At 65.9% G+C, this 54109-nt stretch carries 55 protein-coding genes and 3 pseudogenes (2 of these 58 cut by a window edge); 28 read left to right on the top strand and 30 right to left on the bottom strand.

Annotated elements, in window-relative coordinates:
- The 5 genes from ACZ9C1_RS06175 to ku form a co-directional block, all read left to right on the top strand.
- Positions 1 to 893: the 3' portion of a methyltransferase gene (locus ACZ9C1_RS06175; RefSeq protein ID WP_476253747.1), read on the top strand. The gene continues 64 nt to the left of window position 1, outside the view; the window shows 893 of its 957 coding nt (coding positions 65–957); its start codon lies off the left edge, out of view; it ends in the stop codon at positions 891 to 893.
- Positions 894 to 897: 4 nt separating this feature from the next.
- Positions 898 to 2022, top strand: a complete 1125-nt coding sequence (locus ACZ9C1_RS06170) for a carboxylate-amine ligase (RefSeq protein ID WP_476253746.1) — start codon at positions 898 to 900, stop codon at positions 2020 to 2022.
- 143 nt (positions 2023 to 2165) lie between these two features.
- Positions 2166 to 3071: an SDR family oxidoreductase gene (locus ACZ9C1_RS06165; RefSeq protein WP_111532327.1), complete on the top strand. Its 906-nt coding sequence runs from the start codon at positions 2166 to 2168 to the stop codon at positions 3069 to 3071.
- Positions 3072 to 3152: 81 nt separating this feature from the next.
- A complete protein-coding gene (locus ACZ9C1_RS06160; protein WP_178082012.1) occupies positions 3153 to 3290 on the top strand; it encodes a PSPA7_2676 family Cys-rich small protein in 138 nt (45 codons plus the stop codon).
- 9 nt (positions 3291 to 3299) lie between these two features.
- Positions 3300 to 4136 (top strand): non-homologous end joining protein Ku, encoded by an 837-nt coding sequence (gene ku, locus ACZ9C1_RS06155; protein WP_198755809.1) that lies wholly within the window; start codon positions 3300 to 3302, stop codon positions 4134 to 4136.
- A 13-nt stretch (positions 4137 to 4149) separates the two neighbouring features.
- Here ku and ACZ9C1_RS06150 read toward each other — a convergent pair whose 3' ends face one another.
- The 5 genes from ACZ9C1_RS06150 to ligD are packed head-to-tail and all read right to left on the bottom strand — an operon-like array spanning position 4150 to position 9702.
- On the bottom strand, positions 4150 to 4812 hold the full coding sequence (locus ACZ9C1_RS06150) for a glycosyltransferase (RefSeq protein WP_476253745.1): 663 nt from the start codon (positions 4810 to 4812) through the stop codon (positions 4150 to 4152).
- A complete protein-coding gene (locus ACZ9C1_RS06145; protein WP_476253744.1) occupies positions 4809 to 5408 on the bottom strand; it encodes a class I SAM-dependent methyltransferase in 600 nt (199 codons plus the stop codon). The genes ACZ9C1_RS06150 and ACZ9C1_RS06145 overlap by 4 nt, the downstream gene beginning before the upstream one ends.
- Positions 5409 to 5418: 10 nt before the next feature.
- The gene (locus ACZ9C1_RS06140; RefSeq protein WP_476253743.1) at positions 5419 to 6174 is read right to left on the bottom strand and encodes a PIG-L deacetylase family protein; all 756 of its coding nucleotides are present in this window, start codon (positions 6172 to 6174) and stop codon (positions 5419 to 5421) included.
- A complete protein-coding gene (locus tag ACZ9C1_RS06135) occupies positions 6171 to 7211 on the bottom strand; it encodes an acyl-CoA dehydrogenase family protein (RefSeq protein WP_110704300.1) in 1041 nt (346 codons plus the stop codon). Before ACZ9C1_RS06135 ends, ACZ9C1_RS06140 begins: the two co-directional genes overlap by 4 nt.
- A gap of 19 nt (positions 7212 to 7230) precedes the next feature.
- On the bottom strand, positions 7231 to 9702 hold the full coding sequence (gene ligD / locus ACZ9C1_RS06130) for a DNA ligase D (protein WP_476253742.1): 2472 nt from the start codon (positions 9700 to 9702) through the stop codon (positions 7231 to 7233).
- Between the two features lie 157 nt (positions 9703 to 9859).
- Between ligD and ACZ9C1_RS06125 the strand changes: the two genes are divergently transcribed.
- Together ACZ9C1_RS06125 and ACZ9C1_RS06120 are read left to right on the top strand one after the other, a co-directional pair.
- A complete protein-coding gene (locus ACZ9C1_RS06125; RefSeq protein WP_102685327.1) occupies positions 9860 to 10321 on the top strand; it encodes a phosphotransferase system, HPr-related protein in 462 nt (153 codons plus the stop codon).
- Positions 10321 to 10551 (top strand): metallothionein, encoded by a 231-nt coding sequence (locus tag ACZ9C1_RS06120; RefSeq protein ID WP_081941252.1) that lies wholly within the window; start codon positions 10321 to 10323, stop codon positions 10549 to 10551. Before ACZ9C1_RS06125 ends, ACZ9C1_RS06120 begins: the two co-directional genes overlap by 1 nt.
- Before the next feature lie 909 nt (positions 10552 to 11460).
- Here the strand turns inward: ACZ9C1_RS06120 and ACZ9C1_RS06115 are convergent.
- The 5 genes from ACZ9C1_RS06115 to ACZ9C1_RS06095 are packed head-to-tail and all read right to left on the bottom strand — an operon-like array spanning position 11461 to position 15762.
- Complete coding sequence (locus tag ACZ9C1_RS06115; RefSeq protein ID WP_102682058.1) at positions 11461 to 11889, bottom strand: hypothetical protein; 429 nt, start codon at positions 11887 to 11889, stop codon at positions 11461 to 11463.
- 27 nt (positions 11890 to 11916) lie between these two features.
- Positions 11917 to 12876: a lysylphosphatidylglycerol synthase domain-containing protein gene (locus ACZ9C1_RS06110; RefSeq protein WP_277504216.1), complete on the bottom strand. Its 960-nt coding sequence runs from the start codon at positions 12874 to 12876 to the stop codon at positions 11917 to 11919.
- A complete protein-coding gene (clsB, locus tag ACZ9C1_RS06105; RefSeq protein WP_476253741.1) occupies positions 12876 to 14078 on the bottom strand; it encodes a cardiolipin synthase ClsB in 1203 nt (400 codons plus the stop codon). The genes ACZ9C1_RS06110 and clsB overlap by 1 nt, the downstream gene beginning before the upstream one ends.
- Positions 14075 to 14848 (bottom strand): endonuclease/exonuclease/phosphatase family protein, encoded by a 774-nt coding sequence (locus ACZ9C1_RS06100; RefSeq protein WP_111532878.1) that lies wholly within the window; start codon positions 14846 to 14848, stop codon positions 14075 to 14077. The genes clsB and ACZ9C1_RS06100 overlap by 4 nt, the downstream gene beginning before the upstream one ends.
- Positions 14845 to 15762, bottom strand: coding sequence for a DUF72 domain-containing protein (locus ACZ9C1_RS06095; protein ID WP_476253740.1), 918 nt, complete (start codon positions 15760 to 15762; stop codon positions 14845 to 14847). The genes ACZ9C1_RS06100 and ACZ9C1_RS06095 overlap by 4 nt, the downstream gene beginning before the upstream one ends.
- A 157-nt stretch (positions 15763 to 15919) precedes the next feature.
- Here ACZ9C1_RS06095 and ACZ9C1_RS06090 point away from each other — a divergent pair, with 157 nt between their 5' ends.
- From ACZ9C1_RS06090 to ACZ9C1_RS06070, 5 genes are all read left to right on the top strand, one after another.
- Complete coding sequence (locus ACZ9C1_RS06090) at positions 15920 to 16054, top strand: hypothetical protein (RefSeq protein WP_457377628.1); 135 nt, start codon at positions 15920 to 15922, stop codon at positions 16052 to 16054.
- A gap of 13 nt (positions 16055 to 16067) precedes the next feature.
- Positions 16068 to 16463, top strand: a complete 396-nt coding sequence (locus tag ACZ9C1_RS06085) for a low affinity iron permease family protein (RefSeq protein ID WP_476253739.1) — start codon at positions 16068 to 16070, stop codon at positions 16461 to 16463.
- A 14-nt stretch (positions 16464 to 16477) separates the two neighbouring features.
- Positions 16478 to 17029: an ATP-dependent Clp protease proteolytic subunit gene (locus tag ACZ9C1_RS06080; RefSeq protein ID WP_102682052.1), complete on the top strand. Its 552-nt coding sequence runs from the start codon at positions 16478 to 16480 to the stop codon at positions 17027 to 17029.
- 224 nt (positions 17030 to 17253) lie between these two features.
- Positions 17254 to 17463: a con-10 family general stress protein gene (locus tag ACZ9C1_RS06075; protein WP_102682051.1), complete on the top strand. Its 210-nt coding sequence runs from the start codon at positions 17254 to 17256 to the stop codon at positions 17461 to 17463.
- Positions 17464 to 17566: 103 nt separating this feature from the next.
- Positions 17567 to 17788 carry a DUF6555 family protein gene (locus ACZ9C1_RS06070; protein WP_031316561.1) on the top strand — a complete coding sequence of 74 codons (222 nt, stop codon included), beginning with the start codon at positions 17567 to 17569 and terminating at the stop codon, positions 17786 to 17788.
- A gap of 85 nt (positions 17789 to 17873) precedes the next feature.
- On the opposite strand, the gene ACZ9C1_RS06065 is transcribed toward ACZ9C1_RS06070, so the two are convergent.
- Together ACZ9C1_RS06065 and ACZ9C1_RS06060 are read right to left on the bottom strand one after the other, a co-directional pair.
- Positions 17874 to 18041, bottom strand: a complete 168-nt coding sequence (locus tag ACZ9C1_RS06065; RefSeq protein ID WP_158247482.1) for a hypothetical protein — start codon at positions 18039 to 18041, stop codon at positions 17874 to 17876.
- Between the two features lie 147 nt (positions 18042 to 18188).
- Positions 18189 to 18803 (bottom strand): LuxR C-terminal-related transcriptional regulator, encoded by a 615-nt coding sequence (locus ACZ9C1_RS06060; RefSeq protein WP_277504210.1) that lies wholly within the window; start codon positions 18801 to 18803, stop codon positions 18189 to 18191.
- Between the two features lie 106 nt (positions 18804 to 18909).
- On the opposite strand from ACZ9C1_RS06060, the gene ACZ9C1_RS06055 reads away from it, so the two are divergent.
- Positions 18910 to 20529 (top strand): ATP-binding response regulator, encoded by a 1620-nt coding sequence (locus ACZ9C1_RS06055; protein WP_457377627.1) that lies wholly within the window; start codon positions 18910 to 18912, stop codon positions 20527 to 20529.
- A gap of 17 nt (positions 20530 to 20546) precedes the next feature.
- On the opposite strand, the gene ACZ9C1_RS06050 is transcribed toward ACZ9C1_RS06055, so the two are convergent.
- Complete coding sequence (locus ACZ9C1_RS06050) at positions 20547 to 20858, bottom strand: hypothetical protein (RefSeq protein WP_046855646.1); 312 nt, start codon at positions 20856 to 20858, stop codon at positions 20547 to 20549.
- Between the two features lie 298 nt (positions 20859 to 21156).
- On the opposite strand from ACZ9C1_RS06050, the gene ACZ9C1_RS06045 reads away from it, so the two are divergent.
- Positions 21157 to 22893, top strand: coding sequence for a P-loop NTPase fold protein (locus ACZ9C1_RS06045; RefSeq protein ID WP_476253738.1), 1737 nt, complete (start codon positions 21157 to 21159; stop codon positions 22891 to 22893).
- Positions 22894 to 22993: 100 nt separating this feature from the next.
- Here the strand turns inward: ACZ9C1_RS06045 and paaZ are convergent, their stop codons facing one another.
- The 8 genes and pseudogenes from paaZ to paaB form a co-directional block, all read right to left on the bottom strand.
- Positions 22994 to 25048: a phenylacetic acid degradation bifunctional protein PaaZ gene (gene paaZ, locus ACZ9C1_RS06040; protein ID WP_476253737.1), complete on the bottom strand. Its 2055-nt coding sequence runs from the start codon at positions 25046 to 25048 to the stop codon at positions 22994 to 22996.
- Positions 25049 to 25072: 24 nt separating this feature from the next.
- Positions 25073 to 26305, bottom strand: a complete 1233-nt coding sequence (locus tag ACZ9C1_RS06035) for an OprD family porin (protein WP_476253736.1) — start codon at positions 26303 to 26305, stop codon at positions 25073 to 25075.
- Between the two features lie 35 nt (positions 26306 to 26340).
- Positions 26341 to 27909, bottom strand: a pseudogene (locus ACZ9C1_RS06030) (cation acetate symporter); the annotation flags it as partial.
- Positions 27900 to 28208, bottom strand: a complete 309-nt coding sequence (locus ACZ9C1_RS06025; RefSeq protein WP_102682044.1) for a DUF485 domain-containing protein — start codon at positions 28206 to 28208, stop codon at positions 27900 to 27902. The gene ACZ9C1_RS06025 and the pseudogene ACZ9C1_RS06030, both read right to left, overlap by 10 nt.
- Positions 28209 to 28331: 123 nt before the next feature.
- On the bottom strand, positions 28332 to 29408 hold the full coding sequence (paaE, locus tag ACZ9C1_RS06020; protein WP_277504204.1) for a 1,2-phenylacetyl-CoA epoxidase subunit PaaE: 1077 nt from the start codon (positions 29406 to 29408) through the stop codon (positions 28332 to 28334).
- Between the two features lie 15 nt (positions 29409 to 29423).
- Positions 29424 to 29948 carry a 1,2-phenylacetyl-CoA epoxidase subunit PaaD gene (gene paaD / locus ACZ9C1_RS06015; protein ID WP_102682042.1) on the bottom strand — a complete coding sequence of 175 codons (525 nt, stop codon included), beginning with the start codon at positions 29946 to 29948 and terminating at the stop codon, positions 29424 to 29426.
- A complete protein-coding gene (paaC, locus tag ACZ9C1_RS06010; RefSeq protein ID WP_277504203.1) occupies positions 29935 to 30693 on the bottom strand; it encodes a 1,2-phenylacetyl-CoA epoxidase subunit PaaC in 759 nt (252 codons plus the stop codon). The genes paaD and paaC overlap by 14 nt, the downstream gene beginning before the upstream one ends.
- Positions 30694 to 30701: 8 nt before the next feature.
- Positions 30702 to 30983, bottom strand: a complete 282-nt coding sequence (gene paaB / locus ACZ9C1_RS06005; protein ID WP_011533969.1) for a 1,2-phenylacetyl-CoA epoxidase subunit PaaB — start codon at positions 30981 to 30983, stop codon at positions 30702 to 30704.
- Between the two features lie 37 nt (positions 30984 to 31020).
- On the opposite strand from paaB, the pseudogene ACZ9C1_RS06000 reads away from it, so the two are divergent.
- Positions 31021 to 31134 (top strand): annotated as a pseudogene (locus tag ACZ9C1_RS06000) (hypothetical protein); the annotation flags it as partial.
- On the opposite strand, the pseudogene paaA reads toward ACZ9C1_RS06000, so the two are convergent.
- The 7 genes and pseudogenes from paaA to paaF all read right to left on the bottom strand — a co-directional run.
- A pseudogene (gene paaA / locus ACZ9C1_RS05995) lies at positions 31117 to 31878 on the bottom strand (1,2-phenylacetyl-CoA epoxidase subunit PaaA); the annotation flags it as partial. The pseudogenes ACZ9C1_RS06000 and paaA sit on opposite strands and share 18 nt — an antisense overlap.
- 395 nt (positions 31879 to 32273) lie before the next feature.
- Positions 32274 to 33593, bottom strand: coding sequence for a phenylacetate--CoA ligase PaaK (gene paaK, locus ACZ9C1_RS05990; protein WP_476253735.1), 1320 nt, complete (start codon positions 33591 to 33593; stop codon positions 32274 to 32276).
- 94 nt (positions 33594 to 33687) lie between these two features.
- The gene (pcaF, locus tag ACZ9C1_RS05985; RefSeq protein ID WP_476253734.1) at positions 33688 to 34908 is read right to left on the bottom strand and encodes a 3-oxoadipyl-CoA thiolase; all 1221 of its coding nucleotides are present in this window, start codon (positions 34906 to 34908) and stop codon (positions 33688 to 33690) included.
- On the bottom strand, positions 34901 to 35350 hold the full coding sequence (paaI, locus tag ACZ9C1_RS05980; protein WP_110703327.1) for a hydroxyphenylacetyl-CoA thioesterase PaaI: 450 nt from the start codon (positions 35348 to 35350) through the stop codon (positions 34901 to 34903). The genes pcaF and paaI overlap by 8 nt, the downstream gene beginning before the upstream one ends.
- Positions 35343 to 36860, bottom strand: a complete 1518-nt coding sequence (paaH, locus tag ACZ9C1_RS05975; protein ID WP_476253733.1) for a 3-hydroxyacyl-CoA dehydrogenase PaaH — start codon at positions 36858 to 36860, stop codon at positions 35343 to 35345. Before paaH ends, paaI begins: the two co-directional genes overlap by 8 nt.
- 2 nt (positions 36861 to 36862) lie before the next feature.
- Entirely contained in the window at positions 36863 to 37657 is a 795-nt protein-coding gene (gene paaG, locus ACZ9C1_RS05970; protein ID WP_102682036.1) for a 2-(1,2-epoxy-1,2-dihydrophenyl)acetyl-CoA isomerase PaaG, read from the bottom strand.
- A gap of 31 nt (positions 37658 to 37688) precedes the next feature.
- The gene (gene paaF / locus ACZ9C1_RS05965; protein ID WP_277504196.1) at positions 37689 to 38462 is read right to left on the bottom strand and encodes a 2,3-dehydroadipyl-CoA hydratase PaaF; all 774 of its coding nucleotides are present in this window, start codon (positions 38460 to 38462) and stop codon (positions 37689 to 37691) included.
- Between the two features lie 341 nt (positions 38463 to 38803).
- Between paaF and paaY the strand changes: the two genes are divergently transcribed.
- Together paaY and paaX are read left to right on the top strand one after the other, a co-directional pair.
- Complete coding sequence (paaY, locus tag ACZ9C1_RS05960) at positions 38804 to 39403, top strand: phenylacetic acid degradation protein PaaY (RefSeq protein ID WP_277504194.1); 600 nt, start codon at positions 38804 to 38806, stop codon at positions 39401 to 39403.
- A 59-nt stretch (positions 39404 to 39462) separates the two neighbouring features.
- Positions 39463 to 40386: a phenylacetic acid degradation operon negative regulatory protein PaaX gene (paaX, locus tag ACZ9C1_RS05955; RefSeq protein WP_102682033.1), complete on the top strand. Its 924-nt coding sequence runs from the start codon at positions 39463 to 39465 to the stop codon at positions 40384 to 40386.
- Positions 40387 to 40434: 48 nt separating this feature from the next.
- Here paaX and ACZ9C1_RS05950 read toward each other — a convergent pair whose 3' ends face one another.
- Both ACZ9C1_RS05950 and ACZ9C1_RS05945 read right to left on the bottom strand, forming a co-directional pair.
- Positions 40435 to 42018, bottom strand: a complete 1584-nt coding sequence (locus ACZ9C1_RS05950; RefSeq protein ID WP_457377622.1) for a rhodanese-related sulfurtransferase — start codon at positions 42016 to 42018, stop codon at positions 40435 to 40437.
- Positions 42015 to 42617 carry a cysteine dioxygenase family protein gene (locus tag ACZ9C1_RS05945; protein ID WP_277504192.1) on the bottom strand — a complete coding sequence of 201 codons (603 nt, stop codon included), beginning with the start codon at positions 42615 to 42617 and terminating at the stop codon, positions 42015 to 42017. The genes ACZ9C1_RS05950 and ACZ9C1_RS05945 overlap by 4 nt, the downstream gene beginning before the upstream one ends.
- Positions 42618 to 42727: 110 nt before the next feature.
- Here ACZ9C1_RS05945 and ACZ9C1_RS05940 point away from each other — a divergent pair, with 110 nt between their 5' ends.
- From ACZ9C1_RS05940 to ACZ9C1_RS05890, 11 genes are all read left to right on the top strand, one after another.
- Positions 42728 to 43624: a LysR family transcriptional regulator gene (locus tag ACZ9C1_RS05940; protein ID WP_102682030.1), complete on the top strand. Its 897-nt coding sequence runs from the start codon at positions 42728 to 42730 to the stop codon at positions 43622 to 43624.
- 235 nt (positions 43625 to 43859) lie between these two features.
- Positions 43860 to 44684, top strand: coding sequence for an ABC transporter permease (locus tag ACZ9C1_RS05935; RefSeq protein ID WP_198755409.1), 825 nt, complete (start codon positions 43860 to 43862; stop codon positions 44682 to 44684).
- Between the two features lie 2 nt (positions 44685 to 44686).
- The gene (locus ACZ9C1_RS05930; RefSeq protein ID WP_110703351.1) at positions 44687 to 45448 is read left to right on the top strand and encodes an ABC transporter ATP-binding protein; all 762 of its coding nucleotides are present in this window, start codon (positions 44687 to 44689) and stop codon (positions 45446 to 45448) included.
- Positions 45445 to 46635 (top strand): acyl-CoA dehydrogenase family protein, encoded by a 1191-nt coding sequence (locus tag ACZ9C1_RS05925; protein WP_476253732.1) that lies wholly within the window; start codon positions 45445 to 45447, stop codon positions 46633 to 46635. Before ACZ9C1_RS05930 ends, ACZ9C1_RS05925 begins: the two co-directional genes overlap by 4 nt.
- Positions 46632 to 47576, top strand: coding sequence for a D-isomer specific 2-hydroxyacid dehydrogenase family protein (locus tag ACZ9C1_RS05920; RefSeq protein WP_476253731.1), 945 nt, complete (start codon positions 46632 to 46634; stop codon positions 47574 to 47576). The genes ACZ9C1_RS05925 and ACZ9C1_RS05920 overlap by 4 nt, the downstream gene beginning before the upstream one ends.
- Positions 47573 to 48391, top strand: a complete 819-nt coding sequence (locus ACZ9C1_RS05915; protein WP_476253730.1) for a class II aldolase/adducin family protein — start codon at positions 47573 to 47575, stop codon at positions 48389 to 48391. The genes ACZ9C1_RS05920 and ACZ9C1_RS05915 overlap by 4 nt, the downstream gene beginning before the upstream one ends.
- 15 nt (positions 48392 to 48406) lie before the next feature.
- Positions 48407 to 49363, top strand: coding sequence for an ABC transporter substrate-binding protein (locus ACZ9C1_RS05910; RefSeq protein WP_102682025.1), 957 nt, complete (start codon positions 48407 to 48409; stop codon positions 49361 to 49363).
- Between the two features lie 45 nt (positions 49364 to 49408).
- Complete coding sequence (locus ACZ9C1_RS05905; RefSeq protein ID WP_476253729.1) at positions 49409 to 50635, top strand: dipeptidase; 1227 nt, start codon at positions 49409 to 49411, stop codon at positions 50633 to 50635.
- 185 nt (positions 50636 to 50820) lie between these two features.
- The gene (locus ACZ9C1_RS05900) at positions 50821 to 52395 is read left to right on the top strand and encodes a flavin monoamine oxidase family protein (RefSeq protein ID WP_277504175.1); all 1575 of its coding nucleotides are present in this window, start codon (positions 50821 to 50823) and stop codon (positions 52393 to 52395) included.
- A 75-nt stretch (positions 52396 to 52470) separates the two neighbouring features.
- Positions 52471 to 52965 carry a RidA family protein gene (locus ACZ9C1_RS05895; RefSeq protein WP_277504173.1) on the top strand — a complete coding sequence of 165 codons (495 nt, stop codon included), beginning with the start codon at positions 52471 to 52473 and terminating at the stop codon, positions 52963 to 52965.
- Between the two features lie 56 nt (positions 52966 to 53021).
- On the top strand, positions 53022 to 54109 hold the 5' portion of the coding sequence (locus ACZ9C1_RS05890; RefSeq protein WP_476253728.1) for a TonB-dependent receptor plug domain-containing protein. The gene runs 1363 nt beyond the window's last position; 1088 of the gene's 2451 nt are visible here — the first part of the coding sequence; its start codon is at positions 53022 to 53024; its stop codon lies beyond the right edge, outside the window.

Here is a 54109-nt window from a genome sequence, read left to right as displayed (position 1 = left end):
GTGCCGACGGCTACCGTTTCACCTGCGTCACCCCGGCGACCCAGGCGCGGGTCAACGCCCGACCTCAGGCCCAACGTGCGCGTACGCTTCGAGACGTATTTGGCTGGAGCCGGCCGTTCGCGGCTTCGTTGATCAGCGCTGACGAACTGGAGCAACTGGGCACGGCCGGCGTGCTGGAGGCGCACGACGAGCTGTGGCGCAGCCGGGTGCGTTGGTCGAGCCTGGATGACCTGTTGCTGGTGCATTCGGCCTGGCCGACGGAGAGCAGCGACGCGGTGTTCTTCGGGCCGGACAGCTACCGCTTCGCCCAGTTGATCGAGGATCACCTGCGGAACAGCCCCCGGCGCGTGCAGCACGCCGTCGATATTGGCTGCGGCAGCGGCATCGGCGCGTTGCTTATTGCCCGGGCCGCACGCCATGCGCAGGTCAGCGCGCTGGACATCAATCCGCTGGCGCTGCGCTACACTGCCGTCAACGCCGCCCTGGCCGGGCTGGCCAATGTGTCGGTCGAGCCCAGCGACCTGCTCACGGGCATCACCGGCACCTTCGACCTGATCGTCGCCAACCCGCCTTATATGCTCGATGCCAGCCAGCGCGTCTACCGCCACGGCGGCGGGGCGCTCGGCGCCGATCTGTCGCTGCGTATCGTCGAGCAGGCCTGTGAGCGCCTGACACCGGGCGGCACATTGCTGCTGTACACCGGGGTGGCGATCGTCGAAGGGCGCGATGCGTTGCTCGAAGCGGTCCGCCTGCGCCTGGCCGGCCCTGACTTGAGCTGGCACTACCGGGAGCTGGACCCGGATGTGTTCGGCGAGCAGTTGCTCGAGCCCGGCTATGAACTGGTCGAGCGCATCGCCGCCGTGGCCCTTACCGTCACCCGCCGCGGCGGATGAGCCCATGGGGCGGCCCTGCACGTTCGGCATCGAGGAGGAGTACCTGCTGGTGGCGCTGGACAGTGGCCGGGTGCTGTCCTCACCGTCGGCGGCACTGACCCATCTGTGCCGTGAGGTGCTGGGGCCGTGTTTCGCCGAAGAGATGTTCCGCAGCCAGATCGAGCTGGCCTCGCCGGTGTTCGACACGCTGCACCAGGCCCGCACCTTCTTTACCGAGCATCGCCAGCGCCTGAGCCAGGCGCTGGCCGCCGAGGGGGCTGGTCTGTACTGTGCGGCAAGCCACTCCAGCGCCCACTGGCTGCGCCAGCATCCACGCGCAACGCCGCACTTTCGCCAGTTGTTCGACGACTACCGGCTGGTGGCCCGGCGCAGCTTGTTGAACGGCCTGCACGTGCATGTCGGGGTGCCACCGGGCCTGGATCGCATGCAGGTGATCAACCGGGTCCTGTACTGGCTGCCCTTGCTGTTGTCGCTCAGCACCTCATCTCCCTACTGGGGCGGCCAGGACACCGGCTACATGAGCTACCGCCGCGTGGTGTGCGGGGAATGGCCGCACATGGGCCTGCCGGAACCGCTGCCGGACTGGAGCGCCTACGAGCGTTATCGGGCGCTTTTGCAACGCACCGGCACGTTGGCCGAGGACGGCGACTTCTGGTGGGCGATCAGACCTTCGCGGCGCTTTCCGACTGTCGAACTGCGCATCTGCGACGGCTGTCCGCGGCTGGAGGATGCCTTGGCAATTGCCGGCCTGTTTCGCCATCTCGTCGAGCATGCGCTGGGGCGGCACGCTGGCGCCTCCAGCCGGGAAATGCGCTGGATCACCCAGGAGAACTACTGGCGCGCCATGCGTCATGGCCGTCTTGCCACCTTCATTGGTGTTGATGACCAGCAGCCGGTGAATGCCGAAGTCTGGCTGACGCAGTTACAGACGCAATGCCCGGCCGACACTGCCGATGCCGAGCGTTCTTTCCTGCACGCCCGGCGCATCCTGCGCGACGGCAGCAGTGCCGATCGCCAGCGCCAAGCCTATGGGTTGGCCCGCGAGCAAGGCCTGGATGAGGGTTTGGCAATGCGCAGCGTGGTCAGGCAGGTGATGGACGACCACCTGTCGGCGATGGGCCCAGCTTGAGCAAACCATCCATCAGCCGGTTGCCTCGAAACTTGTGTGGTCCTCGTGCGGTGCCAGACCGCTTCCACGTGACGAACAGGACCTGTATGCGGGCTTGCCCCGCGCCAGACCTTACCCAGCCATTACCCGAAGGAGTCCAGCCGATGCCCCGCAAGCCCCAGGACCAGTTCACCCTGCAGAACCCCCTGACCCAGTATCCGCATCCGCCATTCCCCGCCCAGCATCAACCGGCCCCAGGCCTGGATGCGCACATGCAACCCAAGCCCGACCACGGCGAAACCACCTACAAGGGCTTCGGCCGCCTGGCCGGCCGGCGCGCCCTGATCACCGGCGCCGATTCGGGTATCGGCCGGGCCGTGGCCATTGCTTTCGCCCGGGAGGGCGCCGACATCGCCCTCAATTATTTGCCGACCGAGGAGCGCGACGCCCGCGAAGTGGTGCAGCTTATCGAGGCCGAGGGGCGCAAGGCCGTGGCGTTGCCCGGCGACCTGAAGGATCCGCGCTTCTGCGGCCAGCTGGTCGACCAGGCTCACGAACGGCTCGGCGGGCTCGACATCCTGGTGAATGTCGCCGGCAAGCAGGAAGCACGCAAGGATATCGGGCAGATCACCCACGAGCAGTTCGACCATACGCTGAAGACCAACGTCTACGCGCTGTTCTGGCTGTGTCAGGCCGCCGTGCCGCTGATGCCGGCCGGGGCGACCATCATCAACACCGCGTCGATCCAGTCCTACCAGCCATCGGCCACGCTGCTCGACTATGCCACCACCAAGGCCGCCATCGTCGCCTTCACCAAGGCCCTGGCCAAGCAGGTGATCGAGCGCGGCATCCGGGTCAACGCGGTGGCCCCCGGGCCGATCTGGACCGTGCTGCAGCCCAGTGGCGGGCAGCCACCGGAGAAGATCCCCGACTTCGGCGGGCACACGCCGATGAAACGCCCGGGCCAGCCCGCCGAGTGCGCGCCGTTGTACGTGCTGCTGGCCAGCCAGGAGTCGAGCTACATCACCGGCGAGATTTTCGGCGTCACCGGGGGCAATCCGCTGCCGTAGGGCAAAGCCGAATAAACCTTCCGCGCGCCGCGCAGTCAGTCCTTGTAAGCGCCCCGTCGATGTGGGCCAAGGAGGTGGCTGATGAAACTCGTCTGCCTGCTGCGTGGCTGCCAATGGCGCAGCCTGTTGATCCATGAAGTCGCCGGGCTGCAATGCCACTGCTGCGAACGCTGCGGTGCGTTGCGTTACAGCCAGCCCGGCCTGACCCCGAACACTTAGGAGCCAACCATGGCCAGGGCGATCTGGAAAGGCGCGATCAGTTTCGGTCTGGTGCACATCCCGGTGTCCCTCAACACCGCCGTGCGCAGCGAGCGGGTGGATTTCGACTGGCTGGACAAGCGCAGCATGGAACCGGTCGGCTACAAGCGGGTGAACAAGGTCACCGGCAAGGAAATCGACAAGGAAAACATCGTCAAGGGCGTGGAGTACGAGAAGGGCCGTTACGTGGTGATCAGCGAGGAGGAAATCCGCAAGGCCCGGCCCGAGGCGACCCAGACCATCGATATCTTCTCGTTCGTCGAAGCCGGGGAAATCCCCCTGCAACAGTTCGACACGCCGTATTACCTGAGCCCGGACCGCCGGGGCGGCAAGGTCTACGCCTTGCTGCGCGAGACCCTGGCCAGCACCGGCAAGGTGGCCCTGGCCACGGTGGTGCTGCACACCCGCCAGCACTTGGCGCTGCTGCGCCCGCTCGACGAGGCGCTGGTGATGATCACCTTGCGCTGGCCGGAGGAAGTGCGGGGCCTGGAGACACTGGAGCTGGACAAGAGCGTGACCGACAGCAAGGTCGACAAGCGCGAGCTGGACATGGCCAAACGCCTGGTCGAGGACATGAGCGGGCCGTGGAAGCCCGATGACTACCACGACGCGTTCCGCCAGACCATCCTCGACCTGGTCGAGGAGAAGGCCAGCAAGGGCAAGATCGAGACAGTGGAGAAAGGCGAGGGCGTCACGGCGGAGAAGGGCGCGGACATCATCGACCTTACCGAGCTGCTCAAGCGCAGCCTGGGTGGCAAGAGCAAGGCGAAAAAGCCTGCGGCCAAGCGCCCACGCAAGGCGTCGTGATCCGAGCGCCGTTCTACAGGATCTGGCCTTCCAATCCGCTGAGGTAATCGCCGAATCCCTGCCGCGCCCGGCTGTCCCTGCGGCTGCTGGTGGCCACGCTGTGCCTGGCGGTCCAGACGATCTGCGCGCCGATGGCTTCCAGTGCCAGCACCAGTTGCACATCCTCGTGGGCCGGCAGCGGCTGGAAACCGCCGACCTTGGCATAGGCCTTGGCGCATACCCCAAGGTTGGCGCCGTGAATATGCCGGTGGCCTTCCATTGCCTGGTAGCGGCTGTGGTACAGCTGACGCAAGGCGGCACCCTGCCAGGGTTGCCAGCGCTCGATATGTACCGTGCCGCACACCGCGTCGGCATGCCATTGCAGCTGTGAAAGCAGCCAGTGGCCAGGCACGCGGCTGTCGGCGTCGGTGAACGCCAGCCACTGGGCGCCGCGCTCGATCATCCACGCCGCCCCCAGGCGCCGGGCAATGCCGACATTGCCGGCCTCCAGCACCAGCGTGTGCACGCCATGGCGCCTGGCGATGCGCGCGCTGGCATCGGTACAGCGATCGAGCACCACCAGCACCTCGACCTCCAGGCCTGCGGCTTCGGCCCGCGCAGCTGCCACCCCCACGGCCTTCAGGCAGTGTCCGAGGCGCCGGGCCTCGTTATGGGCGGGAATGATCACCGCGATCATGGGCAAGTCTCGTCCAGGTCGACCACCCGGGGCTGGCACGACCAGTACTCGAGCAGGAAGTCCGCCTCCTCATGGCGCAACTGCGGATACAGCGGCAGGTGCCTGGCCAGCAGGGCGTGCACTTGGCCGCCGTCCTGGGGGCAGCCGGCAATCGGATGGCGCCAGTGGCAGGCCAGCAATCCGCCGTCGCCGGCCAGGCAGGCCACGGACTGTTCAATCACCTGCAACCAGTCGGTGGGGTCGAGGTAGTAGCCGATCTCGCTGAGCACGATCAGGTCGAACTGCCCGCCCGGCCAATCGCCCGGCAGGTGCCCCTGTTCGACGCGGGCATGATCGACCCCTGCCAAGCGTTGCCGGGCCAGCCTGACGGCAGTGGCGTCGATGTCCTGGCACAGCAGGCTGGCGCAGCGCTCGGCCAGCAGCACGCTCAGCTCGCCGTTGGCGCAGGCCGGCTCGAACACCCGGCCGTAGCACTGGCTGGGCAGGCTGGCCATCGTCAGGTCGCGCTTGCGACGTTCGTACCAGCGGGTGCGAAAGGCCCAGGGATCGTCGTTGCCGGCATACAGGTCGGCGAAATACTGCGCGTCGAGGCTCATGGCGACTCCATTACAGGAAGACCAGTTCGAAAGGCTGCAACAGGCAGGTCTGCAGGGTGACGGGCAGCACCGGAGGATGCTCCCCGTCTGGCTGCAACTGGCTGGCGTGGGCGGCCAAGGCCTGGCGTTTGCGCGCCAGGCGGGTGTCGTCGAGCTGTACCCGATGGGCCTGTGGCCAGGGCAGGCGCGGGTCATCGGGCGTGGCCCAATGCCACGCCCACACCGGGACCTCGGCCAATTGTACCCGGCGTGCCTGGGCCGCCTGGGCAGCAGCGCGGCCGGCCGCCTCGTGGTCGCAGTGGCCGTCACCGCGCCAGGTGGTCAGCAGCAGGTCGTCCGGTTCGAGCAGTTGCTCCAGGTAGTTGGCCAGGAACGCTTCATCGCGGGGCAGGGCGCCGTCCTTGAGGTTCAGGCGCCGCCAGTCCAGGCGGTTGAGGTCCAGATCAAGCTGTTGCAGGGCGTGCCGGCTTTCCTGGGGGCGCTGGTGGCGCAGACGGTGCTCGGTCCAGTGGGCGGAATGGGGATGGCTGCCTTCGCCGTTGGTGGTGGAAATCAGCACCAGGTCCTGCTCGCGCCCGTGGAAACCGGCCAGCAGTCCGCCGGCCATGAGGATTTCATCGTCCGGGTGGGGGGCCAGCAACACCAGGCGCCGGCCGGGCGGACAGACCTGTTCGGGCTTGAGCCACTTGGCGCGGGCCAGGTGCGCGGATTGCTGCCAGTCGCGCCAAGGGGTGCCGGCAGCCGCCTGGATACGGTTCTCGCTCATAGCTGCCAGGCTCCCGCCGGCATGCCGGTCACTTGCCTGCCCAGTTCGGCCAGATCGCGTTCGGCATGGCTCTGGCGCAGGTAGACCGGCAGGTCGGCGCTGAGCCGGGCGAAATGACTGCTGCGACAGAAGGGCGTGGCACCCAGCGCCCTGCCGACATGGCGGATCACCTGCTCGACCGCCTGTTCGACCTGGGCGCGGGCGCGGCGCACTTCGAAGCTGGCGTCGGCATGGGGCTGCTGGTCGATCCAGGCGGCGCATTCGCGAAGCGCGGCGCGGGCGCCGTACAAGGCGGCATCCACCGCTCCCAGATGGGCATCGGCGTGCGGATCGGGCCGAGGCATGCGGCAATGCTCGCGCAGGTAGTCGGCCAGTGCCTCGGCCGCGCCGTACCAGCACGCGGCGATGCCGGCGCCGCCATGCCAGAAACCAGGACGTGCCAGGTACTGGCCGGGCAGGCCGACGGCCAGCCCGGGCGTGTCGTCGAATTCGATGCTGACGCTGGTGGTGGTGGCCATGCCCACCGCCTGCCACTGGTCGGCCTGGATGCGCTGGCTGGGGTGCGACAACTCGATGGCCACCAGCTGCGGCTGGTCATTCTCCCATGCAGTTATCAGTGCCCGGTCGATCTGCAGCGCGCCCGAGCACCAGGCCTTGCGCCCTTGCAGACGTACCTGCCCGTCGTGCCGCTCGACGATACGGGCACGGGCATCCGGCGGCTCTGCGGCCCACACGCCCCAGATCCCGTCCTGGGCGTGGTGGGCGGCACCGCATTCGGCCAGGATCGCCAAGGCATCGGTATGGCCTTCATAGAGCTTGGCCAGGGTCAGGTCGCAACCGGCTACCCGCGCGAGCGTCTGCCAGCGCTTGAGGGTCTGGCCCTGGCCGGGCAGGGGCAACAGGTCGAGGTGGTCGGCCTGCATGGCCTGCAGCAGCTCCGGCAGCAAGGTGTCGAGGTCGATGGCCTGCGGGCGGGCGCCGAAGCGGCGCAGCAGGCGGTCGAGGTTGGTCAGGTCGAAGTCCTGGATGATGCTCATGAATACGTTCCCCTTGGCCTCAGTCAATGCCCAGCTGTTTGCGCATGCGCACGGTGATGGACTGCCGGGTCTTGGCCATGTCCGCCCAAGGGTCGTCCACCTCGGCCAGCCGCGCCTGCAGATTGCCGATGTGCCACTGGTTGGCGCCTTTGAGCTGGGTCAGCTCTTCGCGCCAGATCGGCACCGACACCGCCAAGCCTTCGCGGGCACGCAGCGAATACGCCGCGACCGTTGTGGCGCCCTTGCCGTTGCGCAGGTAGTCGATGAAGATCCGCCCGACTCGGTTACGGGGCCCGGAGACGGCGCTGAGCCGATCCGGGAACAGGCCCGCCATATGCTCGACGAGGGCATGGCTGAAGTCCTTCACCTCGTCCCAACCGGCGCGGCGGGTCAGCGGCACCACCAGGTGCATGCCCTTGCCGCCACTGGTCTTGAGGAACACCTTCAGGCCCAGCTCATCGAGCAGGGTGAGGGTCAGTTGGGTCGCTTCGAGCATGGCTTTCCAGGGCAGTGCCGGATCGGGGTCGAGGTCGAGGACGAAGCGGTCGGGCTTGTCGAAATCCTTGTCGGTGGCATTCCAGGTGTGCAGTTCGAGCATGTTCATCTGCACCGCGCCCAGCAGGCTGTCGGCGCGGTTGAGCACCATCGCCGCCTGGCCGGCCTGCGCCTTGCTGTAGCTGCGCACCGCCGGGATGTGCAGCTGGCCGGCATTCTTCTGGAAGAACAGTTCGCCACCCAGTCCGTCCGGTGCGCGCACCAGCGCCACGGGGCGGTCCTTGAGCTGCGGCAGCAACCAGTCGGCGACCTGGGCGTAGTACTCGGCGACCTGGCGCTTGGTGGTGCCGGTGCTGGCGTCGACCACGCGGTCGGGGTGGGTCAGGCGCAGGCTGCCGTGGGGCTCGGCGGGTGGCTGCGCGGTGCGCTTGGCAGGCATGGCTCGCTCCAGGTCGATGGCGGTGGCGGGCTTGTCGTCGCGCAGGCCGTGGAACACCGAGTGGCGCACGATGCCTTCGCGGGTCATCTGGGCGTAGGCGACTTCGGCCAGCAGTTGCGGCTTGAGCCAATGCACGCCACAGGCCTCGGCGCCACGGGGCGGCTTGGGCAAGGCCGGCTTGTTTATTTCCAGGGGCTTGAAGCGCGCATGCAGGCTGTCCAGCGTGGTGGCGCTGAAACCGGTGCCGACCTTGCCGGCATAGCGCAGCTGGCCGCTGTCGGTGTCGTGCAGGGCCAGCAGCAGGGCGCCGAAGGCGTTGCGGCTGCCTTTGGGGTCGGTGTAGCCGACGATCACGAACTCCTGGCGCTGCTGGCACTTGAGCTTGACCCAATCACTGCTGCGCCGGCCCACGTAGGGGCTGTCGGCGCGCTTGCCGATCAGGCCTTCGAGCTTGAGGCGGCAGGCGCTGTCGAGCAGCGAGTCGACAGGCTCGGTGAAGTCGGCGGAGAACTTGAGGAGGTCCGACGGCGTGTTTTCCAGCAGTCGGGCCAGGGTGGCACGTCGCGCCTGCAGGGGTAGCGGGCGAAGGTCCTCGCCACCCAGGTACGGCAGGTCGAACAGGTAATAGGTGATGCGTTCGTCGTGCTCGGTGTCGAAGGCGTTCTGCAAAGCCTGGAAGTCGGCCACACCCTGTTCGTCGACCACCACCATCTCGCCATCGAGCCAGGCCGAATCAAGCCCCAGCGCTTTCAAGGCCTCGACCTGACGCGGCATCTTCGCACTCCAGTCGTGGCCATTGCGGGTGAACAGGCGCACATCCTCGCCTTCGATGCGGGCGAGGATGCGGTAGCCGTCGAACTTGACCTCGTAGAGCCAGTCACCGCTGGGCGGCGAATCGACCAGGGTGGCGAGTTGCGGCTGGAGTTTGTCCGGCAGGGCGACGGGGTTGGCCTTGGCCTTGCGTTTGTTGGCAGTGGCTGTTTTCGCCGGCCGGCGCGGCAGCAGTGTACGGTCGCTCAGCACACTGTCCGGCAAGGCTTCGACAATGCTGTAGTCGGTTTCGCTGCGGGCCTGGCCATCGTGGGACTTGACCAGCATCCACTGCTCCTTCTTGCCGGCCAGGTGGGTGCGGAACAGGTTCCAGACGCCCGACAGTTTCTCGCCCTGCAGACGAAAGCGCAGCTTGCCCTTGGCGTAGGCCTGGCGTGGATCGCCCTCGGGCTCCCAGACACCGCGATCCCAGACGATCACGTCACCGGCGCCGTAGTGGCCTTCGGGGATATTGCCTTCGAAATCGGCGTAGTCCAGCGGGTGATCCTCCACATGCACCGCCAGGCGGCGGACCTTGGGGTCGAGCGAGGGGCCCTTGGGAATGGCCCAGCTTTTCAGGGTGCCATCGAGTTCCAGGCGAAAGTCGTAGTGCAGGTGGCTGGCGTCGTGTTTCTGGATGCAGAACTGCAAGGCATGGGCCTTGCCCGTGCGGCCGCGCTTGCCGGCAGGCTCGGGCGTGGCATTGAAGTCGCGCTTGCGCTGGTACTCCAGCAGGGGCTTGGCCATGGCGGGCTCCGAAACGGTTCGCGGGGTCTCTAGGTTGGGAGGCGAGGGGGCTGGGCGGAGTTCAAAAAAAGCGTGGGCAGGTGCTGCCTGCAGAAACTCTGAATCATTGACTGGCAGGGGGAGTCGACCGAATGAGCCCACAAATCGGAGAGCGATCATGCCCATTCCCAGAGACCCTAAACCGGCCGTCGAGATCGACGACACGCAAGACCGCATGGGCAGTGTCCATGAACTGGATTTCAGCGAGCGCCGCGATGAGCGCCAGGGCCGGATTGGCGACGAACGACCGGCGCGGGAGGTGGAAGAGGAGTATCCACCCAGACGCGTTGCCGAAAGTGGCATGACCGGTGGCGAGGCGCTGAGTGACAGCCTGCACGAGGACAATGTCACCCTCGACGACCTGAGCCCTGACACGCTGCTGGACGAGACCGGTGCGCGCGATCCGCATGAGCCGGGTACGGCAGGCGGCCCGGCGGACCAGACCCTGCGTCATGTCGAGGCGCACGAGATCGGTGGCGGCATCGGCCTGGACGAGGCCGAACTGGCCCGCTCGGCGCCGTTGGACGGCGAGCCATGGACCGACGAGGTCACCCCTGAAGACGAGCGGAGAGAACGCTGATGAACGAGCAACGTTGTTCCTGCAACCACTGTTCCTGCACCGTGGATGCCAATGCCGTGGTCCAGGATGGCAAGGCGTACTGCTGCGAAGCGTGTGCGACGGGGCACCGTAATGGTGAGCCTTGTCGCATGGGGGATTGCAAATGTGGGGAGGTGAGTCAGCCGAAAGAGAGTAATGTCGATAACGCGTTGGATGAGACTTTTCCGGCGAGCGATCCTATTTCACCTTGATATTCAATATACAGCAGCCCTGTCATTAATTAATTCGACGATAGGGCTGCTGGTCACTACAATTACATACCTTCACCACACTAAAGCCTTCAACTCTTGCTCTTGCTCTTGCTCTTGCTCTTGCTCTTGCTCTTGCTCTTGCTCTTGCTCTGCTTTTGCTTCTAAGTGCGCGATAGTTCAGGCAACACAAATTGCGACTTCAGGAGGCCGAACGGAGGTCTTGCGAAGGGAGGTGACGGGCATGGATGCCCGTCAAGCGCTGCGCCCCAGGATGGGGCGTTCAGCGCGGTCCTCCCGGGAGCAAGGCCGGAGTGAGGGGACCCCGGAGCGAAGCGTAGGGGCCGGATGAATGGAGCGAGGATTTTTTGGTCCCTTTTTGATCCTTCAAAAAGGGACCCGCCGTAAGGGCGGAAAGGTGATTATGCGTCACCGTCGAAAATGAATGCGCATATAACTTTCAAAACACACATTGTTTAATCTCAAAGTCAAAGTCAAAGTCAAAGTCAAAGTCAAAGTCAGTCGGTATCGGTTTTTATAGTTGTAAGTGCATTCATTTGCGATGTCGACGCACAGTCACCTTTTCGCCTTTACGGCGAGTTCCTTTTTGTCGTGGCAAAAAGGAACCAAAAACCGTGCGCTCCATTCATCCGGCCCTCCGCTTCGCTCCGGGTCCCCTCACTCCGGCCTTGCTCCCGGGAGGACCGCGCTGAACGCCCCATCCTGGGGCGCAGCGCTTGACGGGCATCCATGCCCGTCACCTCCCTCCGCAAGACCTGCGTTCGGCCTCCTGAAGTCGCGAAGTTACGGGCGGCGCCTGCACTGGCGCAGCTGTCGCTAGTGGGCTTCGGGGTAGACTTCTGATCGGCAACGGCAACGGCAACGGCAACGGCAACGGCCCACGCGTTCGCGTCAATGGGTCTGCCAGATCCCATTGCTGCGTTCGCAATCACTGCGCGCCTGCCCCAGGCTTGGGGTGTCGTAGTAGTAGGTGATAATCCGCGCATCCTTGGGCACAGCCGGCCGGGTCGAGGGCTCGCCGCGCCCTGCGGCATCAGGATTGGCCAGGGTTTCCTGGGTCAGCGGGGCGATGCAGCTGCCCACGCTGCCATCAGCGCAACGCTCGACCTTGCGTTTCTGGCTGTTGAGCATCTCCTTGCTCTCGTTGCTGCACGACCAGGCGATCGCTTCAGCCGGCATGTTGCCGTAGCTGTAGCAGGTATGCTGCTGCACCGGCTTGACCGCCTCGCTGGACGAGCGGGTGACCACGTCGCAGCCCTCGGCCAGCACCTGCCCGCTGAGCAGGCAGCCCAGCAATGCCACACACACAATGAACCGCATGACGAACCTCCCGGGCCCGTGGGGCCCTCAGCGCTTGTCCAGGGCTGGCCCGGCCTGTCGGCGCAGGGCCTTGGCGCGCTTCTCCAGGATCAGGTAGGTAATCACCGCCAGCAATAGCGGGATCAGGTAGTACAGCGTCCGATACCCCAGCAATGCGGCCACCAGCGTGCCCTGGCCCAACTGTCCGTGCAGCAGGGCAAGGAACACCGCCTCCAGCACCCCCAGCCCGGCAGGAATATGCGCCACTACCCCTGCCACGCAACTGATCAGCAACACCCCCAGTACCGAGGGATAGAACAGCGCAGGCGGCAGCAGCAGGTGGATCAGCGCCGCCATCAACGCCCAGTTGCTCGCGCCCAGCGCCACTTGGCACAACGCCAGGCGCAGGCTCGGCAGGGTCACTTCATGCCCGCGCAGATGCCATGTGCGTCGCTTGGCAAATGCACAGGCGAGCAGGTAGCTCGCCGCGATCGCCACCATCAGCACACCGATCAGGCGCAAGCCGCCGGCCCCCACCGCCCAGCTTGCCGGCAACTTCACCAAGCCCAGGGCGAACACCGTGCCGGCCAGCAGCAAATAGCCCATCCAGTTGGTCAACAGACCCAGGGTGAGGATGCGGGTGATGGTCGCGGTGTCCAGCCCCAGCCGGCTGTACAGGCGGTAGCGCAGCGCCACGCCGCCGACCCAGGTGGTGAAATTGAGATTGAACGCGTAGCAGACAAACGCCACCGGCAGCACCTGACGGGCTGGCAACCGGTGACCGGTGTAGGCGCGGGCGAGCAGGTCGTAGCTGGCGAACACCAGGTAGCTGCACAGGGCCAGCAACAGGCCAAGGACCAGGGTGGAAGGTCGATAGGCCAGCAGCGACTGGCGCACCTCGTTCCAGTCCAGGTTGCGTGCCAGGGTGAACAGCAGCACCGGGATCAGCACCAGGAACAGCAGGGTGAGCAGGCGCATGCCCCAGGTCTGCCAGCGTGGCTTGGCCATCAGGTCTTGCCCCCGTTGAAGTCCGCCGGCGCTTCGCTGTCCGTCTGCAGCGACTGCAGGCGCTGCCGGTGCGCGGGGAACCAGCCGGCGATGCGCGGGAAGTAGCGGGTGATGTGAAAGCCCAGGAATATCAGCGGCGCGCGCCACCAGTAGCCACGCACCATGCGTTCCAGGGTCACGCGCTTGCAATGCGCGGCGGTCAGTTCGCTCAGGTGGCGGTACAGGCCATCGTTGAAGGCGCGGTCGCGGATCATCAGGTTGGCTTCGAGGTTGAACGACAGGCTCAGCGGGTCGAGGTTGCTCGAGCCCACGGTGGACCACTCGTCGTCCACCAGTGCCACCTTGCCGTGCAACGGGCGCTGGCAGTACTCATGGATCTGCACATTGTCGCGCAACAGGTAGTTGTAGAGCAGCCGCGACAGGGCGCGTACCCAACGCATGTCCGGTTGCCCCTGGAGGATCAGGGTCACCGCAACGCCGCGCCGTGCAGCATTGCGCAGCTCGCGCAGCAAGCGGTAGCCGGGAAAGAAATAGGCGTTGGCCACGACGATGCGTTGCCGAGCTTCACGGAAGACTTGCAGGTAGCACGCCTCGATGTCGGTGCGATGGCGGCGGTTGTCGCGTTCCACCAGTACGGCGCTGGCCGAACCTGCGACGTCACCGCCCGGCACGACCGCGCTTGGGTCACCCAGCGCGGGGGCGAGCATCCGGCAGCTGGAGGCGTGCACCTGGGCCACTACCGGGCCTGTGACTTCCACGGCGTAGTCCTGCTTGGCCTGCGGGCCGAAGTCGCCGAGATGATCGGCACTGTAGTTGATACCGCCAATGAACGCGTGCTGGCCGTCGATCACCAGGATCTTGCGGTGCAGACGCCGGAACAGGTTGGTGCGCATGCCGGCCAGACGCGGCTGCGGGTCGAATGCATGGAAGCGCACCCCGGCCTCGGTCATCGAGGCAATGAACCCGTCAGGCAGGTCGGCGGTGCCGTAGCCGTCAACCGCCACTTCCACCCGCACGCCGCGCCGCGCCGCGTCGATAAGCGCCAGGCGCAGCGGCTGGCCGACCTTGTCGTCGTAGATGATGAACGTTTCCAGGAGGATCTCCTCCCGCGCTTGGGCGATCGCCTCGAACACGCGCGGGTAGTACTGCTCGCCATTGATCAGCAGTTCGACGTGGTTGCCATCGCTCCAGGTCTGCTTCATAGCGTCACCTGCGCTACCAGCGGGGCATGGTCGGAAAGGTGGGACCACGGGTACCTCGACAACACCCGTGCCTCGCACGCCTGGGCATTGCGCAGGTAGATGCGGTCCAGGCGCAGCAGCGGCAGGCGCGCGGGAAAGCTGCGCGCCGGCCTGCCGAAGGCTTCGACCAGCGACACCGACAGCCGCGCATCGGCCTTCAGCCGCCAGTCGTTGAAGTCACCGGCGACAATGACCGGATCGTCCGGTGGCAGGCGCTCGAGCAAGGTCAGCAGCAGGTCGACCTGACGCTGGCGGTGGTCCTCGCGCAGGCCCAGGTGCACACAGATCGCGTGCACCTGCTCATGACCGGGCACTTCAAGCTGGCAGTGCAACAAGCCGCGTTCTTCATTGCCGTGAATCGACACGTCAAGGTTGTCATAGGCGCGGATCGGGAACTTGGACAGCAGTGCGTTACCATGGTCGCCATGGGGGTAGACCGCATTACGTCCGTAGGCGAACTGCGGCCACATGCTGTCGGCAAGAAATTCGTACTGCGGGGTCTGCGGCCAGGCCGGATGGCGCTCGGCATGCCGTTGGTGGCTGCCATGCACTTCCTGCAGGAACACCAGGTCGGCGCCGGTGGCGCGCACCGCCTCGCGCAGCTCCGGCAGGATGAAGCGGCGATTGAACAGGGTGAAACCCTTGTGCACGTTGAGGGTCAGCACCGTCAGGCGGTGCACGGCCGCGACCTTGTCGATGATGCGGTCAGGGGCGGGTAGGGTGCCGTTCATAGTGACTCCTGCGGCTCGACGCCAGGTTCGGTCACCAGTTCGCCGTCCAGGCCAAGCTTGCCCAGCAGGCGACGCGCATCGTAGGGGGCATGCACCTTCTGATCGTTGTCGAAGTAGCAATACACATCCCGCGAGGCGCGCTTGACCGGGGCACGACGGATGACGCGCTGGGCATCCTCCGGCTGGCCGCCGGCGGCCCAGGCCTGGATGCGCAGGCGCCAGCGACGCAGCGCGCTGGCGGTGTAGCCGCTGCTGTAGAGCTCGACATCGCCATGCAGGCGCAGGTAGACGAAATCGGCCGTGACTTCCTCGACACAGGGCCATTTGCCGGCGCTGTCGGCAACCACCAGCGCGACCTTGTGCTTGCGCAGCAAGTTGATGAAAGTGTCGCAGAGGAAGCTCGGATGGCGGATCTCCACGGCATGGCGCAAGTGCGCATTGCCACGGATGGCAGTACCACCATTGTCCTGCAGGCGTTCGGCAGCGTGCCGGGCACAGGCGCGCGTAGCCTTGCGATCGCGGGGCAGCAGGTCGAGGAAAGCGCTGAAGCGCTGGGCGTCGAACTTCATGCTCGGGGGAAACTGCCAGAGAAACGGCCCCAGCTTGTCGCCCAGCAGCAATGGCCCCGAGGCAAAGAAATTGGCCAGCGGTTCGTCGATGTCGCGCAGCCGTCGCACGTGGGTGATGTAGCGCGGCGCCTTGACCGAGAAGACGAATCCTTCAGGTGTTTCATCGCGCCACTGGCGGTAGCGCTCGGGTGTCTGCAACGCGTAGAACGAGCCATTGATCTCGATGCTGTTCACCGCCCGAGAGGCGAATGCCAGCTCATCGTCCTGGCGCAGACCCTTGGGGTAGAAGTCCTTGCGCCATGGGCCATAGCGCCAACCGGAAATACCAATGCGGATCTCGCTCACGAGGGCTCCCTTTCGTTCGTGCACTCTTGACTAGCGACCGGCATCGCGGCGTCAGGGTTCAGCGGGAATGACGAGTGGCCAGTGACGCAAAACCCGGAACTTTACCTGCCTTGCGGCCCTCCACCACAAAGGGAAGCAGCCAATGGAGGCAACGCCGATGAACAGCGAGACAGAACCGGGGGAAGTGCAGGCGCCGCCAGCACCGACCGAGGCATACGACGAAGAACCCGAGGTGCTCCCGGACGACCCTGACATCGAGAGCCTGCCTGGAGAAACCCGGCAGCCGGCCTGAAGGAGCGCTAGCCATGAAATTCGATCGTTTCGCCCAATGGCTGGCCAACCGCAGCGGACGTCCACTGACCTTTGCCGTGGCATTGCTGCTGATCATCCTTTGGGGCGTGAGCGGACCGCTGTTCGATTTCAACGACACTTGGCAACTGGTGATCAACACCTCGACCACCATCATCACCTTCCTCATGGTGTTCCTGATCCAGAACACCCAGAACCGCGACAACGACGAACTGCACATCAAGGTCGACGAACTGCTGCGCACCACCCAGCGGGCGCACAAGGCCCTGCTCGACCTCGAGGACATGGGGCCGGCCGAACTGCATGCGCTGCGCAAGCAGTACCAGCAACTGGGCGAGCACGACCAAGCGGCGCCGGACAACGATGCACCGGCCAAGGACACCCCTGACTGACCCTGGAGGACGGCATGGCCAGACACATCATCCACTACACCGGCCCGATCAATTCCGCGACCTGCGGCAACCTCATCAACACCTGTTCCAAGGCGTTGCAGCAGGGCGCAGAGGTGCTGCAGATCAACATCGCCACCATGGGCGGCGAATGCAGCTACGGTTTCACCCTGTACAACTTCCTGCGTTCACTGCCGGTGCCGGTGCACACCCACAACCTGGGCACGGTCGAATCGATGGGCAACATCCTGTTCCTGGCAGGCAGTCACCGCACCGCCTGCGCCTTCAGCAAGTTCCTGTTCCACCCGTTCCACTGGACCCTGCATGGCTCGGTGGACCATGCACGGATGGCCGAGTACGCCATGAGCCTGGACTATGACCTGCGCCTGTATGCGCAGATCGTCGCCGAGCGCACCGAGGGTGCGAGCGAGCGGCTCGATGTGCCGCGCTACCTGATGGCCTATCCGCGAATCCTGGGGCCCCAGGAAGCGCTCACCTGCGGGATGATCCAGGCCGTGGACGAGCTGCCGATCGAGGCCGATGCCGTACAGTGGAGCGTCCATGCCTGAGCCGTGGCGGCACTGGCCCCGCAGCCGGTCAGGGCAAGTGTCCGAGGGCCAGTTGCAGGCAAGCGTGGTGCATGGGGCGTCTCCTTCATGCTTGGCCTGGCGGATAAGTGCCGTCGGTCAGAACCCTGGCACACCAAATGAGCCGTTGGCCTGCGCCCCTGTTCGTAATTGAGTGCACGGCATCTTCGCGCGGCACGTCCAACCTAGCGTAAAGGAGAAACGTCATGGCTCGTGACCAGGATCAGACCGGACAACGCGGCGGCACCAAGCAGACCAATCCCGGCAACTTCGCCAACGATCGTGAAAGGGCCTCCCGGGCGGGCCAGAAGGGCGGCCGCAACTCAGGCGGCAACTTCGCCAATGACCGCGCCCGCGCCTCCGAGGCCGGTCGCAAAGGTGGCCGCAACAGCCACGGGAACGCCAGCGGTTCGTAACCTTGCGGGCCCTCTCTTGCTGTTGTCGGACATTTTTTGAATTTTCATGGAACAACGTGATCTGTCAGAAAGTCATCCATGGAGAAGAGGAGGGCCTGCGTCAATGCCAAGTCCCCAGTTGTTTACCATCGAATACCTGCTGCATGGTCAGCCACGGCGTTTCATCATCCGCCAGGAACACATGGACAATGCCGAGGCCTGGCATTGGGCGAGTTGCGACGCGGGTTTGGGGATCATTCCGAAGTTCGGACGCGAGCGCATCAAGAAAGTCAGCCGGCCCATGGCCGAACGGCATGGGATCACCGAAGTGCGCTGGCGGGTGTGAGCCGGCGCGGATGGTTGCAGACAATCGTCGATGTGCGCATCAGTGTGAGAGCGGGCCTGGCCCGCTCTCACACTGCCATGCACACTCAGGTGCCTGACTCCGGATCGCTGGCCGGTACCCCAGGACGGTTCTCTTCCTCGGTCAGGTCGGGGTCGGCATCCGGGTCGTCGGCCTGATCGTTGCGTCGGTCTGGCTCGAGTTCCGGCCAGTCGCTCTGCACATCGCCACCGCCCATCCAGTGTTTCGTGCTCATGTCGTCATCCTCTCCTCAGCGTGAAAAAAACGGCCCACGCTCGGGCAGGCCGAACACAGGAGTGGACATCGCCACCCTCATGGATTAGGAGGTTGCAAAGCGCTTGAAGGGTCGATTGCATGCCACTGTGCGCCGACCAGCGGTCGCTCAGTTTCCGGAATATTTCACCGCGGCGGCCGTGCGGGTCGGCACATTGAGGGTCTTGAGCAACGACGACACATGGATGCGCACAGTGAACGGCGAGATGTCCAGTGCCCGGGCGATTTCCTTGTTGGTCTTGCCCTGGGCGATCAGGCGCAGCACGTCCTGCTGGCGGTGGGTGAGCTGTTCCAGCTCGCTGGGGGCATCGAGATGCGGCAACAATCCGCTGGGGGCGTAGTCGACCACCACTTCGCCGTCGCGAATGGCAAGGATGGCGGCGCCGATCGCCTCGGGGCTGACGCTCTTGCCGATGAAGCCATCGACGCCGGCGGCCATGACTTGGCAGATCACCTGCGGGTCGTCGACCATCGATACAACGATCAGCGTGGTGCGCTGCAATTGTCGGCGCAGCTCGGCGAGGCGGCCGATGCAGGTGAGGCCGGGGAAGCGCAGGTCGAGGATCAGGGTGTCGGGCGTCTCGCCCATGGCGGCCAGCCTGAGCACGTCAGCGAGGCTGCCAGCTTCCTCCAGGCGCGCCTCGGGCAGGATGCGCCGTACGGTGTTGACCATGGCCTCCCTGAACAGCGGATGGTCATCCGCCACGATGATGCGGCAACTCACGTCGTGGAACTCCCTGTCAGCCGACACATGCTAATTTAGCAGTCACCTGCGGTTTTTTCCCACGCAGCGTGCCGCAAATGCCGACTGGCGCACAAGGACGTTACCCATGAAGTTCGAGAAGAACAACGAGCTGGACCAGGCCAACCTGCGCATCATCGTCGCCTCTTGTGCGATCACCTACGTGGCGTTGCTGGGTTTCCTGCCGGGCCGCTCGCCCGCCACCTACCTGCCGGTGCTGCTCTACTACGCGGGGTTCGTGGTGGTGTCGATCGGCATGCGCCAGGCGATCAAGCGTTGGCCGGGACACTACCCGGCGCGGCGCATCTTCGGCATGCTGGGCGATTACACCGGCACCAGTTTCGGCCTGGTGGTTGGCGGTGAAACCGCGCTGCCGCTGTATGCAGTGATGGTCTGGATCAACCTGGGCAACGGCATGCGCTTCGGCTCGCGCTACCTGGCCATCGCCACCGTGCTGGCCCTGGCCGCGCTGGTTGTGGTGTGGCAACTGACCCCCTATTGGCAGGAACAGCCGTTCCTGCTGCCGATGCTGCTGACCACCAGCACCCTGATTCCGTTCTATGCCCACCTGCTGCTGGAGCGCACGCGCAAGGCCACAGCCCTGGCCGAGGCGGCGACCCGCGAGAAATCGCGCTTCCTGGCCCAGGCCAGTCACGACCTGCGCCAGCCGATCCACTCCATCGGCCTGTTCACCGCCTGCCTGCGCGAAGCGCGGCTGGGCGAGGAGGAGCGGCGCCTGGTGGACAGCATTGATCGCTCGCTGCTCAACGTTTCGCAGTTGTTCCGTTCGATCCTCGACCTGTACACCCTGGACAACGGCCGGGTGCAGCCCAAGTGGGAAACCTTCGCCGTGGATGGTTTCCTGCGCGAGTTGTTGCGCCAGAACAGCGAGGCGGCGCGCTGGGCCGGGGTCGAGATGCGCCTGGTGCCCAGCCGCCACTGGACACGCGCCGACCCGGGGATGCTCGCGACCATGGTGCAGAACGTGCTGTCCAACAGCTTCAAGTATGCCGCCGGGCGCCCGTTGCTGATCGGCGTGCGGCCACGCGGCGAGGGCCTGGCCATCGTTGTCTGCGACCAGGGCCGGGGCATTGCCGAAGAGCACCAGGGCCGCGTGTTCGAAGAGTTCTATCGGGTGCGCGAGGCGCGTGACAAGGACGTCGAGGGCGTCGGCCTGGGGCTGGCCATCGTCAAGCGCCTGGGGCAACTGATGGGTTTGGCGGTCAGCCTGCGCTCGCGCCAGGGACATGGCACCACGCTGACCTTGCAAGGGCTGCCCAAGGTGCCGGCACAAGTGCCACGGGCCGTTGCCGACCAGGCCGTGCAGGCCGGCATGCTCACCGGTTTGCGGGTGTGCCTGGTGGAGGATGACCATAACGTCCTGCAGGCCACCAGTGCCCTGCTGCAACGCTGGGGGTGCGAGGTGCAGGCCGAGAGCTCGCCCTTTGGCCTGGCCAGTGACTGCGATGTGATCGTTGCCGACTACGACCTCGGCCCGCAGGCCACCGGCATCGACTGCATCGACCAGTTGCGCGCGCAACGCGGCGCCGAAGTGCCGGCGCTGATCATGACGGGCCATGATCTCGACAGGCTGCAGGGCGCCCTGCAGGCACGGGGTATCGCGGTACTGGCCAAGCCGGTGCGCCCGGCGGAGCTGCGTGCGGCGCTGCGGGGTTTGCGTGAGAGCGTGGCGGCGCCGGTCGCCTAGGCCGGCGCCGTCGATCCTCACTGGAAGACCGGCGCCTGGCCTTCTTTCCAGCAGGTGGGGGATGGCGTGTAGATACCCATGCCGGCCACGGCCACCAGCCCGCCGCTGGGCACCTGGCAGTCGTACTGGCCCTTGCTGGTGCTGGCGGTGAAGTAGGTGGTGTTGGAGTCGCTGCGCAGGTTGCTGACCTTGCTCACGGGCACGCCCAAGGTGACCTCGGTGCGTTGCTTGAGGGTGTCGGCACTGGGGCTGGCGGTCTGGCAGCCGGCCACGGCGGCAAGGCCGGCGAGCAGGACGAGGGACTTGAAAGGGAAGGACTTGAGGATCATCGCGTTGCTTCCTTGGCATTGTTCTCGGTACCGCGCCCGCGCCGCCAGGAAGGGGGCTGGCGGTGGGACGCTGGACCGACTATAGCGCTGAGGTGGCGTTGCGCGATGTAGGGCGGATGTGCGAGATGGCATATTGCCTTTATTATGTAAGGCTTCCTTTGTTCGGTCAGCCAACAAAATCGTCCTGGTGGCTTGTGTGCTTGGTGAAGAGCGGCAGGGGAGGACGATTGCGTGAGTTGGGAAATAATAGTCAAATCACATGCAAAGCATATCTTGAACAAAATACAAGGGTTAGGTAATGCATCATCTCGACTCCTATCTGGATAATTTTCTTAATGGGCACTCCGATGTAGTGGTGTTAAAGGGAAATTGGGGGGTAGGTAAGACCTGGTACTGGAATGATTATATAAAGAAGAAAAGGCAAGGTGGAGGTGGACAGGTTGATAAGTATAGCTATGTTTCCCTATATGGGCTTAATTCTATCGAGCAAGTGAGGAGTAAGATCTATCATGGCGCTGAAAGCTGGTCAGGCGAGCAGGACCTGGCCACTGTTCTAAGCAAGGATGAGGAGCACAGTCGCTCGCGCAAGCTTGCGAATTATCTTGAGGGACTATGGCGAGCGAAAGGAGAACAGCATGAGACTGTTCCCGGGCTAAACAAGCTCTCCGCAGCCCTGAATGCGCTCTCTCACTCTCGAATTGAAAACTACCTGATATGTTTCGATGATCTGGAGCGTAAAGGCGAAAAATTAGAGCTCAAGGAACTGATGGGGCTGATTGATGAATTAAATCAGCAGCGCGCATGCAAAATACTTGTAATTTTTAATGAGGGAGCGCTTTCGGAAAAAGATGCAAGGCAATACGAAGAGAACAAGGAAAAGGTAATAGATACCGAATTTTTATATGAGCCAGATATCAAGCATAATCTTGGCCTGGTTTTCAAGCGTGAGGATTTTTGCTTCGACGAGGTGCGTTTTGTTTGCGAAGCTTTTGAACTAAGCAATATTCGGATTCTGAAAAAAATCAAACGTATGCTGGATGCGCATCAAGGTGCGTTTATTGATTGTAAAAAGCAAGTTGTCACAGATTTCGGTCGTCATGCCTCACTGATAACGTGGGCCTATTTTTCTATGGGGGGCAGCCAAGATCTTAAGGATCTGAAGCGAAGGATTCTGAAGGTGCCCCTCACTGCGATCAAGCTGGATCAAGCGGATGAAAAAAACTCTGAAAGTTGTAGAGAACTGTATCGTGCCCTGAGTACTAGTGGGGTACGTGATACAAAATTTCGAGCACCGATTGTCCGTTATTTGGAAAGAGGTACTCCGGAGTTGTCGGAGATAATATCGATCAAAGAGAGTGCTGAGTTGGTAGTCAGTAGTCAAACGGATAGGGATGCTTGGGACAGGGTGTGGCAACTGTATGAAAATTACTTCTCCGACGATGCGGATGAAATCATCTCCTTGCTACAAGGCTTGATGCAAAGTGGCTATCTCATCAATGATAATCTTGGCGAATTTTTGAAGGCGATCCGCTTACTCACCGTGTTGGGGGTTGATATTGATGAATGGGTGGAGAAATTTATTGAACAGAATCGCAGTGAGTTTGAACGAGGCAGTTATGAGGGCTGGAGAGATATAGGTAATGAGCGACTGGTCACGGCTATCGCGACGATGCGATGTGTACCGCAAGTCAAGCGCTGGAGTTTGGATGACATTCTTGAAAATATCATTCGGCATGGAGGGTGGCGTGAGGAAGAGATGAAGGAATTGTGTAACTATACTGCAGATGAGATGTACGCTTGGCTGAAATCGAATGACAGGAATAAGGCGAGAAGGATAAGAAAGGGGCTTGCGGTGTTTGGGCGCTATAAGCAATCCCAGGCGGAGAGGCATGAGGGTGTTGAGCATGTGTTATTGATAACGAAGCAGGCGTTCACCCGATTGGCTGCGGAGAGTCCTCTCAATAATCTGCGTGTCGACGATTTTTACAGTTTTACGGTGACGCCCTTGGACCAGCTTACGTTTTTGGAACAGTAGTCTGTTCTGCACAAATGGGTGAATGCTCTGCAAGAAACCACTCCGGTCGGGAACAAAAAATGATCCCGCCGCAGCGGTCAAATGACGCCGGAAAGGGACTTCAAGTCGCTCGCTTGAGCACCAAGGTCAGAATGTCATAACTGGCCACCAGCTCACCCAACTGGTTGGTCACTTCCACATCCCAGGCCACCACGCCTTGCGCCTGCCCCTGCGGGCTGGTCTTGCCCTGGTCGATCTTGCGCTTGCAGGTCAGGCGCGCCTGGATGGTGTCGCCGATGCCCACCGGGGTGATGAAGCGCAGCGTGTCCAGCCCGTAGTTGGCCAGCACCGGCCCTTCGCCGGGGCTGACGAACAACCCGGCGGCCGCCGACAGCACGAAGTAGCCGTGGGCGATGCGCTTACCGAACTGCGACTGTTTGGCGGCGATCTCGTCGAAGTGCATGTAGAAGTGATCGCCCGACAGGCAGCCGAAGTTGACCAGGTCGGCCTCGGTCACTGTGCGCCGGTGGGTCAGCAGCGACTCGCCGATGCGCAAGTCATCGAAATGGCGGCGGAACGGGTGCACCTCGGTTTCGATCACCTCGGCCCCGCGCACGTACTCGCCGGTCACCGCCATCAGCATGCTCGGCGAGCCTTGCACCGCGGCTCGCTGCAGGTAGTGCTTGACCGCGCGCAGGCCGCCCAGCTCCTCGCCACCGCCGGCACGGCCGGGGCCGCCGTGCTTGAGCTGTGGCAACGGTGAGCCATGCCCGGTGGATTCCTTGGCCGCCTCGCTGTCGAGTACCAGCAGCCGCCCGTGCCAGGCCGCAGCAACCGGGATGGCCTTGGCCGCCACGCCGCGGTCGGCGGTGACCAGGCTCGCCACCAGGCTGCCCTTGCCGCGGGCGGCCAGGGCCAAGGCCTCGTCGAGGTCGTCGTAGGCCATCAGCGTGCTGACCGGGCCGAACGCTTCGATATCATGGGCACCGCCCTCGGCATGCGGGTCGCGGGCCAGCAGCAGGGTCGGGGCGCAGAACGCGCCCTCGGCCACGCCATCGCCGACCGGGGTGAAACCGTCACTGGCGCCCAACAACTGCTCGCAGGTGGCCAGCAACTGGCGCACGCGCTCGGCGACATCACGCTGCTGGTCATGGGAGGCCAGCGCCCCCATGCGCACGCCCTCCACCGAAGGATCGCCCACCACTACCTTGCGCAGCCGTTCGCGCAGGCGAGTGGCCACCGCGTCGATGTGCCTGGCGGGGACGATGGCGCGGCGGATCGCCGTGCATTTCTGCCCGGCCTTGGTGGTCATTTCCCGCGCCACTTCCTTGATGTACAGCTCGAACTCCTCGCTGTCAGGGCTTACGTCCGGGCCAAGGATGGCGCAGTTCAGCGAGTCGGCCTCGGCGGTGAAGGGCACCGAGTTGCGGATCAGGTTCGGGGTGACGCGCAGCTTGGCTGCGGTGTCGGCGGAGCCGGTGAAAGTCACCACGTCCTGCCCCTGCAGGCGCTCGAGCAGGTCACCGGTGCTGCCGATCACCAGTTGCAGGCTGCCGGCCGGCAGCAGGCCCGACTCGTTCATCAGGCGTACCACGGCCTCGGTCAGGTAGCTGGTGGACGTGGCAGGCTTGACGATGCACGGCATGCCGGCCAGGAAGGTCGGGGCGAATTTCTCCAGCATCCCCCAGATCGGGAAGTTGAAGGCGTTGATATGCACGGCCACGCCCGCACGCGGCACCAGGATATGGCTGCCGGCGAAATGGCCTTGCTTGCCCAGGGGGATCGCCGGGCCTTCATGTACCAGGTTGCCCGAGGGCAGCTCGCGCCGGCCCATGCTCGAATAGGCGAACAGCGTGGCGTTGCCGCCTTCGATGTCGATCCAGCTGTCGGCGCGGGTGGCGCCGCTGTGATGGGACAGGGCGTAGAGCTGCTCCTTGCGCTCGGCCAGGTACAGCGCCAGGGCCTTGAGACGGGCGGCGCGCTGCTGGAAATCCATGGCCAGTAGCTGCTTCAGGCCCTGGGCGCGGGCAAAGTCCACGGCCTCGGCGAAGTCCGGGCGTTCCTCGTGGCTGTAGGCCAGAACGTGACCGTCGAGGGCGCTGCGCAGGGCCTGGGCGCCGTGCTGGCCGATCCAGCGGCCGGCGATGAAGCTTTGCAGGGTAGGGGCGGCGGACATGCTGTTCTCCTTTGAAGGGCGCGCTTACCAGAGCGCCAGGGTGTAGCCAATGATCAGGCGGTTTTCGTCCACGGCATTGGTCAGGCCATTGCCGGAACGGAAGGTGACATTGCGCCAGCGCAGACTTACGTCCTTGAGCGGGCCGCTCTGGATCACGTAGGTGATGTCGGTGTCGCGTTCGCGCTCGCGGCCATTGCTGAGCGTGGCGGTTTCGGCGTGGCGGCCGTCGGTGTAGCGGGTCATGAAACTCAGCCCGGGGATGCCCAGCGCCACGAAGTCGTAGTCGTAGCGCAGCTGCCAGGAGTCGAGCCCGGCGCGGGTGAAGGTGTTGTAGGTGACCAGGTTGACGGTGTACGGGTCGCCGCCGTTGAGGAACGGGAAGGCGCTGTCGCCGGACATCTGCTGCCAGGTGGCGGTGAACTTGTGGGCCTTCACGCCCAGGGTGAACATGGCGTTGAAGTTGCGGTTGTCGATCTTGCCCGCGCGCTCGGCGCCGTCGCCGCGGCTGTCGAAGTAGCGCAGGTCGCTGCGCAGGCTGATGCCCTCGGCCAAGGGTTGGGTATGCACAAAACCCACATACTGCTGGCGGTAGATGTCTTCGAGCTTGGCGTAGTAGTAGCTGATGCTGGCCTGCGGGGTGATGGCGTAGCTGCCGCCGCCAAAGTCGAAGTGGTCGCTGCTGGCGGCGCCGTAGCCGATATCATCGCGCCCGGACGAGTCGCGCAGGTTGGCCTTGGTCAGGCGCCCGCCGTTGAAGGTCAGGCCGTCCAGCTCCTGGCTGGTCAGCAGCCCGCCCTGGAAGGTCGAGGCCAGCAGGCGGGTGTCGTTGTACACCACCACCGGCAGGATCGGCTGCAGCGTGCCCAGGCGCAGGGTGCTCCTGGACACGCGCAGCTTGGCGGTCAGGCCCAGCTCGCTGTAGTCATCCACCGGCTCCAGGCTGTTCGGCCCGTAGGGCAGCAGGCCGGTGTTGCGTCGGTCGCGGCTGGAGTCGAGCTTGATGCCCAGCTGGCCCATGGCGTCCACCCCGACACCAACGGCCCCTTCGGTGAAACCCGATTCGAAGCGGGCGGTGAAGCCCTGGCCCCATTCCTCGGCCTTGCTCTGCGGGGCGTTGCCCTGGCGGAAGTCACGGTTGAGGTAGTGGTTGCGCAGTTCGAGGCGGGCGTGACTGTCAGCGATAAAGTCCGCCATGGCCGGCAAGGGCAGGGCGAGGGTGGCCAGCCAGGCGGCTGACTTGAGGTGCGTGCGGTTCATTGTTGGTGTACCCGACATTGTTATTGTTCTTGAGGTCAGTGCTTGCTGGCACCGGCGGCGCCGATACCGGTCATGGAGCGGATGAACTGGGCCAGGTAGCGCCCACGCTCTTCGCGCGCTTGTTCCGAGCCGTCGGTAACCGAGAAGGCCCAGGCCGCGAGGAAGGCCAGCGACATGGAGAACAGCGCCGGGTTGCTGTAGGGGAACAGCGCCCGTTCGTTGTGCAGCACGTTGACCCACACCGCCGGCCCCAGCACCACCAGCACGATCGCCGAGACCAGCCCGGCCAGGCTGCCGCCCACGGCGCCACGGGTGGTCAGGCCCTTCCAGAACATCGAGAGCAGCAGCACCGGGAAGTTGACCGAGGCGGCCACCGCCAACACCAGGCCGGAGAGGAAGGCGATGTTCTGCGACTCGAACAGCAGCCCCAGCAGCACCGCGAACAGGCCTATCCCCAGGGTGGCCAGGCGCGATACGCGCATTTCTTCCTGCTCGCTGGCCTGGCCCTTGCGCACCACGCAGGCGTACAGGTCGTGGGACACCGCCGAGGCGCCGGACAGCGCAAGGCCCGCGACCACGGCGAGGATGGTGGCGAAGGCCACCGCCGAGATGAAACCGAGGAACAGGTTGCCGCCGACCGCCTGGGCCAGGTGCACCGCGACCATGTTGCCGCCGCCGATGATCGCCCCCGTGGCGTCGCGGTAGGACGGCTCGGTACCGACCATGACGATGGCGCCGAAGCCGATGACGATCAGCAGCAGATAGAAGTAGCCGATGAAACCGGTGGCGTAGAACACGCTCTTGCGCGCTTCCTTGGCGTCGCTGACGGTGAAGAAGCGCATGAGGATATGCGGCAGGCCGGCAGTGCCGAACATCATGCCCAGGCCCAGGGAAATGGCGTCCACCGGATTGGACAGCAGCGCGCCCGGCGCCATGATCGCCTGGCCCTTGGCGTGCACGGCCACGGCGCTGGCGAACATCGCCTCGGTGCTGAAGCCGAAATGCCTGAGCACCATGAATGCCATGAAGGTCGTGCCGCAGAGCAGCATCACCGCCTTGATGATCTGCACCCAGGTGGTGGCGAGCATGCCGCCGAAGGTGACGTACAGCACCATCAGCGCACCCACCAGCATCACCGCGTACAGGTAGCTGATGCCGAACAGCAGCTCGATCAGCTTGCCGGCGCCGACCATCTGCGCCACCAGGTACATCAGCGCCACGGCCAGGGTGCCGAAGGCCGAGGTCAGGCGCACCGGAGCCTGGGCCAGGCGGTACGAGACGACGTCGGCGAAGGTGTACTTGCCCAGGTTGCGCAGGCGTTCGGCGATCAGGAACAGGATGATCGGCCAGCCGGCCAGCACGCCCAGGGCATACAGCAGGCCGTCGTAGCCGTTCATGAACATCATCGCCGAGATGCCCAGGAAGGACGCGGCGCTGATCATGTCGCCGGCGATCGCCAGGCCGTTCTGCATGCCGGTGAGGCCGCCGCCGGCGGTGTAGAAGTCGCTGGCCGAGCGGGTGCGCAGGGCGGCCCAGCGAGTCACCAGCAAGGTGAAGCAGACGAACACCAGGAACATCGAGATGGCGGTCCAGTTCATCGCGCGCACTCCTGCTTGACCACTTCGTTGAGCGGGTCGATGACGCGGTTGGCGCGGTGCATGTAGATGCCGGTGAGGGCAAAGGACAGCAGCACCATGAGCACTCCCACCAGCATGCCGACGCTGGTCACGCCGCCGCTGAGGGACTGGCCGAGCACGCCGGGGGCGAAGGCCACCAGCAGGACGAAGCCGTAGTAAGCGGCGAGCATGGTCAGGGTCAGTGAGCCGTTGAGGCGGCGCTTGCGCTTGATCAGTTGCACGAAGGCGGGGTGGTTGCTGATGGTTTCAAGGTGTTCGGGTGTCATGGGAGCGTTCTCTCTGGCTGTTGTAATTGTTTTTTCAGGTCACGCGTGTGTTGCCGAGGGCTTCATCGCTGGCAAGCCAGCGCTTGTGGGAGCTGGCTTGCCAGCGATGAAGGCAATGCGGTCTCAAAGCTGATCGAAGTCGAGCACCACCTTGTCGCTCAACGGGTAGGTCTGGCACGACAGCACATACCCGGCGGCCACTTCGTAGTCTTCCAGGGCATGGTTGCTGTCCATCTCCACCTCGCCCTCGATCACCTTGCACTTGCAGGTCGAGCACACCCCGGCCTTGCACGAGTACGGCAGCTCGGCGCCGATGGCGTTGCCGGCGTCGAGCACGCTGCGGGTGTTGCGCGGCAGGTCGAAGGCCAGGGCGCGGCCATCGCTGATCACGGTCACCTGGCTGACCGCCGAATCCAGCTCGCGGGCCGCTTCACGGGCCTCGCGGCGAGCTTCGCTGCCGGCGGCGGCGAACAGTTCATAGTGGATGCGCGCCTTGTCCATGCCGTTGGCCTGCAGGCTGTCGCGCACGGTTTCGGTCATGGCCTGGGGGCCGCAGATGAAGGCAGCATCGAGAGAGGCCACGTCGAGCCAGCGGGAGAACAGCTGGCCGCACTTGTCGGCATCGATGCGGCCGTTGTACAGGTCGACGTCCTGTTGCTCGCGGCTGAACACGAAAATCAGGTTGAGGCGCTCGAGGTACCGGTTCTTCAGGTCCTCGAGGCGGTCGCGGAACAGCGCGCTGTTGCTGGCGCGGTTGCCGTACAGCAAGGTGAAGCGGCTGTTGGGTTCAGTGGCCAGCGTGGTGGCGACCAGCGACAGGATCGGAGTGATGCCGCTGCCGGCGGCAACGCCCAGGTAGTTGCCCCGGCGCGTCGGTTCCAGCGGCACGAAGAAGCTGCCCGAGGGCGGCATCACTTCGAGCTGCTGGCCGGCCTTGAGCATTTCGTTGGCAAACGCCGAGAAACGACCGCCCGGCACGCGCTTGACGGCGACCCGCAGCTCGTCGTCCTGCACCGCGCTGCAGATCGAGTAGGAGCGGCGCACCTCTTCGTCATCCAGGCGGGTGCGCATGACCAGGTACTGGCCCTGGGTGAAACGGAACTCATCGCGCAGGTGCGCGGGCACGTCGAAGGCGATGGACACCGCGTCCCGGGTCTCCTGGCGCACTTGCTTGATGGTCAGGCTGTGAAACTGGCTCATGGCGTTCTCCACGGCTCAAAGGCATTTGAAATAGTCGAACGGTTCCAGGCAGGCGCGGCAGCGGTACAGGGCCTTGCAGGCGGTGGAACCGAACTGGCTGAGCAGTTCGGTATCGGCGCTGCCGCACTGCGGGCAACACACGCTGGGTGCCGCCCCACGCAGGTTGGCGCGGCCCTCGGGTGGGGCGATACCGTAGGCGCGCAGCCGCTCACGGCCTTGCGCACTGATCCAGTCGGTGCTCCACGCCGGGGTGAGACGACGCTCCAGCGCAGGCTCCGCGAAGCCGGCCTGTTCCAGGGCCTGGCGAATGTCACTCTCGATCACCTCGGTGGCCGGGCAGCCGGAGTAGGTCGGGGTGACCACCAGGTGTAGGTGGCCGGCGCGCCAGTCGAGGTCGCGCACGACACCTAAGTCGACCACGCTGACCACCGGTACTTCCGGGTCCATCACCTCGGCCAGCACCGCCCAGGCCCGGCTCAGGTCGCCGTCGCGCAAGTCCCTGGCGCCCCGGTCGCCAGCGATCAGCTCACCAGGTTGCATCGGGGTAGGCTCGCGGCAGGAACTGCATTTCAGCCAGCAGCAGGCCGAGGTGTTCGGTGTGCAGGCCCTTGCGCCCGTCCAGGTAGAAGTGGCTGGCGGCCTTGGGCAGGGGCAGATCGACCGAGGCGAAGATGGCCGTGACGGTGTTCAGCCAATGCTGGGCGATCTGCGCCGGGTCGGCGCCGATACCGGCTTTGGCCAGCTGGACTTCACCGTCGTTGGCCACGCTCAGTTCGACCGTGAAGCGCCACAAGGCCGGGATGGCTTCGAGCATGCGTCGGCGGCTTTCTTCCGTGCCGCCCCCCAGGCGCTGTACCCATTCGCCGGAGCGGCGCAGGTGATAGGTGACTTCTTTCAGTGCCTTGGCGGCGATGCCGGCGATACGTTCATCGCGCGAGGCGCTGAGCGCTTCAAGCGTGGCGTGGTGCCAAGCGTCGTACAGGAACTGCTTGAGCAGGGTCACGGCGTAGTCGCCGTTGGGTTGCTCGACCAGCAGCAGGTTGCGGTAGGCGCGTTCGTCGCGACGGAACGCCAGGGCATCGGCGTCGCGGCCGTCGTCCAGCAGTTCGGCGGCGTAGTCCAGCCAGTTGCGCGACTGGCCCACCAGGTCGAGGCCGACGTTCATCAGTGCCAGTTCTTCCTCCAGCGCCGGCGCCTTGCCGCACCACTCGCACAGGCGCTGGCCCTGAACCAGGGCGCTGTCGCCGAGCAGCAGCAGGTATTGGATAAGTGCTTGCTTGTGCATGGCGGGCCTCACATGTGTCCGACTTCGGCGGGCAGCTCGTAGAAGCTGGCATGGCGGTAGACCTTGTCGTCCGCCGGGGCGAACAGTGGGTCCTTCTCGTCGGGAGAAGAGGCGGTGATCAGCGCCGAGGGCACCACCCACAGGCTCACGCCTTCGCTGCGGCGGGTGTACAGCTCGCGGGCGTTCTCGATGGCCATGGCGGCGTCGGCGGCGTGCACGCTGCCCACATGCTTGTGGTTCAGGCCGTGCTTGCTGCGCACGAAGACTTCGAACAGGGTCCAGACAGACATCAGGGGTATCTCCGCATCATTCGCCGCTTTAGGCGGCATTCTTGTTCTGTTGCTTGCGCGCATAGGCCACGGCGGCCTCGCGTACCCAGGCACCGTCTTCGATGGCCTTGCGGCGGGTGGCGACGCGCTCCTGGTTGCAGGGGCCATTGCCCTTGAGCACCTCGTAGAACTCATCCCACTGGATCTGGCCGAAGTCGTAATGGCCACGCTCGGCGTTCCACTTGAGCTCAGGGTCGGGAGCGGTGCAGCCGAGCAGTTCCAGCTGCGGCACGGTCTGGTCGATGAAGCGCTGGCGCAGTTCGTCGTTGCTCTGACGCTTGATCTTCCAGGCCATGGACTGGGCGCTGTTGGGCGAGTGTTCGTCGCTGGGGCCGAACATCATCAGCGCCGGCCACCACAGGCGGTCGATGGCGTCCTGGACCATGTCCTTCTGTGCCTGGGTGCCGTGGCGCATCATGGTCAGCAGCAGTTCATAGCCCTGGCGCTGGTGGAAGCTTTCTTCCTTGCAGATGCGCACCATGGCGCGGGAGTAGGGGCCGTAGGAGGTGCGCTGCAGCACCACCTGGTTGACGATCGCCGCGCCGTCCACCAGCCAGCCCACCGCGCCCATGTCGGCCCAGCTCAGGGTCGGGTAGTTGAAGATGCTCGAATACTTGGCCTTGCCGCTGTGCAGCTTGGCGATCTCTTCGTCGCGGTCGGCGCCAAGGGTTTCCATGGCGCTGTACAGGTACAGGCCGTGGCCGGCCTCGTCCTGGATCTTGGCCATCAACTGCAGCTTGCGCTTGAGCGAGGGGGCGCGAGTGACCCAGTTGCCTTCCGGGAGCATGCCGACGATCTCGGAATGGGCGTGCTGGGAAATCTGGCGGATGAGCGTCTGGCGGTAGGCCTCGGGCATCCAGTTCTTGGCTTCGATCTTGATCTCGGCGTCGATCTTCTCCTGGAAGGCGCGCTCTTCGGGCGACATCTCTTCCAGGGTCTTCAGGCGTTTGACGCCGGTTTCTACGAGCTGTGCGTACATGGTCGGGCTCCCGCTGATGGGCTGCTTGGGGCGTGGGTCATTTATAAGCGATACAAAACACAACATCAAACTGTATTTGATGTATCAAATAAGATTTGTGTATCGCTTTGCGGCCAATCGCTGGCAAGCCAGCTCCGGTGCAGCACAGACCTAAGGAATTGCGCGATCGCTGTGGGAGCCGGCTTGCCGGCGAAAGGGGCGCAGGCGCCCCCAGCTTTCTCAAGGCAAAAAAAGCCCCGGATCAGGCCGGGGCTGAACGGAATGCCGATGAGTCAGCTGGCCAGCCGCTTGTCATACACGTGACAGGCCTTGCCCTCTGAACGTTTCAGCGTGCCGCACGGCTGCAGCTGGATCTGCGTGCTGATGCCGATGTAGGTCTTGATCTGCTTCGCCAGTTCACCCACCACCTGCTTGCGCTGGCCCTCGTCGAGGTACTGGCTGTCGCTGCGCAGTTCAACATGCACCTCGACGCTGTCGAGATTGCCATTACGATACAGGTGAATCTCATACAGCTCGGAAAGCTGTTTTATCTTGAGTACCTGCTCCTCGATCTGCGTCGGGAACACATTGACCCCGCGAATGATCAGCATGTCGTCGCTGCGCCCGGTGATCTTGCCGATGCGCCGCATCGGCCGCGCCGTGCCGGGCAGCAGGCGGGTGAGGTCGCGGGTGCGGTAGCGCACCATCGGCAACGCCTCCTTGCTCAGCGAGGTGAATACCAGCTCGCCGAGCTGGCCATCCGGCAGCACCTGGCCTGTGACCGGGTCGATGATCTCGGGGTAGAAATGGTCTTCCCAGATGGTCGGGCCGTCCCTGGTCTCGATGCACTCCATGGCCACGCCCGGGCCCATGATTTCCGACAGCCCGTAGATGTCCAGGGCGTCGATGCCCAGGCGCTGCTCGATGGCGCGGCGCAGTTCATCGGTCCAGGGTTCGGCGCCGAAGATGCCCAGGCGCAGCTTGAGGTCGTGCGGGTCGATGCCCTGGCGCTCGATCTCGTCGGCGAGGTTGAGCATGTACGAGGGGGTAACCATGATGATGTCCGGCTGGAAGTCGCGGATCAGCTGCACCTGTTTCTCGGTCTGGCCGCCGGACATGGGGATCACCGTGCAGCCCAGGCGCTCGGCGCCGTAGTGCGCGCCCAGGCCGCCGGTGAACAGGCCGTAGCCGTAGGAGACATGCACCTTGTCGCCGCGGCGCCCGCCGGCGGCGCGAATCGAGCGCGCCACCACGTTGGCCCAGGTGTCGATGTCGTTCTGGGTGTAGCCGACCACCGTCGGCTTGCCGGTGGTGCCGCTGGAGGCGTGCAGGCGCACCACCTGGTCTTGGGGCACGGCGAACATGCCATAGGGGTAGTTGTCGCGCAGGTCGTTCTTCCCGGTAAAGGGGAAGCGGGCAAGGTCCTCCAGCGATTTCAGGTCGTCGGGATGGGCGCCGCAGGCGTCGAAGCGCTGGCGGTACAGCGGCACATTGGCGTAGGCGTGGTTCAGGCTCCAGCGCAGGCGCTCCAGCTGGTGCTGGCGCAGTGCGTCGAGGCTGGCGGTTTCCATCGGGTCGAGCAGGGCGCGGTCGGCATCGTGGTAGAGATTCATGGTTTCACTCGAGTTGTTCTTGTCGTGGGCCGGGGCCCTGAGTGTCATGGCAGGCAGCATACTGCCCGCGTCGCTTGGCGTCTCTGGCGGCTGATCAGAGGCGTTCGATCACCAGGGCGATGCCCTGGCCGACGCCGATGCACATGGTGCACAGGGCGTAACGGCCGCCGGTCAGCTCCAGCTGGTGCAGGGCGGTGGTGACCAGGCGTGCGCCGCTCATGCCCAGCGGGTGGCCCAGGGCGATGGCGCCGCCGTTGGGATTGACCCGCGGATCGTCGTCGGCCAGGCCCAGCTCGCGCAGCACGGCCAGGCCCTGGGCGGCAAAGGCTTCGTTGAGCTCGATCACGTCCATGTCGGCCAGTGCCAGGCCGGTCAGCTCCAGTACCTTGTGAGTCGCCGGCACCGGGCCGATACCCATGAGGCGTGGCTCGACGCCCGCCACCGCAAGGCCAAGCACCCGGCCACGGGCCTTGAGGCCGTGGCGTTGCGCGGCCTGTGGGCTGGCCAGAAGCAGGGCGCAGGCGCCGTCATTGACGCCCGAGGCATTGCCGGCGGTGACGCTGCCGCCCTCACGGAACGGCGTGCCCAGGCGCGCCAGTTGTTCCAGGGTGGTGTCGCCTCGTGGATGTTCATCGTGCTCGACGCGTTTGGGCGGGCCTTTGCGCTGCGCGATCTCCACCGTGACGATCTCCCGGGCCAGACGACCATTGGCCTGGGCGGCGGCGGCCTTGAGCTGGCTGCGCAGGGCGAAGGCATCCTGGTCTTCGCGGGAGATGTCGAAGCGCTCGGCGACGTTCTCAGCGGTTTCGGGCATCGAATCGATGCCGTATTGCGCCTGCATCGACGGGTTGACGAAGCGCCAGCCGATGGTGGTGTCGAACAGCTGCGCGCTGCGGCCAAAGGCCTGTTCCGACTTGCCCATGACGAAGGGTGCCCGCGACATCGACTCGACGCCGCCGGCCAGCATCAACCCGGCTTCGCCGCAGCGCAGGGCGCGGGCAGCGTTGCCGATGGCGTCCAGGCCCGAGCCGCACAGGCGGTTGATCGTGGTGCCGGGCACCTCGATCGGCAGCCCGGCCAGCAGGCCGGCCATGCGCGCGACGTTGCGGTTGTCTTCGCCGGCCTGGTTGGCGCAGCCGAGGATCACATCGTCCAGCGCCGCCCAGTCCAGCCCGGGATGGCGTGCCATCAGCGCCTTGATCGGCACCGCGGCGAGGTCGTCGGGGCGCACGCTCGACAGGGCGCCGCCGTAGCGGCCGATGGGGGTGCGCACGGCATCGATGATCAGCGCGTGGGGCAGGCTGGCGTCAGTCATTTGAAGTCTCCGGCGACAGCACGGTGCCGCGCACTTTGTAGGATTTGCCGTGGAACAGGGCGATCAGCTCGCCCTGCTGGTTCTCGATGCGCACGTCGTAGTTGCCGGTGCGGCCTTTGCGGCTTTGTTCGCTGGCGCTGGCCTGCAGGCGGTCGCCGAGCCGCGCCGGGGCCACATAGTCGATGCTGCAACCCAGGGCCACGGCTGCTTCATCGTAGCTGTTGCAGGCGAAGGCGAAGGCCGAATCGGCCAGGGCGAACAGGTAGCCGCCATGGCAGGTGCCATGGCCCTGGATCATGTCGGCGCGCACGGTCATGCCCAGGCGGGCGCTGCCGGGGCCGGCTTCGAGCAGCTCGATGCCCAGGCCCTGGCTGGCGGCGTCACGGCCGAACATGGCCTCGGCGCAGGCGCGGGCCAAAGTGTGTGCGGATTGATCAGCCATGCAGGCGACCTCCTTCGGCGTGGGTGCGGCGCAGCAACAGGGACGGGCGGTAACGTTCCTCGCCGTAGCTGCGTTGCAGGTTGTCGAGCACGTTCAGGGTGTAGCCGATGCCCAGGTCGTCGGCCCAGGCCAGCGGCCCGCGCGGGTAGTTGACCCCGGCGCGCATGGCCAGGTCGATGTCACCGGGAGTGCCTACTCCTTGCAGTACGGCGTCGGCGGCTTCGTTGGCGAGCATGGCCACGGTGCGCAGCACCACCAGGCCGGGCAGGTCGGCGACCGGGCAGGCGCTCAGGCCAGCCCGGGCAAGCAGGCCGACGGCCTGGTCCAGGGCCTCGGCGCTGCATTCGGCACCGTGGCTGATGGCCAGGCGCGTGGCGCTGGCGTAGTCCAGGGCCAGGTCCAGCAGCACCAGGTTGCGCAAGCCGTCCTCGCGCGCGCGCTGGCTGGCCAGTCGGCCATCGGACAGCGCCAGGGTGGCACCTCCCACACGGACCAGGCCGGCGCCGGCGCGCTCGGTGACGCCGACACCGTTGGCGCGCAAGCGCTCTACCAGGGGCTGCAGGGCACCCAGGTCGCCTTCAACCGTGCAGCGCTCTACAGGCGTCTGGCTGGTCAATGTCGCGGGCTGTAGCCGTTCGGCACCCTCGGCGTAGCTATAAAAGCCCTGGCCGGTCTTGCGCCCGAGGCGCCCGGCGTCGACCAGCTCTTTCTGCACCAGCGACGGCTGGAAGCGGAAATCGCCATAGAAGGCTTCGAACACCGAGCAGGTCACCGCGTAGTTGACGTCATGACCGATCAGGTCGGTCAGTTCGAAGGCGCCCATGCGAAAGCCCCCGGCATCGCGCAGAAGGGCATCGAGGGTGGCGCAGTCGGCGGCGCCTTCCTGCAGCAGGCGCAGGCTTTCGGCATAGAAGGGCCGGGCCACGCGGTTGACGATAAAGCCCGGCGTCGAACGGGCATGCACCGGTTGCTTGCCCCAGGCACGGGCGGTGTCGTAAAGCGTGGCCGCCAGGCTCGGCGCAGTGGCCAGCCCGGAGACGATCTCCACCAGCGCCATCAAGGGCGCCGGGTTGAAGAAGTGCATGCCAATGACCCGCTCCGGGTGCTTGAGCCCGGCGGCGAGGCTGGTGATCGACAGCGAAGAAGTGTTGCTGGCCAGGATGCAGTCCGTGGCGCACAGGGCTTCAAGCTGACGCAGCAGGTCCTGTTTGACTGGCAGTTGTTCGACGATGGCTTCGATCACCAGATGGGCCTTGGCCAGGGCGTCGAGGCTGTCCACCGGTTGCAGTCGGTCGCGGATCGCGCTGCGGCTGTCAGGCGCAAGCTTGCCTTTTTCCACCTGCCGGCCGAGCAGGCGATCGATGCCTTCGATCGCCTGCTCGGCGGCGCCGGGGCGCGTATCGTAGAGACGCACGGGATGACCGGCCTGGGCCGCCACCTGGGCGATGCCGGCACCCATGGCGCCTGCACCGATTACTGCCACCAGGGCGTCGTTGTCGAGTGCGGCCATGGTCAGCGCCCCTTGAACACAGGTGTGCGTTTGTTCATGAAGGCGCTGACGCCCTCGCGGTAATCCTCGCTGCGCCCGGCCAGGCGCTGGAGGTCGCGCTCCAGTTCCAGCTGTTCATCGAAGCGGTTGTCGAAACTCTGGTTGAGGGCACGCTTGATCAAGGCCAGGCCGTAGGTGGGCTGGGCTGCCAGGTGACGGGCGAGGCCGAGTGCTTCGTCGCGCAGCGCGGCATCGTCCACCACCCGGTGGATCAGCCCCCATTGCTCGGCCTGCTCGGCGCTCAGGCGCTCGCCCAGCAGGGCCAGCGCCTTGGCCCGGGCCATGCCGACCAGTCTGGGCAGCAACCAGGTGCCGCCGGAATCCGGCACCAGGCCAATCTTGCAGAACGCCTGAATGAAGCTCGCCGAGCGTGCCGCCAGCACCAGGTCGCAGGCCAGTGGCAGGTTGGCCCCGGCACCAGCGGCCACGCCGTTGACCGCGCAGATCACCGGCAGCGGTAGGTCGCGCAGGCTGCGCACCAGCGGGTTGTAGAACTGTTCGATGGATTGGCCGAGGTCAGGCAGCTCGGCGCCGGGCGCGACATTGCGGTCGGCCAGGTCCTGGCCTGCGCAGAAGCCACGGCCTTCGCCGGTCAGCAGCAGCACGCGGGCGTGGTCGCTGTGGCGTACCTGCTTCAAGGCCTCGCGCACCTCCAGGTGCATCGCGGTATTGAAGCTGTTGAGCTGCTCGGGCCGGTTGAGCGAGAGGAGGGCGACGCCGTCGTCGCCGATGGAAAACAGGATGTGCTGGAAAGACATGACTGGCTCGCTCCGTCAGTCGGTGGAAGGCTTACAGCCCTTGGAATCGGGCCGGGCGTTTTTCCTGGAAGGCGCGGATGCCTTCGTTGCGGTCGGCGGTGCCGGCCAGCAGGGTGAAGGCATGGCGCTCGAAGCGCAGGCCGCTCGCCAGGTCCATGTCCTGGGCCTTGAGCAGCGCCTCCTTGGCCAGGCGCACCGCCAGCGGCGCCTTGGCGGCGATGGCGACGGCCACCTGCAGGGCGCGCTCGACGGTGAGTTCGGGCTCGGTGACTTCACTGACCAGGCCGGCCTGCAGGGCATGGCGGGCGCCGATGGCCTCACCGCCCAGGACCATCTGCATGGCCAGCGGCTTGCCCACGGCGCGCAGCAGGCGCTGGGTGCCGCCAGCCCCGGGAAGGATGCCGAGGTTGATTTCCGGCTGGCCGAAACGGGCGTCGCTGCCAGCGATAACGATGTCGGCGCACATCACCAGTTCGCAGCCGCCGCCTAAGGCGAAGCCGTTGACGGCGGCGATCAGAGGTTTGGCGAAGCCGGTGATGCGTTGCCAGTGGGCCACCCGCGGGTCTTCGAGGATGCCGACCAGGTCGCGCTGGGCCATTTCGTTGATATCGGCGCCGGCGGCGAAGACCTTGCGGCTGCCGGTAATGACCACGGCACGGATCTGCGGGTCCTGGTCGGCGGCATGCAGTTCTGCGGCCAGCTCTTCCAGCAGCGCTGTGTTCAGGGCGTTCAGGGCCTGCGGGCGGTGCAGGGTGATCAGGCGGACACCGTCCGCTGGGGCCTGCACGATGAGGTTGCTTGGCATGGGATACCTCGGGCTGCACGTTCGGCGCCGGCTGGGGCCGGCTTTTCTTGGAATTGTTCGTGGTGCTGGGGCAAGTATATGTTCAATACGATACATATAATCAACATGGAAATTGTAATTGCGTATCTATATGTGAAGCGAGTTACGCTGTCGCGGGGCAAGCCCGCTCCCACGCAGCCTCGCTCTTACTATCACTCGGTGGAAGCGGGGTTGCCCCACGATGAAGTCTTCACAGGTCTGAAGCTTGGTGAAGAAAGCGATACACCAGCAAGGCATTGACTAAGTGATTTGATCTGATACAGGATCGATAAGTCTTCTGAATCATATCGAGAGCCAGACCCATGCCCTGCTACCGCCTCGACGGCCTCACCCCCGTGGTCCACCCCAGCGCCTACGTACACCCAAGCGCCGTGCTGATCGGCGACGTGCTGGTCGGCGCAAACTGCTACATCGGCCCCTTGGCCTCGCTGCGCGGCGATTTCGGGCGAATCATCCTGGAGGAGGGCGCCAACCTGCAGGACACCTGCGTGATGCACGGTTTTCCCGGCGGCGACACGGTGGTCGAGCGCAACGGCCATATCGGCCATGGCGCCGTGCTGCATGGCTGCCGGATCGGCGAGGATGCCCTGGTCGGCATGAACGCGGTGGTCATGGACGCCGCGCATATCGCCCCGCGCTGCATCGTTGCCGCCACGGCCTTCGTCAAGGCAGGCTTCGAATGCCCGCAGCAACACCTGGTGGTCGGCGCGCCGGCCGTGGCCAAGCGCCCGCTCAGCGACCAGGAACTGGCCTGGAAGCAGCGCGGTACCACCGAGTACCACAGCCTCGCCCGGCGTTGCCTGAGCGCGCTGGTGGAGTGCCCGCCATTGACCGCGCCGGAGCAGGACCGCCCACGCATGGGCGACTCCGGCTTCAGGCCCAAGGCCGAGGGCGGTGCATGAGCCTTGCGCGGTCGCGGCAGGCAGGTATAGTCGAGGCTTTAGCCGCGCCTCGTTCCCCCATGAGCAGCCTTGCCCCCCTGAATCACCTGATTACCCGTTTCCAGGAGCAGACGCCGATCCGCGCCAGCTCCCTGATCATCACCCTCTACGGCGATGCCATCGAACCCCATGGCGGCACGGTCTGGCTGGGCAGCCTGATCAACCTGCTGGAGCCGATGGGCATCAACGAGCGGCTGATCCGCACCTCGATATTCCGCCTGACCAAGGAAGGCTGGCTGACCGCCGAAAAGGTCGGCCGGCGTAGCTACTACAGCCTCACCGGCACCGGCCGGCGGCGCTTCGAAAAAGCCTTCAAGCGCGTCTACAGCGCCAGCCTGCCGGCCTGGAACGGCGCCTGGACCCTGGTGCTCCTGGCCCAGCTCGACGCCACCAAACGCAAGGCCGTGCGTGAAGAGCTCGAGTGGCAAGGCTTCGGCGTCATGGGCGCGAACCTGCTGGGCTGCCCGCGCACCGACCGTGCCGACCTGGCCGCCACCCTGCGCGAGCAGGATGCCGAGGACGACTGCATCGTCTTCGAGACCCACGCCCAGGAAGTGCTGGCCTCCAAGGCCCTGCGCGCCCAGGTGCGGGAAAGTTGGAACATCGAGGAACTGGGCCAGCACTACAGCGAGTTCATCCGCCTGTTCCGCCCGTTGTGGCAGGCGATGAAGGACCTGGACGCGCCAAGCCCGCAGGACTGCTTCCTGGCGCGCACGCTGCTGATCCACGAATACCGCCGCCTGCTGCTGCGTGATCCGCAGTTGCCGGACGAGCTGTTGCCGGGGGATTGGGAAGGGCGCGCGGCGCGGCAGCTGTGCCGCAACCTGTACCGGCTGGTGCAGGGCAGGGCGGAGGAGTATCTGGCCAGCGCGCTGGAAACGGCGGATGGGCCGTTGCCGGATGCCAACGAGAGTTACTACCGACGGTTCGGCGGGCTTGGCTGAGTGAAAGGAACGGGCAAGCCCTCTCGTGCGAAGAGGGCGTGCAAGTTGTCAGATGACAAAGAACCCATGGGTTCCGTCACGCCCCAACTGTTCCACCAACCCGAACTCCCAATCCAGATACCCCTGCATCGCTTCGCGCGGGCTATCGGTACCCTCGTAGGGCCGCCGATAACGATCGATGCGCGGCGCACCCAGGCGCTGCTCGCCTTGTTCGGTCGGCAGCCCGGCGGCGTTCCAGGCGCTGTTGCCGCCCTCGAGCACGAACACCGGTTTGCCGCTCAGGGCCGCCACCTCTGGTGCGGCATAGCGCGCCAGTTGGCTCGAGCCGCAGGTCAGGACGAAGTGCCGTGCTGCCGGTAATGTCGCCAGTACTTCTTCAAGTTGGCTACGCAGCGCCCAGACCGCACCGGGAATATGCTGCCGGACATGGTTGGCGCTGGTGGTGAAGTCCAGCACCTGGGTGCCCGGCTCCGAAAGCCAGTCGGCGAGGAGGGCGGGGCTGATGGTTTCAGCCTCGGGCGGTGCCGGCACGGGCGCGACCCAGACGCCGGTTTCCGTGAAGTCGTCAGACGACAACCCATCGAGCACCGCCACCGCCCAGCCCATCTGGGCCAGCCACGACGCACTCATGTTGGCGCGCACGCCGTCGTCGTCCACCAGCACCAGGCGCGCGCCGCGCACACTGGCGACATGGTCGATCTCCTGTACCAGTTGGCCACCGGGCGTGGAGCGGGCGCCGGGCAGGTGGCCCAGGACAAACTCCTCGGGCGTGCGCACATCGAACAGGTAAGTGGTGCGCTGCGCTTCGGCCTGCCATTGGCGCAGGCCTGCCAGATCGATGCGTGCCACACCGGCGCGGTCGGCCACCTGGCGGGCGCGTTGCGCGGCGCTGGCGTGGGTGGTGGCGGTCACTGCGCGGAAACGGCGCGACTGGCCATGTTCCAGTGCCTGCCCGGCAAGGGTCCAGCCGATGGTGCCGTTGCGCAGGGCCGCCACCGGGTTGGGGACGCCGGCATTGACCAGCGACTGGGTGCCGATGATGCTGCGGGTGCGCCCGGCGCAATTGACGATCACCCGGGTGGCCGGGTCGGGGGCCAGCTCTGCCACGCGCAGCACCAGTTCGGCGCCGGGCACGCTGATACCGCTGGGGATGCTCATGGTCTGGTACTCGTCGAAGCGGCGGGCATCCAGCACCACCACATCGGCGTTGGCGTCGAGCAGCGCCTTGACCTCTTCGGCCGGCAGCGACGGTGTATGGCGCTCGGCCTCCACCAGCTCGCCGAAAGCCTTGCTCGGCACGTTGACGTCTCGGAACAACTCGCCACCTGCTTCGCGCCAACCGGCCAGGCCGCCGTCGAGCAGCGCCACGTCGGTGTAGCCCAGGGCGAGCAGGCGCTGCGCGGCGGTCAACGCCAGCCCTTCGCCGTCGTCGTAGACGGTGATGGGCGTGTCGCGCCGTGGTACTCGGGCGTAGATCTCCAGTTCAAGGCGCGACAGCGGCACATTGGCGGCGAACAGCGGATGGGCCTGGGCGAACGGGTCTTCCTCGCGGACATCGAGCAAGGCCAGCTCCTGGCCGGCAAGCAGGGCGGTGCGGATAGCATGGTAGCTGCGGTGGGTAGCCTGGCTCATGCGCGGTTCTCTTTCGACAGATCCCAGAGGTTGGGCAGGTGGCTGTTGGAATAGCCGGAAATGAAGGGCTTCTCTTCGCCCTCGGCGCTGTACACCGCACGCCGCACGGCGCCGATGTTGGCGCCGTAGACATGGATGCTGATGGAAGTACGGTCGGCATGGGCATTGCGCACCTGGTGCAGGTCGCCGATGCGCGGCGACACCGCGATCACCTCGCCGGGCGCGAGCCGCTCGGCCCGGCCCTCCGGCTGCAGGGCACCGTGCGCCAGGGCATAGCCCTGGCTGATTTCGCTGCCGCGCAGCATGCCGATCAGCCCCCAGGTGCGGTGGTCGTGCACGGGGGTTTCCTGCCCTGGCCCCCAGACGAAACTGACGATGGAGAACCGCTGGCCGGAGTCGGCGTGCAGCAGGTACTGCTGGTAGCACTCCGGGCTGGGCCGGGCGTAGTCGTCCGGCAGCCAGTCATCGACACTGAGCAGATCGCGCAGCAGCCGCGCGCCGTGGTCGAGCAGGCGCGGCTCGTCCGGCGCCTGGGCGAGAAGGTCGGCCAGCTCGCCGATGAAGCTGCGTAGCCGTCCAAGGTTGGGCGTTTGAGACATGGGTTCCCTCGATGTCCGTCAGGTTAGGCAGCGCCGGGCGCTACCGTGGCGAGGAAAAAGGTATTATTCTTTTTGCGTATTTTTCCAGATATTTATTATGCGAATTAAGAATGAAGATAGATGATATCGATGCATTCGTGGCCGTCATCCGCAGCCAGTCCATCAGCCAGGCGGCTGAATCGCTGCGCCTGACCCAGCCGGCCATCACCCGTCGGGTGCAGAACTTCGAGGAAGCCCTCGGCGTCAGCCTGCTGGACCGCAACACCAAACCATTGAAACCCACGCCCATGGGCATGCGCGTCTACGAGCAGTGCCGGGCGGTGCTGCGCGAGATGGACGCGCTGCGCGAACTGGTGCTCAGCGACGCCTTGCCCAGTGGCGCGCTGCGCCTGGGGGTGCCGCAGACCATCGGCGACGTGGTGCTGCTCGACGCCCTCAGCCAGCTCAAGGCGCTGTATCCCGACCTGCAGACCCAAGTCGCCACCGGTTGGGGCAGCCACCTGCTGGGCAAGATGGAGAACGGCGAGCTGGACGCGGTGGCGGCACTGTTCCCGGCCGGCAAGGTGTTCCCAGAGGGCATCGTCGGTCGCTCGTTGGCGCGCATGGACCTGGTGGTGGTGGCTGCCCGCGGCGAGGTGGGCAAGCGCAGTTGCAAGCTTGCCGACTGCTACCAGCGTGGCTGGGTGCTCAACCCCGACGGCTGTGGCTTCCGTGCCGGTCTGCAGCGGGCGTTGAACGACGAAGGGCTGTCGCTGCGGATCAACCTGGAAACCTTCGGTACCGAGTTGCAACTGGGCTTGATCGCCAATGGCCTGGGCTTTGGCCTGGTGCCACGACCGTTGCTGGACAACAGCCGCCACCGCGAGCGCCTGGACATCGTGCAGGTGAGTGATTTCAAGCCGGTGATCGACTTGTGGCTGATCCATCCGCGTTTTCTCGGCAACCTGCAGGCGCCGGTGGCGTTGTTTGGCGAGACCGTGGCGCAGCGGGTGGCGAATCAACCGTAGGCGCGAGGCTGAAATGGGGCTGCGTTGCAGTCCCGAAGCACCCATGCAAATTTAATATTTTGCATATGTTGGTAATTGTTGAATGCATTATTTGTATATTAGGTTAGAAGCAGATCGAATTTCACGGCACTTTTTAAGATCGATAGCATAAGGATCAAGCCAGGCACCGGTGGGCTTGATCGACACTCCCGCCGCGGCCAGCAATCAGTGGATCGGCCTTGAGCGAGGAGATGGAATGTCCCGGCAAAGCAACACACCTGTCCCCGCCACGGCCCTGCTGACCCTGTTGCGCTGGCAGGGTTGGCGTAACCTTGGCCTGCGCCTGATCAGCCCGTTGCTGTTGCTGGTGGCGTGGGAACTTGCCTCGCGCAGCGGCCTGTTGCCGCCGCGAATCATCGCCGCGCCCAGCGCCATCGGCGACACCCTCTGGCAGATGATCGTCAGCGGCGAGCTGGCCGGGCATTTGTGGGTATCCCTCAAGCGTGCCCTGAGCGGCCTGGCCATCGGGGTCAGCGTGGGCACGCTGCTGGCGTTGCTCGCAGGCCTTTCGCGGCGTGGCGAACTCGCCATCGACTCGCCGGTGCAGATGCTGCGCACCTTGCCGTTCCTGGCCATCGTGCCGCTGTTCATCCTGTGGTTCGGCGTGGGCGAAACGCCCAAGATCGCCCTGATTGCACTGGGCACCACCTTCCCGGTGTACCTCACCCTGTTTTCCGGCATCCGTGGCGTCGACCCCAAGCTGGTGGAGGCCGGGCAGCTGTTCGGCCTGGGGCGCCTGGGGCTGGTCTGGCACGTGATCCTGCCCGGCGCGCTGCCGGCGTTCTTCGTCGGCCTGCGCTACGCCTTCGGCATCAGTTGGCTAGGCCTGGTGGTGGTCGAGCAGATCAACGCCAGCGCCGGGCTGGGCTATCTGGTCAACGACGCTCGCGATTTCATGCGCACCGACGTCATCGTCATCTGCCTGATCGTCTACAGCGTGCTGGGCCTGTCCATCGACGCCCTCGTGCGCTTGCTCGAACGCCTGGCCCTGGCTTGGCGCCCCACCTTCATAAGGAACTGATCATGGAAGTCGCACTGCAACGCTTGCGCCCACCGGTGCGGGTGCGCGGGCTCACGCGCAGGTTCCAGGGCCACACGGTGCTCGATGGCCTGGACCTGGACCTGGCGCCCGGCGAGTTCGTCGCCTTGCTCGGCCGCAGCGGCTCGGGCAAGACCACCTTGCTGCGGGCGCTGGCCGGCCTGGACCGGGTGGAGGCGGGCACGCTGGAGGTGCCCGGCGTGCATGCGGCGGTGTTCCAGGAACCGCGGCTGATGCCCTGGAAGCGGGCCTGGCGCAATGTCCTCCTGGGCCTGAGGGGCGCCGAGCCAAAAGCGCGTGCCCTGGCCGCGCTGCGTGAGGTGGGCCTGGCGCACCGCACCGAGGCCTGGCCGGGGACCCTGTCCGGTGGCGAGGCCCAGCGCGTGGCCCTGGCCCGGGCGCTGGTGCGCGAGCCGCAATTGCTGCTGCTCGACGAGCCGTTCGCCGCGCTGGACGCCTTGACGCGCATGCGCATGCACCAGTTGATCCTTGAACTATGGCGCACCCATCAGCCATCGGTGCTGCTGGTCACTCACGACGTCGACGAAGCCTTGCTGCTGGCCGACCGGGTCGTGGTGCTGGACGCCGGGCGCATCGCCGAGCAGATCCCGATTCGCCTGCCGCGCCACCGCGAGGTGGCCAGCCGTGGCTTCCAGGCGCTGCGCCAACACCTGCTGGCCCTGCTCGGCGTCGAAGCGCCTGCGCCCAGCCATGCCCATACCCTCGCACGGACCGCCCAACGATGAGCCTCGACCTGCATACCGCCGCCAAGGCGGCCGACCTCGATTCGCCGGCCTTCGCCGACTTGCTGGCCCACCTGAGCGACGAATTCGCCGCCAGCGCCGCCGAGCACGATCGCCAAGGCAGCTTCCCCCACGCCAACCTGCGGCGCCTGCATGAACATGGCCTGCTGGCCCTGACCGTGCCGCGCCGCCTGGGTGGCAGCGAAGCGACGCTGGCCCAGGCCCGGCGGGTGATCGCCGCCGTGGCCCGGGGCGAGCCGTCCACCGCCCTGGTGCTGGTGATGCAGTACCTGCAGCACGCGCGCCTGCAACAGAACCAGGCCTGGCCTGAACACCTGCGCCTGCGCCTGGCCCGCGAGGCGGTGGCGGACGGCGCGCTGGTCAACGCCCTGCGCGTGGAGCCGGAACTGGGCACCCCGGCCCGGGGCGGCCTGCCGGGCACCGTCGCCCGGCGGGTAGCCGAGGGCTGGCGGATCAACGGGCGCAAGATCTACTCCACCGGCATCCCCGGCCTGACTTGGCTGGCGGTGTGGGCGCGCAGCGACGAGGACGAGCCCCGGGTCGGCACCTGGCTGGTGCATCGCGACACACCGGGCATCCGCATCGAGGAAACCTGGGACCACCTGGGCATGCGTGCCACCTGCAGCCACGACGTGATCTTCGATGATGTGCTGGTGCCCGCCGAGCACGCCGTGGACATCCTCCCGGCGCGTCAGCCACGCCCGTCCGAACTCGATCACAACGGCGTGCTGTGGCTGGCCGTGCTGCTGTCGAGTATCTACGACGGCGTTGCCCGTGCCGCCCGCGACTGGCTGGTGGGCTGGCTGGCCGGGCGCACTCCGGCCAATCTCGGCGCGCCGCTGTCGAGCCTGCCGCGTTTCCAGGAACTGGTGGGGCGCATCGACGCCTTGCTGCTGTCCAACCGGGTCCTGCTCGACGCCGCTGCCGAAGGGCGCATCCCGGCGAGCGAGGCCACCCAGGTCAAGTACCTGGTCACCACCCAGGCCATCAGTGCGGTCGAATTGGCCGTCGAAGCGATCGGCAACCCGGCGCTGGCCCGGGGCAACCCGCTTGAGCGGCATTACCGCGATGTGCTGTGCAGCCGTATCCACACCCCGCAGAACGACGCGGTGCTCGGCGCCGCCGGCCGCTCGGCGTTTGCCTTGCCCAGCCGTGGCGGCCAGGCATGAGCGGCGTGCGCATCGCCAGTCAGCTGGACGCGCGGTTCAACGCGTTGCTGGCCGCCGCCGTGCCAGGCGTGGAAATCCTGGCGTTGCCCAGGGGCGTGCCCCATGGGCTGCCGGACGATGTTCGGGTCCTGCTGGCCGCGCCCGACCCTGGCCTGCGTGACGCCGTAGCGCCGCCCTCGGGCTGGCCGTTCGGGCTCGGTTTCGTGCAACTGGTTAGCTCCGGCATCGACTTCTTTCCCGGTTGGTTGCTCGAGCCGGTGCCTGTGGCCAGTGCTCGCGGGGTGACGGCGGACAGCCTGGCCGAGTTCGCCCTGGCGTCGATGTTCGCGGCCGCCAAGCAACTGCCGCAGTTGTGGATCGACGAGCCCGGGCAGTGGCAGCCACGTCCGCTGGCCTCGCTGGCCGGCAGCACCTTGGGTATCTACGGTTTCGGGCGGATCGGCCAGGCCCTGGCGCGCAAGGCCCTGGCCCTGGACATCGAGGTGATCGCCCTGCGGCGCTCGGCCAGGCCGTTCGAGGTGGCCGGCGTACGGGGCGCGGCCAGCGTCGAGGAACTGTTCGCCCGCGCCGATCACCTGGTACTGGCGGCACCGGCCGACCCGTCGACCCGGCATGTCGTCGATCGCCGTAGCCTCGCCCACGCCAAGCCCGGTCTGCACCTGATCAATATCGCCCGTGGCAGCCTGGTGGACCAGGACGCCTTGCTCGATGCCCTGGACAGCGGCCAAGTGGCCCTGGCCAGCCTCGATGTCACCGAGCCCGAGCCACTGCCGGCCGGGCACCGGCTGTACGGCCATCCCAAGGTCCGGCTGAGCCCCCATACCTCGGCCAACACGCCGCAGGTGTACCGCAACCTCGCCGCGCTGCTGGCGCGCAACCTCGAACATTTGCGCAGCGGACGACCGCTGGAGAACCTGCTGGCCCAAGGAGAGACCACATGAGCGCCAGGCTGAGCCGCCTACCCACCGCCTATTCATTGCCCCGCGACGGCCACACCGTGCATCGCTGGCAGGACCCGCCCCAGCAACCGACCCCCGAGGCCGAGCGCCTGCTGCGCAAGCAGCGCCTGGCCGGCTCGTTCCGCCTGTTTGCCCGGCACGGTTTCGACATGGGCGGCGCCGGCCATATCACCGTGCGCGACCCCCAGTACCCCGATCACTTCTGGGTCAATCCGGTGGGCGTGTACTTCGGCCATATCCGCGTCAGCGACCTGCTGTTGGTGAATCCTCGGGGCGAGATCGTCGAAGGGCAGGGCGCGTTGAACCTCGCTGCCTTCGCCATCCACGCGGCGCTGCACGAGGCGCGCCCGGACGTGGTGGCCGCCGCCCATGCCCATTCGTTGTACGGCAAGGCCTGGTCGAGCCTGGGACGCCTGCTCGACCCACTGACCCAGGACGCCTGCGCCTTTCATGGCAAGCACGCGCTGTTCGACAACTTCACCGGGGTGGTGCTGGAGGCCAGCGAGGGCGCGCGCATCGCCGCCACGCTGGGGCCGGACAAGGTCGCGCTGATCTTGCAGAACCATGGCCTGCTGACCGTCGGGCGTACGGTGGAAGCGGCGGTGTGGCGTTTCATCGCCCTGGACAACGCCGCCCACGCGCAACTATTGGCCGAGGCCGCCGGTACGCCCCGGCCGATCCCGGCGGCGGTGGCCGAGCACACGGCGCGCCAGGTCGGTACCGAGTTCGGCGGCTGGTTCAGCTTCCAGCCGTACTGGGACCGTCTGCTGCGCGACGAACCTGACTTTCTCGACTGAGTGCAAGGAGGCGCCATGAATCGCCGTCGTTTTCTGCAGTACAGCGCCCTGGGCGGGCTCGCCTGCGCGCTGCCCGGCGTCTTTGCCCGCGACTGGCAAGGGCTGACCTTGGGCGTGGCCACGTACAAGGGCGCCGCGCCGACCTTCTTCGAACAGGCAGGCATCGAGCGCCCACCGTATGGCGTGAAATACGCCGAGTTCAATGGCGGCAACCTCGGTTTCGAGGCGCTGGTCAGCGGTACCCTGGACCTGGCGCCGATGAGCGAGATCCCGCCGATCTTCGGTATCCGCAACCAGGCGCCGGTCAGGCTCATCGCCGTGCTGACCGGTGATGTCAACAACCAGGCCTTCATCGTGCCCAGGGGGTCGACGATGCAATCGCTGGCCGAGCTGCCGGGCAAACGGGTCGGTTACATCCGCTCCACGTCGTCGCACTACCTGCTGCTGCGCGCCCTCAAGGACCAGGGCCTGACCCTGGCGGACATCCAGCCCCTGGCGCTGACGCCCCAGGATGGCTTCGCCGCGTTCCAGAACGGCAACCTGGATGTCTGGGTGACCTTTGGCTACTTCATCCAGCTGGCCGAGCTGCGCAGCGGTGCGCGGGTGCTGCGCACCGGGCAGGGCTACCTGTCGGGCAACTACGTGATCGCCGCCAACCGGCGGGCGATCGAGGATCCGCTCAAGCGCGCGGCGATCGAGGACTATGTGCGCCGCGAATACCGCAGCTGGCAATGGGTGCAGCACCACCCCGAGGCGTGGGCGGCGCGATGCGAGCAGGTGCTGGGCATCCCCCGGGAAGTGTTCATTGCCCAGTACAAGGCCCAGAGCGGGCCGCGGGTGCTGCAGGCGGTGGACGATGCCGCGGTGCGGTCGCAGCAGGACGTGGCCGACACCTTCCACGCCGCCGGCGTACTGCCCCAGCGCCTGGACGTGGCGCCGTTGTGGGATCGCAGTTTCAGCTGGACCGAGTGATTCATGCGGCCCCCCGCAGGGCCGCATCTGGCAAAAAGGACTTCCATGCCTCGTTCAACTCGATACGCCTGGCTGCCGCTGGCACTGGCCTCCAGCACCGCGCTGGCCGATGTCGCGCCCTCGACCCGCGCCCTGCATGAGCGCCTGATCGTGCTCGACAGCCACCTGGACACGCCCATGCAACTGGCCCGACCCGGCTGGGACATAGGCCAGCGCCACCGCTATGCCGACGATCTGTCCCAGGTCGACCTGCCGCGCATGCGCGACGGTGGCCTGGACGGCGGATTCTTCGCCATCTTCACCCCACAGGGTCCGCTCACGCCCGAGGGACGCACCCTGGCCAGCGAACATGGCCTGGCGGTGATCACCCGCATCCGCGACATGGTCGCCGCCCGGCCGGACGCGTTCGCCCTGGCCACGCGGGCGCAGGAGGTGCCGGCGATCGTTGCCTCAGGGCGGCGGGTGGTGCTGATCAGCATGGAAAACGCCGAACCGCTGGCGGCCGACCCCGGCCGGCTGGCCACCTACCACCGTCTGGGCTTGCGCATGCTGGGCCTGGTGCATGCGCAGAACAACGATTTCGCCGATTCGGCCACTGCCTTGCCGCACTGGCATGGGCTGAGCCCGGCCGGCCGCGAGTTGGTGCAGGCAGCCAACCGCCTGGGGATCCTGATCGATGTGTCCCATGCCTCCGATGCGGTGTTCGATCAGGTGCTGGCGTTGTCCCGTGCCCCGGTGATCGCCTCGCATTCCGGCGCCCGGGCCATCGGCCCGCATCCGCGCAATCTCGATGATGAACGTTTGCGCCAGCTTGCTGCCGGGGGCGGGGTGGTGCAGGTCAACACCTACGCCAGCGACCTGGTGCCGCGTGCGCCGAATCCCGCCCGGGACAAGGCCCTGGCACCGCTGTACCGGGAGTTCCGCCTGGCGGCCAGCCTGCCGCCCGCGCAGGTGGCGGACCTGGCCCGGCGCATACGCGAGGTCGAGGCCCGGTATCCGTTGCCGGCAACCAGCCTGGACGACTTCATGGCGCATCTGCTGCACATCCTTGACGTAGTCGGGCCACGGCATGTCGGCATCGGCGCGGATTGGGATGGTGGCGGCGGGGTGACGGGACTGCGCGATGTCAGCGATTTGCCGGAGATCACTGCGCGGTTGTTGGCGGCGGGGTACCACGAACGGGACCTCGCGGATATCTGGGGAGGGAACCTGTTGCGAGTGATGGGAGAGGCGCAGACCGCTGCTGCCGCGAGCTCAGGTGTTTCAAAATAATTATGCGTTTTGTGCAGAATGCAAAGCCTGAGACATTACACATTTTAATATTTGCATATGCTCAAAATGTATTTCTCTTATCCCATCCCGCTCTCTAGGATGGCTCCACATAGAGCGTTTTCGTAGCTTGATAACGTCAAGCCATAACTGAAAGCGATAACCGTGGACCAGGGAGAGTGCCCGCGATGCCATTGACCAGACGACAGCTCATTGCCCGTATCGGTGTGGTCGGTGGCCTGCAGGCTGCCACGGCGGCACTGGGCCTGTTTGGCACGACGGGATCGGCACGGGCCAGCCAGGAGAACTACGCCGCGTTGCCAATGGCCCGTGTAGGGCAGGGCGCCACTGTCACCGTGGTCGGCGCCGGCATCGGCGGCCTGGTGGCGGCCTACGAGCTGCGCAAGGCCGGTTTCGCCGTCACCCTGCTGGAGGCCCGCGAACGGGTTGGCGGGCGCAACTGGACCGTGCGCCGGGGGGATCGGGTCGCGTTCACCGATGGCAGCGTGCAGACCGTCGCGTTCGACGAGGGTTTCTACCTCAACGCCGGCCCCGGCCGACTGCCCAGCCATCACCAGTTGATGCTCGGCTATTGCCGCGAGCTGGGAGTGGCGCTTGAGGTGCTGGTCAACACCAGCCGCAACGCCCTGGTGCGTCCCGACCTCGACCAGCCGCCAATGCAGATCCGCCAGGCAGTCAACGACAGCCGTGGGCACCTGGCCGAACTGCTGGCCAAGGCCGTCGACCGCCAGGCCCTGGACCAGGAACTGAGCCTGGACGACCGGCGCAACCTGCTTGGCTTCCTGCGCACCTGGGGCGACCTGTCGGAGAAACTCGAGTACCTGGGCTCGGCGCGCTCGGGCTACAAGGTCTGGCCCGGGGCCGGCGACCAGCAGGCCCTGCGCAACGACCCGCTGCCCCTGCGCACCTTGCTCAACCCGGCCCTGGGCACGGCACTGATGATCGACGAGTACCCGGAGTTCTCGCCGACCATGTTCCAGCCGGTGGGCGGCATGGACCGTATTCCCCTGGCCTTCCAGCGCCACCTGCAGGATGTTCTGCGCCTGGGGGCCGAGGTGGGCTCGATCCGCAATTTCGAGGATCGGGTGGAGATCGGTTACCAGCAGCAGGGTCAGCCACAGCGCATCACCAGCGATTATGCGGTGATCGCCTTGCCGCTGCCGCTGCTGGCGAAGCTCGACAGCAACTTCAGCGCCCAGGTGCGCCAAGCGATCGCCGCCGTGCAATTCGGCCATGCCAACAAGGTGGCCTGGCAGTCCCGCCGGTTCTGGGAGACCGACTACCAGATCTACGGCGGCCTGTCGTTCATCAATCAGGCGTCTTCCGGCCTGTGGTACCCCAGCGGTGGCTTCAACCAGGCCGAGGGCATTCTCGTCGCCGCCTACAACAACGGCGAGACTGCCCGCCAGTTCGCCGACAAGTCGGTCGCCGAGCAGATCGCCCTGTCGCGCCAGGCCGTGGAGCTGCTGCACCCCGGTCACGGCCACGAACTGCGCAAGCCGTTGGTGGTGGACTGGGGGCGCATACCCCACAGCCTCGGGCCGTGGGTCAGCCATCCGCTGGCCGATGCCGACTATGACCTGCTCAACCAGGCTCAGGGGCGGGTGCACCTGACCAGCGACGCGCTGGCCCACAGCGGCATCGGCATCTGGCAGGAGACCGCCGCCGGCGCCGCCCGGCGGGTGGTGCGCAACCTGTGCGAGCGTGCCCAGGGCTCCTCGCAGGCCCGGCAGACCGCCTGAACAATACACAACGAAAACCATCTGCCAGGTAGCGGACCTCCGAGGCTGGCGCCTACACATCAGTGGAGCTTCGCCATGCCTTTCAAGCACGCCCTTCTGGGGTTGGGGGTCCTGTTCGCCGCGGCCAGCCAGGCCGCCGATATCGAGCGCGTCCCCTCGACCTATCCCAACTCGCCGATCCTGCAGTCGGCGACCCTGCCGCCGGGCACGGCGCTGACCTTCGTCTCGGGGATCCTGCCCGACCCGGCCGACCCCAAGGCGGCCAAGGATGAGCTGCGCGCCAATGGCGACACCGAGGCGCAGACCGTGGCGGTGCTGCGCAAGGTCGAAGCCGCCCTGGCGCCGCGCGGCCTCGGCCTGGGCGATGTGGTGCAGTTACGGGTGTACCTGGTGGGCGATCCGCGATTGCAGGGGCGCATGGACTTCGACGGCCTGCAGCGCGGCTTCCGCCAGTTCTTCGGCAGTGAGCGCCAGCCGTTGAAACCGACCCGTACCACGGTGCAGGTGGCCGGGCTGGTATTGCCCGGCGCCCTGATCGAAGTCGAGGCGGTCGCCGCCAAGGCCCGTTGAACCCCCGAACCCGAGAGCGGCGGCCGGGCCATGGCCGCCACAAGGAATATCCGCAGATGCCCAAGACCTTCAAGCTTTCCCCCGTGGCCACCGCCCTGGCCCTGAGCCTGGCCGGCGAGGCCATCGCCGCCGAAGACCCGGCGCTGTCTACCGTGGTGGTGACCGGCGTGCGCGGCAGCCAGCAGCGCACCGTGACCGACAGCCCGGTGCCGGTGGACGTGATCTCCGGCGAGCAACTGCGCACCAGCGGCCAGAACGGCCTCAAGGACATGCTCACGCGCCTGTTGCCCTCGTTCAACGCACCCACCATCAACGGTGGCGGCACCGCCTTCCTGGTGCGCGGCATCAGCATGCGCGGCCTGGGCGGCGACCAGGTGCTGATCCTGGTCAACGGCAAGCGCCGGCACAACACGGCGATGATCAACAACAACGCGCGTGTCGGCACGGCCGCGGTGCCGGTGGACCTGGACCTTATTCCCACCGCGGCGATCGAGCGCATCGAGGTGCTGCGCGACGGCGCGGCGGCGCAGTACGGCTCCGACGCCATCGCCGGGGTGATCAACATCATCCTCAAGCAGGACGCCGAGGGCATTACCTCCGACAGCTCCGTCGGCCAGTACTATGCCGGGGACGGCACCAGCGGCCATGAGGCGGCCAACGCCGGCTTCGGCCTGGGCGACGGTGGTTTTCTCAACCTGTCGTTCGACGCCAAGGTACAGGAACCCTACGACCGCGCCGGCGCCGTGCGCGGTAATTTCACCACCCTGGCCAACGGCCAGCCCGACCCGCGCCTGAGCGAACGCCACGGCTGGGGCGAGGAATACGGCCTGGGCCGCGACCGCACCTACAGCGGCGCCTACAACCTGGAACTGCCCCTGGGCGAGGCACTGAAGCTGTACTCGTTCTCCACCCTCAGCTACCGCGACGGCAAGAAGGTCCTCGGCCACCGCGCGCCCACCGACATCACCGCCACCAACTGGCTGGCCAACCCGCCTTATCCGAAGGGCGGCCAGGCCACCCGCGAAGTGGAGGAGACCGACTACCAGTTGCTCGCCGGTCTCAAGGGCCTGGCCGCCGAGTGGGATTGGGACCTGTCGACCACCTATGGCCGCGACAAGGCCAAGCTGTACACCGACAACAACCT

The sequence above is a fragment of the Pseudomonas sp. TE21435 genome (assembly GCF_056279265.1).
The sequence above is the reverse complement of the archived record's forward strand: the minus strand, read 5'-3'. Positions and strand labels throughout refer to the sequence as shown.

Bases quoted from the DNA above. Each gene is read 5' to 3' on its own strand.
- ACZ9C1_RS06170 (WP_476253746.1), top strand. From the start codon at position 898: ATGGGGCGGCCCTGCACGTTCGGCATCGAGGAGGAGTACCTGCTGGTG.
- ACZ9C1_RS06165 (WP_111532327.1), top strand. From the start codon at position 2,166: ATGCCCCGCAAGCCCCAGGACCAGTTCACCCTGCAGAACCCCCTGACC.
- ACZ9C1_RS06160 (WP_178082012.1), top strand. From the start codon at position 3,153: ATGAAACTCGTCTGCCTGCTGCGTGGCTGCCAATGGCGCAGCCTGTTG.
- ku (WP_198755809.1), top strand. From the start codon at position 3,300: ATGGCCAGGGCGATCTGGAAAGGCGCGATCAGTTTCGGTCTGGTGCAC.
- ACZ9C1_RS06150 (WP_476253745.1), bottom strand. From the start codon at position 4,812: ATGATCGCGGTGATCATTCCCGCCCATAACGAGGCCCGGCGCCTCGGA.
- ACZ9C1_RS06145 (WP_476253744.1), bottom strand. From the start codon at position 5,408: ATGAGCCTCGACGCGCAGTATTTCGCCGACCTGTATGCCGGCAACGAC.
- ACZ9C1_RS06140 (WP_476253743.1), bottom strand. From the start codon at position 6,174: ATGAGCGAGAACCGTATCCAGGCGGCTGCCGGCACCCCTTGGCGCGAC.
- ACZ9C1_RS06135 (WP_110704300.1), bottom strand. From the start codon at position 7,211: ATGAGCATCATCCAGGACTTCGACCTGACCAACCTCGACCGCCTGCTG.
- ligD (WP_476253742.1), bottom strand. From the start codon at position 9,702: ATGGCCAAGCCCCTGCTGGAGTACCAGCGCAAGCGCGACTTCAATGCC.
- ACZ9C1_RS06125 (WP_102685327.1), top strand. From the start codon at position 9,860: ATGCCCATTCCCAGAGACCCTAAACCGGCCGTCGAGATCGACGACACG.
- ACZ9C1_RS06120 (WP_081941252.1), top strand. From the start codon at position 10,321: ATGAACGAGCAACGTTGTTCCTGCAACCACTGTTCCTGCACCGTGGAT.
- ACZ9C1_RS06115 (WP_102682058.1), bottom strand. From the start codon at position 11,889: ATGCGGTTCATTGTGTGTGTGGCATTGCTGGGCTGCCTGCTCAGCGGG.
- ACZ9C1_RS06110 (WP_277504216.1), bottom strand. From the start codon at position 12,876: ATGGCCAAGCCACGCTGGCAGACCTGGGGCATGCGCCTGCTCACCCTG.
- clsB (WP_476253741.1), bottom strand. From the start codon at position 14,078: ATGAAGCAGACCTGGAGCGATGGCAACCACGTCGAACTGCTGATCAAT.
- ACZ9C1_RS06100 (WP_111532878.1), bottom strand. From the start codon at position 14,848: ATGAACGGCACCCTACCCGCCCCTGACCGCATCATCGACAAGGTCGCG.
- ACZ9C1_RS06090 (WP_457377628.1), top strand. From the start codon at position 15,920: ATGAACAGCGAGACAGAACCGGGGGAAGTGCAGGCGCCGCCAGCACCG.
- ACZ9C1_RS06085 (WP_476253739.1), top strand. From the start codon at position 16,068: ATGAAATTCGATCGTTTCGCCCAATGGCTGGCCAACCGCAGCGGACGT.
- ACZ9C1_RS06080 (WP_102682052.1), top strand. From the start codon at position 16,478: ATGGCCAGACACATCATCCACTACACCGGCCCGATCAATTCCGCGACC.
- ACZ9C1_RS06075 (WP_102682051.1), top strand. From the start codon at position 17,254: ATGGCTCGTGACCAGGATCAGACCGGACAACGCGGCGGCACCAAGCAG.
- ACZ9C1_RS06070 (WP_031316561.1), top strand. From the start codon at position 17,567: ATGCCAAGTCCCCAGTTGTTTACCATCGAATACCTGCTGCATGGTCAG.
- ACZ9C1_RS06065 (WP_158247482.1), bottom strand. From the start codon at position 18,041: ATGAGCACGAAACACTGGATGGGCGGTGGCGATGTGCAGAGCGACTGG.
- ACZ9C1_RS06055 (WP_457377627.1), top strand. From the start codon at position 18,910: ATGAAGTTCGAGAAGAACAACGAGCTGGACCAGGCCAACCTGCGCATC.
- ACZ9C1_RS06050 (WP_046855646.1), bottom strand. From the start codon at position 20,858: ATGATCCTCAAGTCCTTCCCTTTCAAGTCCCTCGTCCTGCTCGCCGGC.
- ACZ9C1_RS06045 (WP_476253738.1), top strand. From the start codon at position 21,157: ATGCATCATCTCGACTCCTATCTGGATAATTTTCTTAATGGGCACTCC.
- paaZ (WP_476253737.1), bottom strand. From the start codon at position 25,048: ATGTCCGCCGCCCCTACCCTGCAAAGCTTCATCGCCGGCCGCTGGATC.
- ACZ9C1_RS06035 (WP_476253736.1), bottom strand. From the start codon at position 26,305: ATGAACCGCACGCACCTCAAGTCAGCCGCCTGGCTGGCCACCCTCGCC.
- ACZ9C1_RS06025 (WP_102682044.1), bottom strand. From the start codon at position 28,208: ATGACACCCGAACACCTTGAAACCATCAGCAACCACCCCGCCTTCGTG.
- paaE (WP_277504204.1), bottom strand. From the start codon at position 29,408: ATGAGCCAGTTTCACAGCCTGACCATCAAGCAAGTGCGCCAGGAGACC.
- paaD (WP_102682042.1), bottom strand. From the start codon at position 29,948: ATGCAACCTGGTGAGCTGATCGCTGGCGACCGGGGCGCCAGGGACTTG.
- paaC (WP_277504203.1), bottom strand. From the start codon at position 30,693: ATGCACAAGCAAGCACTTATCCAATACCTGCTGCTGCTCGGCGACAGC.
- paaB (WP_011533969.1), bottom strand. From the start codon at position 30,983: ATGTCTGTCTGGACCCTGTTCGAAGTCTTCGTGCGCAGCAAGCACGGC.
- paaK (WP_476253735.1), bottom strand. From the start codon at position 33,593: ATGAATCTCTACCACGATGCCGACCGCGCCCTGCTCGACCCGATGGAA.
- pcaF (WP_476253734.1), bottom strand. From the start codon at position 34,908: ATGACTGACGCCAGCCTGCCCCACGCGCTGATCATCGATGCCGTGCGC.
- paaI (WP_110703327.1), bottom strand. From the start codon at position 35,350: ATGGCTGATCAATCCGCACACACTTTGGCCCGCGCCTGCGCCGAGGCC.
- paaH (WP_476253733.1), bottom strand. From the start codon at position 36,860: ATGGCCGCACTCGACAACGACGCCCTGGTGGCAGTAATCGGTGCAGGC.
- paaG (WP_102682036.1), bottom strand. From the start codon at position 37,657: ATGTCTTTCCAGCACATCCTGTTTTCCATCGGCGACGACGGCGTCGCC.
- paaF (WP_277504196.1), bottom strand. From the start codon at position 38,462: ATGCCAAGCAACCTCATCGTGCAGGCCCCAGCGGACGGTGTCCGCCTG.
- paaY (WP_277504194.1), top strand. From the start codon at position 38,804: ATGCCCTGCTACCGCCTCGACGGCCTCACCCCCGTGGTCCACCCCAGC.
- paaX (WP_102682033.1), top strand. From the start codon at position 39,463: ATGAGCAGCCTTGCCCCCCTGAATCACCTGATTACCCGTTTCCAGGAG.
- ACZ9C1_RS05950 (WP_457377622.1), bottom strand. From the start codon at position 42,018: ATGAGCCAGGCTACCCACCGCAGCTACCATGCTATCCGCACCGCCCTG.
- ACZ9C1_RS05945 (WP_277504192.1), bottom strand. From the start codon at position 42,617: ATGTCTCAAACGCCCAACCTTGGACGGCTACGCAGCTTCATCGGCGAG.
- ACZ9C1_RS05940 (WP_102682030.1), top strand. From the start codon at position 42,728: ATGAAGATAGATGATATCGATGCATTCGTGGCCGTCATCCGCAGCCAG.
- ACZ9C1_RS05935 (WP_198755409.1), top strand. From the start codon at position 43,860: ATGTCCCGGCAAAGCAACACACCTGTCCCCGCCACGGCCCTGCTGACC.
- ACZ9C1_RS05930 (WP_110703351.1), top strand. From the start codon at position 44,687: ATGGAAGTCGCACTGCAACGCTTGCGCCCACCGGTGCGGGTGCGCGGG.
- ACZ9C1_RS05925 (WP_476253732.1), top strand. From the start codon at position 45,445: ATGAGCCTCGACCTGCATACCGCCGCCAAGGCGGCCGACCTCGATTCG.
- ACZ9C1_RS05920 (WP_476253731.1), top strand. From the start codon at position 46,632: ATGAGCGGCGTGCGCATCGCCAGTCAGCTGGACGCGCGGTTCAACGCG.
- ACZ9C1_RS05915 (WP_476253730.1), top strand. From the start codon at position 47,573: ATGAGCGCCAGGCTGAGCCGCCTACCCACCGCCTATTCATTGCCCCGC.
- ACZ9C1_RS05910 (WP_102682025.1), top strand. From the start codon at position 48,407: ATGAATCGCCGTCGTTTTCTGCAGTACAGCGCCCTGGGCGGGCTCGCC.
- ACZ9C1_RS05905 (WP_476253729.1), top strand. From the start codon at position 49,409: ATGCCTCGTTCAACTCGATACGCCTGGCTGCCGCTGGCACTGGCCTCC.
- ACZ9C1_RS05900 (WP_277504175.1), top strand. From the start codon at position 50,821: ATGCCATTGACCAGACGACAGCTCATTGCCCGTATCGGTGTGGTCGGT.
- ACZ9C1_RS05895 (WP_277504173.1), top strand. From the start codon at position 52,471: ATGCCTTTCAAGCACGCCCTTCTGGGGTTGGGGGTCCTGTTCGCCGCG.